The sequence below is a fragment of the Limnobacter humi genome (assembly GCF_024518835.1).
In the GTDB taxonomy this organism is placed as follows: Bacteria; Pseudomonadota; Gammaproteobacteria; order Burkholderiales; family Burkholderiaceae_B; genus Limnobacter; species Limnobacter humi.
The window spans coordinates 863,934-908,126 of sequence record NZ_JANIGO010000002.1 but is presented as its reverse complement, the minus strand read 5'-3'; the positions used below and the strand labels follow the sequence as shown (position 1 = coordinate 908,126).

At 55.7% G+C, this 44,193-nt stretch carries 41 protein-coding genes and 1 other RNA gene (1 of these 42 cut by a window edge); 22 read left to right on the top strand and 20 right to left on the bottom strand.

From position 1 onward, the window contains the following. The 4 genes from NQT62_RS09300 to NQT62_RS09285 form a co-directional block, all read right to left on the bottom strand. Positions 1-353, bottom strand: a 353-nt coding sequence (locus NQT62_RS09300) for an IS3 family transposase (RefSeq protein WP_256764407.1), incomplete at its 3' end; no start/stop codon positions are given. Positions 354-391: 38 nt separating this feature from the next. Continuing rightward, the gene (locus NQT62_RS09295; protein ID WP_256764406.1) at positions 392-796 is read right to left on the bottom strand and encodes a transposase; all 405 of its coding nucleotides are present in this window, start codon (positions 794-796) and stop codon (positions 392-394) included. 176 nt (positions 797-972) lie between these two features. Continuing rightward, positions 973-2,235 carry a serine hydrolase domain-containing protein gene (locus tag NQT62_RS09290; RefSeq protein WP_256764405.1) on the bottom strand — a complete coding sequence of 421 codons (1,263 nt, stop codon included), beginning with the start codon at positions 2,233-2,235 and terminating at the stop codon, positions 973-975. Between the two features lie 164 nt (positions 2,236-2,399). Next, entirely contained in the window at positions 2,400-3,341 is a 942-nt protein-coding gene (locus NQT62_RS09285; RefSeq protein WP_256764404.1) for an alpha/beta hydrolase, read from the bottom strand. A 78-nt stretch (positions 3,342-3,419) separates the two neighbouring features. Between NQT62_RS09285 and NQT62_RS09280 the strand changes: the two genes are divergently transcribed. Then, the gene (locus tag NQT62_RS09280; protein WP_256764403.1) at positions 3,420-4,487 is read left to right on the top strand and encodes an SDR family oxidoreductase; all 1,068 of its coding nucleotides are present in this window, start codon (positions 3,420-3,422) and stop codon (positions 4,485-4,487) included. Positions 4,488-4,500: 13 nt separating this feature from the next. Here the strand turns inward: NQT62_RS09280 and NQT62_RS09275 are convergent, their stop codons facing one another. After that, positions 4,501-5,382: a methylated-DNA--[protein]-cysteine S-methyltransferase gene (locus NQT62_RS09275; RefSeq protein ID WP_256764402.1), complete on the bottom strand. Its 882-nt coding sequence runs from the start codon at positions 5,380-5,382 to the stop codon at positions 4,501-4,503. Positions 5,383-5,657: 275 nt separating this feature from the next. Here NQT62_RS09275 and NQT62_RS09270 point away from each other — a divergent pair, with 275 nt between their 5' ends. The 8 genes from NQT62_RS09270 to NQT62_RS09235 all read left to right on the top strand — a co-directional run bounded on the left by NQT62_RS09270 (position 5,658) and on the right by NQT62_RS09235 (position 16,560). Continuing rightward, positions 5,658-7,661 carry a DUF1302 domain-containing protein gene (locus tag NQT62_RS09270; RefSeq protein WP_256764401.1) on the top strand — a complete coding sequence of 668 codons (2,004 nt, stop codon included), beginning with the start codon at positions 5,658-5,660 and terminating at the stop codon, positions 7,659-7,661. Positions 7,662-7,719: 58 nt separating this feature from the next. Beyond that, positions 7,720-9,063 carry a DUF1329 domain-containing protein gene (locus NQT62_RS09265; RefSeq protein WP_256764400.1) on the top strand — a complete coding sequence of 448 codons (1,344 nt, stop codon included), beginning with the start codon at positions 7,720-7,722 and terminating at the stop codon, positions 9,061-9,063. A gap of 123 nt (positions 9,064-9,186) precedes the next feature. Beyond that, entirely contained in the window at positions 9,187-10,374 is a 1,188-nt protein-coding gene (locus NQT62_RS09260) for a WD40/YVTN/BNR-like repeat-containing protein (protein ID WP_256764399.1), read from the top strand. A 17-nt stretch (positions 10,375-10,391) separates the two neighbouring features. Beyond that, entirely contained in the window at positions 10,392-12,758 is a 2,367-nt protein-coding gene (locus NQT62_RS09255) for an efflux RND transporter permease subunit (protein ID WP_256764398.1), read from the top strand. Positions 12,759-12,864: 106 nt separating this feature from the next. Then, the gene (locus NQT62_RS09250) at positions 12,865-13,857 is read left to right on the top strand and encodes a M14 family metallopeptidase (RefSeq protein ID WP_256764397.1); all 993 of its coding nucleotides are present in this window, start codon (positions 12,865-12,867) and stop codon (positions 13,855-13,857) included. Between the two features lie 135 nt (positions 13,858-13,992). After that, positions 13,993-14,832: a hypothetical protein gene (locus NQT62_RS09245; RefSeq protein ID WP_256764396.1), complete on the top strand. Its 840-nt coding sequence runs from the start codon at positions 13,993-13,995 to the stop codon at positions 14,830-14,832. A 136-nt stretch (positions 14,833-14,968) separates the two neighbouring features. After that, positions 14,969-15,880 carry a chemotaxis protein CheV gene (locus NQT62_RS09240; RefSeq protein ID WP_256764395.1) on the top strand — a complete coding sequence of 304 codons (912 nt, stop codon included), beginning with the start codon at positions 14,969-14,971 and terminating at the stop codon, positions 15,878-15,880. Positions 15,881-15,921: 41 nt separating this feature from the next. Beyond that, entirely contained in the window at positions 15,922-16,560 is a 639-nt protein-coding gene (locus tag NQT62_RS09235) for a 2OG-Fe(II) oxygenase (protein WP_256764394.1), read from the top strand. 15 nt (positions 16,561-16,575) lie between these two features. Here the strand turns inward: NQT62_RS09235 and NQT62_RS09230 are convergent, their stop codons facing one another. Together NQT62_RS09230 and NQT62_RS09225 are read right to left on the bottom strand one after the other, a co-directional pair. After that, complete coding sequence (locus tag NQT62_RS09230; RefSeq protein WP_256764393.1) at positions 16,576-17,211, bottom strand: NrsF family protein; 636 nt, start codon at positions 17,209-17,211, stop codon at positions 16,576-16,578. Next, positions 17,211-17,789 carry a sigma-70 family RNA polymerase sigma factor gene (locus NQT62_RS09225; protein ID WP_256764392.1) on the bottom strand — a complete coding sequence of 193 codons (579 nt, stop codon included), beginning with the start codon at positions 17,787-17,789 and terminating at the stop codon, positions 17,211-17,213. Before NQT62_RS09225 ends, NQT62_RS09230 begins: the two co-directional genes overlap by 1 nt. A 122-nt stretch (positions 17,790-17,911) precedes the next feature. Between NQT62_RS09225 and NQT62_RS09220 the strand changes: the two genes are divergently transcribed. Together NQT62_RS09220 and fghA are read left to right on the top strand one after the other, a co-directional pair. Beyond that, on the top strand, positions 17,912-19,021 hold the full coding sequence (locus NQT62_RS09220; RefSeq protein ID WP_256764446.1) for an S-(hydroxymethyl)glutathione dehydrogenase/class III alcohol dehydrogenase: 1,110 nt from the start codon (positions 17,912-17,914) through the stop codon (positions 19,019-19,021). 19 nt (positions 19,022-19,040) lie between these two features. After that, the gene (fghA, locus tag NQT62_RS09215) at positions 19,041-19,883 is read left to right on the top strand and encodes an S-formylglutathione hydrolase (protein WP_256764445.1); all 843 of its coding nucleotides are present in this window, start codon (positions 19,041-19,043) and stop codon (positions 19,881-19,883) included. 12 nt (positions 19,884-19,895) lie between these two features. On the opposite strand, the gene NQT62_RS09210 is transcribed toward fghA, so the two are convergent. Next, the gene (locus NQT62_RS09210; RefSeq protein ID WP_256764391.1) at positions 19,896-20,210 is read right to left on the bottom strand and encodes a nucleotide pyrophosphohydrolase; all 315 of its coding nucleotides are present in this window, start codon (positions 20,208-20,210) and stop codon (positions 19,896-19,898) included. 116 nt (positions 20,211-20,326) lie between these two features. Then, a complete protein-coding gene (locus NQT62_RS09205; RefSeq protein ID WP_256764390.1) occupies positions 20,327-21,439 on the bottom strand; it encodes an alkene reductase in 1,113 nt (370 codons plus the stop codon). A 134-nt stretch (positions 21,440-21,573) separates the two neighbouring features. On the opposite strand from NQT62_RS09205, the gene NQT62_RS09200 reads away from it, so the two are divergent. Together NQT62_RS09200 and NQT62_RS09195 are read left to right on the top strand one after the other, a co-directional pair. After that, the gene (locus NQT62_RS09200) at positions 21,574-22,506 is read left to right on the top strand and encodes a LysR family transcriptional regulator (protein ID WP_256764389.1); all 933 of its coding nucleotides are present in this window, start codon (positions 21,574-21,576) and stop codon (positions 22,504-22,506) included. After that, entirely contained in the window at positions 22,503-23,186 is a 684-nt protein-coding gene (locus NQT62_RS09195; RefSeq protein WP_256764388.1) for a DUF2238 domain-containing protein, read from the top strand. Before NQT62_RS09200 ends, NQT62_RS09195 begins: the two co-directional genes overlap by 4 nt. Here NQT62_RS09195 and rarD read toward each other — a convergent pair. Both rarD and NQT62_RS09185 read right to left on the bottom strand, forming a co-directional pair. Next, entirely contained in the window at positions 23,149-24,048 is a 900-nt protein-coding gene (gene rarD, locus NQT62_RS09190; RefSeq protein ID WP_256764387.1) for an EamA family transporter RarD, read from the bottom strand. The two genes, NQT62_RS09195 and rarD, sit on opposite strands and share 38 nt — an antisense overlap. A gap of 42 nt (positions 24,049-24,090) precedes the next feature. Continuing rightward, positions 24,091-24,732 carry a TetR/AcrR family transcriptional regulator gene (locus tag NQT62_RS09185; RefSeq protein WP_256764386.1) on the bottom strand — a complete coding sequence of 214 codons (642 nt, stop codon included), beginning with the start codon at positions 24,730-24,732 and terminating at the stop codon, positions 24,091-24,093. Between the two features lie 124 nt (positions 24,733-24,856). Here NQT62_RS09185 and NQT62_RS09180 point away from each other — a divergent pair, with 124 nt between their 5' ends. Then, complete coding sequence (locus tag NQT62_RS09180; protein WP_256764385.1) at positions 24,857-25,963, top strand: MBL fold metallo-hydrolase; 1,107 nt, start codon at positions 24,857-24,859, stop codon at positions 25,961-25,963. After that, positions 25,963-26,781, top strand: coding sequence for an SDR family oxidoreductase (locus NQT62_RS09175; RefSeq protein WP_256764384.1), 819 nt, complete (start codon positions 25,963-25,965; stop codon positions 26,779-26,781). Before NQT62_RS09180 ends, NQT62_RS09175 begins: the two co-directional genes overlap by 1 nt. Before the next feature lie 107 nt (positions 26,782-26,888). Here the strand turns inward: NQT62_RS09175 and NQT62_RS09170 are convergent, their stop codons facing one another. Then, entirely contained in the window at positions 26,889-27,779 is an 891-nt protein-coding gene (locus tag NQT62_RS09170; protein WP_256764383.1) for a LysR family transcriptional regulator, read from the bottom strand. A 66-nt stretch (positions 27,780-27,845) separates the two neighbouring features. On the opposite strand from NQT62_RS09170, the gene NQT62_RS09165 reads away from it, so the two are divergent. Together NQT62_RS09165 and NQT62_RS09160 are read left to right on the top strand one after the other, a co-directional pair. After that, the gene (locus NQT62_RS09165) at positions 27,846-29,411 is read left to right on the top strand and encodes an NADH-quinone oxidoreductase subunit L (protein ID WP_256764382.1); all 1,566 of its coding nucleotides are present in this window, start codon (positions 27,846-27,848) and stop codon (positions 29,409-29,411) included. A 12-nt stretch (positions 29,412-29,423) separates the two neighbouring features. Next, the gene (locus tag NQT62_RS09160) at positions 29,424-31,952 is read left to right on the top strand and encodes a YbcC family protein (RefSeq protein ID WP_256764381.1); all 2,529 of its coding nucleotides are present in this window, start codon (positions 29,424-29,426) and stop codon (positions 31,950-31,952) included. A 269-nt stretch (positions 31,953-32,221) separates the two neighbouring features. Here the strand turns inward: NQT62_RS09160 and NQT62_RS09155 are convergent, their stop codons facing one another. After that, complete coding sequence (locus NQT62_RS09155; RefSeq protein WP_256764380.1) at positions 32,222-32,407, bottom strand: hypothetical protein; 186 nt, start codon at positions 32,405-32,407, stop codon at positions 32,222-32,224. Positions 32,408-32,473: 66 nt separating this feature from the next. Beyond that, positions 32,474-33,487 carry a GlxA family transcriptional regulator gene (locus tag NQT62_RS09150; protein WP_256764379.1) on the bottom strand — a complete coding sequence of 338 codons (1,014 nt, stop codon included), beginning with the start codon at positions 33,485-33,487 and terminating at the stop codon, positions 32,474-32,476. Between the two features lie 66 nt (positions 33,488-33,553). Between NQT62_RS09150 and NQT62_RS09145 the strand changes: the two genes are divergently transcribed. Then, positions 33,554-33,856, top strand: a complete 303-nt coding sequence (locus NQT62_RS09145; RefSeq protein ID WP_007182542.1) for a putative quinol monooxygenase — start codon at positions 33,554-33,556, stop codon at positions 33,854-33,856. 425 nt (positions 33,857-34,281) lie between these two features. On the opposite strand, the gene ssrA is transcribed toward NQT62_RS09145, so the two are convergent. The 6 genes from ssrA to NQT62_RS09115 all read right to left on the bottom strand — a co-directional run bounded on the left by ssrA (position 34,282) and on the right by NQT62_RS09115 (position 38,979). Further along, positions 34,282-34,647, bottom strand: a transfer-messenger RNA (tmRNA) gene (ssrA, locus tag NQT62_RS09140). Positions 34,648-34,705: 58 nt separating this feature from the next. Next, on the bottom strand, positions 34,706-35,323 hold the full coding sequence (locus NQT62_RS09135) for a hypothetical protein (protein WP_256764378.1): 618 nt from the start codon (positions 35,321-35,323) through the stop codon (positions 34,706-34,708). 98 nt (positions 35,324-35,421) lie between these two features. Then, positions 35,422-36,090 carry an HAD family hydrolase gene (locus tag NQT62_RS09130; RefSeq protein ID WP_256764377.1) on the bottom strand — a complete coding sequence of 223 codons (669 nt, stop codon included), beginning with the start codon at positions 36,088-36,090 and terminating at the stop codon, positions 35,422-35,424. Continuing rightward, positions 36,087-36,815: a bifunctional 2-polyprenyl-6-hydroxyphenol methylase/3-demethylubiquinol 3-O-methyltransferase UbiG gene (ubiG, locus tag NQT62_RS09125; protein ID WP_256764376.1), complete on the bottom strand. Its 729-nt coding sequence runs from the start codon at positions 36,813-36,815 to the stop codon at positions 36,087-36,089. Before ubiG ends, NQT62_RS09130 begins: the two co-directional genes overlap by 4 nt. 105 nt (positions 36,816-36,920) lie before the next feature. Further along, complete coding sequence (ompA, locus tag NQT62_RS09120; protein ID WP_256764375.1) at positions 36,921-37,571, bottom strand: outer membrane protein OmpA; 651 nt, start codon at positions 37,569-37,571, stop codon at positions 36,921-36,923. 82 nt (positions 37,572-37,653) lie between these two features. Next, positions 37,654-38,979 carry an amidohydrolase family protein gene (locus NQT62_RS09115; RefSeq protein ID WP_256764374.1) on the bottom strand — a complete coding sequence of 442 codons (1,326 nt, stop codon included), beginning with the start codon at positions 38,977-38,979 and terminating at the stop codon, positions 37,654-37,656. 161 nt (positions 38,980-39,140) lie between these two features. Between NQT62_RS09115 and gyrA the strand changes: the two genes are divergently transcribed. The 4 genes in view from gyrA to hisC are tightly spaced (at most 27 nt apart) and all read left to right on the top strand, a layout consistent with a single transcriptional unit that may run on beyond the window. Beyond that, positions 39,141-41,759, top strand: a complete 2,619-nt coding sequence (gyrA, locus tag NQT62_RS09110; protein ID WP_256764373.1) for a DNA gyrase subunit A — start codon at positions 39,141-39,143, stop codon at positions 41,757-41,759. Further along, entirely contained in the window at positions 41,759-42,877 is a 1,119-nt protein-coding gene (serC, locus tag NQT62_RS09105) for a 3-phosphoserine/phosphohydroxythreonine transaminase (RefSeq protein WP_256764372.1), read from the top strand. The genes gyrA and serC overlap by 1 nt, the downstream gene beginning before the upstream one ends. 2 nt (positions 42,878-42,879) lie before the next feature. Continuing rightward, positions 42,880-43,986: a prephenate dehydratase gene (pheA, locus tag NQT62_RS09100; protein WP_256764371.1), complete on the top strand. Its 1,107-nt coding sequence runs from the start codon at positions 42,880-42,882 to the stop codon at positions 43,984-43,986. A 27-nt stretch (positions 43,987-44,013) separates the two neighbouring features. Further along, positions 44,014-44,193, top strand: partial view of a histidinol-phosphate transaminase gene (gene hisC, locus NQT62_RS09095; RefSeq protein WP_256764370.1) — the 5' end (the start) only. 942 nt of this gene lie beyond the right edge of the window; 180 of the gene's 1,122 nt are visible here — the first part of the coding sequence; its start codon is at positions 44,014-44,016; its stop codon lies beyond the right edge, outside the window.

Sequence of the window (44,193 nt, the reverse complement as noted above, 5' to 3'; positions counted from 1 at the left end):
ACTTTCTCACCGTTGTCGCAAGACAGTTCAAATCCGTCCGAGCACCAACGAGTGTTGCTGCTTTGAACAGCCACTTTTCCGTCGTGCCTACGCGTATCCCTAGGCTTACTGCCATGCCGAAACAACAGCAAATTGTTGTCTCGCATTACTCGGTAAACCCGTTTATGGTTCACCAGTCGTGGACTGCCATCGACACCCTGAAACTTCAGAATGGCCCACACACGGCGATAGCCGTAGGTGGGCAGGTCTTTGGCAACGTTGATGATGTCACTCAACAACGGGTCGTCATCGGGCCTGGGTGGCGCCTTTCGACGGTCAACCCAATCAGCTTTTCTGGTTCTCAGAGCGGTCATGTGACTGCGCGAAACGCCAAGGACAAAACAGACCTCTCTTACTGGTCGTCCCCGGGCAACAAGGGCGAGTGCGCAATCCACTTTCGGCTTTTACCGTACTCAACCGCTTCCTTGAGAATTTCGTTCTCAAGCGTTTTACGGCCCAGTGCGGCTTCTAGTTGTTTGATGCGCTTCAATGCCTCTTTCATCTCTGACGCTGGCACCACAGGCTCATTGGCGCCAACAGCAACCAAAGAACCGTCTGTATATGCTTTGCGCCATTGGAACAACTGGCTGGCAGTGATGCCCGCTTCGCGGGCCACCAAGGAAACTGTTTTACCGGCTTGGTATGTTTCCTGGACCAAAGCCAACTTCTCGGAGGGTGTCCAGCGCCGTCGGCGCTGGACACCAGTAATCACTTCAACCCGCTCGGGCTTGCCGTCTGAACTCATAGTCGTAAACATAGATGTATTCCTAGTCCTAAGTTTAAGGAATACCTCCGGTACTGTCATTCAGGGGGCAAGTTCATCACCAAAAAATTTGCCGCATTGAGTTATAGCAACTTTAGTTATGGCAACTTCATAGAGAAAAAAGGCCAACCGAATTGGGTTGGCCTTGCTGGTTAAATGCTTTCTGAATATTAGCGTTGTATCACGCTGCAATTCTGACTGACCGAGAGCAGTACTTTGCCCAGCGCTGGCAATGTTCGCGGATCCAGTGATTTGCCTGTGTTTAAAAACGCAACTGAGATTTCGCGTGCTGGATCTGCCCAGCTAACAATGTTGATGAGTCCGAGGTGGCCATAGGCCTTTCGGGCTTTGACACCAAACAGCGAGAAGAGATGTTCGCCGAGCATGAATCCATTCGAAAAGCGCATTGGAATCATCAAGGTCTGATCAATGGTCAGCGGGCCTGCAGGTTTGATGGCGTCACGAATGGTGTCGGCTTCAAAAAGTTGATGCCCGTTGTATTGCCCACCATCCAGCATCATTTGATAAAAGCGAGAGACTTCGTCGGCTGTGCCATAGATGTTTCCTGCTGGAATGCTGACATCCATGAATGCTTCTGTATTTGAAATGCTGGCTATTTTTTCGAAGTCAATATTAAGCGCTCTCTTGGCTAGCACGTTGATTGGAAAGATCGGTGCTGCACCAGTGCTGTAATTGAAGGCTGCTTTGTTTTGGTGCTGTTTTGGCAAACCATACGTGAGATAAGTCGCTCCCAGTGGCTTTGCAATCACCGATTGAAGAAAGGTCTCAACCGACTGCCCGGTAATTCGCCGTACGATCTCGCCCAAGATGTAGCCACCGACAATCGCATGGTACGACTGCGTTTTGCCGTCACCTTGTGTGGTGTGACCCGAATTGATCAAGTCAATCACACTGTCCCACTTGAACAGCAATGATGGGTGGGGGTTTTTCATGGGGATAAGCGGTACACCGGCCCGATGCGACAGAACGTGTCCAATGGTGATGTTCTCTTTGCCGTTGCACGCAAATTCCGGCAAGTACTCACCGACCTTGTCGGTCAATTGAAGTTTTCCCTCTTCCTTGAGCTTATGGATAAGCATCGCCGTGATGGCTTTGGATGCTGAGAACAAGCAGATGGGTGTATCCGGTGACATCAGTACGGTGTTGCTGTCTGGGTCTGGGTGTTGTGGGGGGGGGTTACCTCGCGCATGTCCGATTGAGCGCTTGAGTACGATTTCGCCCTGCCGACGGATGACCATGGTCATACCGGGTTGGAGGCCTGTTTTGTAAAAGCTTTCGACGCTATTCCAGATGGCTTCGACATTGTCCCGCGTCATGTTGACGTCGTAGGGGCTGATTTCTGCATGCGTGTCGATTTGTGTGACAGAACCCAGGTGTTTGGGCACGGCCACCGTATTGGTTTTTTTGAACATGATGAACGTTGTCTCAGTGATTTTTAGTTATGTAACTGCTCAGTAGCTTTCAGAGATTGACAGTCGGCAACTGCGTTCGTCAATCCAATTTTTAGACCATGCTCTCTATGCGTAGCGCATAGTGCTGTATTTGCTGGAGCGCATGGCGGTTCAAGGTCAGAAGGTTAATTCACTGGGGCTTGAGCCTGTTGGTTGACCATTGGGGTGGATGATTTGACACCTTGAAGCGATTCAACGAACTGGGCGATGGGCTGTGAAGTGCTGCCTTTGAAAAACAGTACTGGCGAGAAGGTGCCAATGATGGTGATGTGATCGGTGCCTTTCACTTGTAAGTAGCGGTTTGGAACCTGGGCGCGGTCCAAGGCCTTGTGCAAGGCCACGCTGTTGATCTCGATGCTAACCAGGTTGTCTGACTCTGGTGCAAGGATCAATGAGGGAACAGTGGTATTGGCTGCGAAGTCGATGGGTTGGGAGTTCTTTGGGTAATTCGGGTGATGAAACACTGGGCGCACTTCCACATCATTGATGGGATATAGGTTGTAAGCCCCGGCGATACCCACAAAGCCTTTCACAGTACTTGGAAGGTTCAGTCCAACTTGCTTTAGCCACCGCTCGTCATAGGCCAGCATGGCCGCGTTGTAGGCCCCTGCGCTGTGACCCATCAACACAACTCTGGAATCTGGCTGGTATCGAGAATAATCGGATTTTTGAAGCTCGTTCAGAATGGCTTTTACGCTTTTGGCGTTGTCGATCAAAAAGTCTGGGTAGCTGACCTCGGGGTAGAGGCGGTAGTTGGGGACGGCAGCAATATAGCCCATGGAGGCCAATCGGCGCCCAACAAATTCGTATTCGCTTTTGTTACCCCGATTCCAACTGCCACCGTAAAAAAATACGACGACCGGTGTGGGGCCTGCTGAATCGGCTGGTTTCTCGGGCAGGTACAAATCAAACTTCAATGCTGGGTTTGAATCGAAGGGGATGTTTTCCCGGGTGTCTGCGGTGTAGATTCGAGATACGGAATTCACCAATTGCAGAGCAGAGCAGCCGCTTAATATGAACAGTGGAAGTACTTTGAGGGCGGCAGCCAGGGTTCTGACAGGATTCATGGGTTACACCTAGTTTGATTCTCAGTGCCGCAGTCAAAGGCGACAGTCTGTTTTTTAACACAATTTTTGGGGTAGATCATGGTGGGAAGAGCAATTGATCGGAGCAAGCCGGTGTGTATTACCGGCGCTTCTGGGTATATTGCCAGCTGGATTGTGCTGTATTTGTTGGCCGATGGGCTGACTGTTCACGCAACGGTTCGAGATGCACGGAAGGCATCGTCCGTGGATCATTTGCTTAAAGCAGCGCAAGGTCAGCCCGGTGTGTTGAAGTTGTTTTCTGCAGATCTGATCGAGGAAGGTTCATTTGATGAAGCGGTGAGGGGGTGTGAGTTGGTGATTCACACCGCTTCGCCATTCATCATCAAGGGTTTTAAAGATCCTTATGAGGCTTTGGTTCGACCGGCGGTTGACGGAACTCGGAACGTGCTGGAGTCGTGTAACCGGTCTGGGTCGGTGCGCAGGGTGGTGTTGACCAGCTCTGTGGCCTCGATTTACGGCGATGCGATTGAGGCGCTGAGCAAGCGGGGTCACGTCTTTACTGAAGCGGATTGGAACGAGACCAGTTCGGAATCGCATCAGCCGTATTCCTATTCCAAGGTCATGGCTGAGCGAAAGGCGTGGGAAATCAACAAGGCGCAGTCAGCGTGGGATTTGGTGACGATCAACCCCAGTTTGGTGGTGGGGCCTTCTTTAACACGGAATACCCAGTCGACGAGTATTGATGTCATGCGGGACTTGGGCAGCGGTCGGCAAAAAACCGGTGTTCCTCACTTGGAGTTTGCTTTGGTGGACGTTCGGGAAGTTGCCCGTGCACATGTGTTGGCGGGCTTTAATCCGGACGCACAAGGACGCTTTATTGTCAGCGGACCTGTGGTGAGTTTGTTGCAAATGGCCAACGTGCTGCGGGGGCGGTTTCCTCAATATCCATTGCCAACCCGTGAGTTGCCAAAGTGGTTGGTTCGTTGGGTGGCACCGATTGCTGCAGGTGTCAGCCGCGCATTCATTGATCAAAATGTGGGTTATTCGTTTTCGTTTGACAACACACGATCACAAAGCGTGTTGGGTATTCAATATCGCTTGCTGACAGACACTTTGTGTGAGCATTTCGAGCAACCGATTGAAGATGGTCTGTTGCGCAGGCGCTGACCTGCGATGCCTTCTATGACGCAGTGTGACACGCGATGTCCTCCCAAAGGTTAAGCAAGGTTTTGCGATGGACGCCCCAGCGATACTCGCCCAGCACACCGGTGGACTGAATGACTCGATGGCAGGGAATTAAGACAGCCACCGGGTTGCTGGCCACAGCACTGCCCACAGCGCGTGCCGCCTTGGGCATGCCCAGGGCTTTGGCCAATTGTGCATATGCAATTTGGTATCCCGGAGGCAAGCGAATCAAGGCCTCCCAGACTTTCAATTGAAACGGTGTGGCCTTCAGGTGCAATTGAATCGGATGGCTGTTTTGAAACGAGGTCTCGAAGATCCGGGCTGAAATGGTTTGCGCCGCGGTGTGCTCTGTTTGAAATCGCGCCTCGGGCCATTGGGTCTGCAATTGGTCCACCCAATACACCCAATCGGATGGATGAGCGAATTCGAGCCGGTGAAGGCCCCGCGGCGTGTGGGCGGTAAATATCCATCCCATGGGGCTTTCTGCCTTGCCGACGGTCAGTGTGGTGGCTTGCCCGCGTTGACGAATTTCCCCCGGGGTCATGGCTTCCAACTTGATGGTGAGGTCATGGAGCTGCCCGGTTGCCGACAATCCGGCGTCCAGCGCAGCCATCAGCACGGTTTGTCCAGCGTTTAGTTTTTCCAATGCCCGTTGTCTGGAGAGCATGTGCTGAAAATGCTGGGGGCTGATGCCGGTCCAGTCTTTGAACAACCGTTGCAAATGGAATGGGCTGATTCCCATCTGCTCGGCCAGTTGTGCCAGGGACAGGGGCGGGAGATTGGCGGTCTGGTTTTGTTGTTGTTGATGTTCTCGATCGATGAGGTGCAAGGCCTGCTCAACCAGCTGGAAATGATTTTTAACAGTACGATTGGACATGTTGTGAGACATTGGCATCGGGTCATGCGAGTGTGCGGTGCTCAGTGGCCCGTGACAACCGGAATCTTGCGATGCCGTGTGGATTTGAATTGGAAATCGATGTAAATTGGAAAATGTACACAATGTAAAATAAGAAGAGTTCCAATCTTCTGTCAGTAAAGTTCGATTTATGAATCTGTTTGGAATACTGATCGGTAACACTCCATAGATCCAAACACCCGAGTGCCCCGTGAACAGAGGGCGAAGAGGCCTAAAGGCCCAACCAGGAGACATGCATGACCCGCGCCAGTATTCGTTCGGTTCCAATAGAGATTCCCTTCGTTCCCAAGGCTTCCAAGCTTGCCTTGTTGATCGGCGCGGCAGTGTTGCCAAGCCTCGCAACAGCCGCCGGTACGTTTCAGGGCCCTGGTGGCATCGAGGGGCGATGGGCGATGGAGGTGACTGTTGGTGCCGCACAGCGGATGAAAGAGGCAGACAAGTCCTTGATTTTTATCGGCAATGGCGGGACTGCTTCCAGCGGCACGGTGGATGATGGCAACCTGAACTTCAAGAAGGGCGACATTGTGAGCTCTGCCGCCAAGGTGGTGGGCGAGCTTGAGTTGAGCAAGGATCATCGGGGGCTTTTTGTCAGGGCCAAGGCGTACTCGGACTTTGTTCAGAAAAGCCAAGGTGTGCCCCATGGTTCGGCTGCCAATGGATTTCAGCCGGGTGAAAAGTTGCCGGGAGATCGATACGAAGAAGGTTCGAAATTCGAAGACGCCCAACTGCTGGACGCTTATGGATATGCGGACTTTCAACCCTTCGGAAAAAATTTGACTTTGAAGATGGGTAACCAGGTGGTGACCTGGGGTGAAGCCCTGTTTATTTTGGGTGGTGTGAACCAGTACTCCAATTTCGACTCTGCGGCATTGCGACGGCCTGGTGCCCAGTTGAAAGAGGTGTTTCTTCCGATCCCGCAGATTTACATGAACCTGCAGGCCACGGACGGTTTGTCTCTGGAAGCGTTCGCCCAGGTCAATCATGAGAAAGTGGTGGTTGATGGGTGTGGTACCTTCTTCTCACAGGCTGACTTGCTGAATTGTAATTTTGCTGGTTCGCCGGTCAACCCCGGAGTGTTGGGTGTCGGCGGTAATGAAATTGATTTCACTGGATACAACGATCGGCAAAGTTATGCCGGTGGGGGTACTGTCACGGTGAATGGGATTCCATTCGATACAAGCACGACCGGGGGGTTGGCTGGACTGACAACGGCGCTCGGTGGAATTACAGGACTACCTGCCGATTTAAGTACCCTGAACTTTCGGATGAGCCAACTGCGAGACCGCCGTCCCAAGGACACCGGGCAAATGGGTTTGGCTGGCCGCTTTTATGCGGGCTCTATTGGCACGGAATTCGGCGCTTATTTGGTGAACTATCACCAGCGCATTCCCAACCTGGGCTTGGTCAAAACCCCATCGAATGTACCTGGTTCTGTGTTTAATGGTTTGGCTGTTGGGCCTCAACAGGTGGTCAACCCCTTGTCGTATTTCTTTGACTACGGCAAGGAAAACATCCAAGTGGCTGGCTTGTCTGCCGCCACGGAGATTTCGGGTTATTCCGTGTTTGGTGAGGTCAGCTACACCAAGGGTTATCCGGCTGGCTACAACACCGCTGACCTGTTGAAGGGGGGCGCAAACGGCACAGGGCCGCTGGGCGCCAAATACTTTAGCCAACCGGTTGGGTCTATCTTCAATGGCTTCAAACCGCTGGACAAGGTACAGGCCCAGGTGTCGACCATCGCTCTGTTTCCTCGCCGCCTCGGCGCCAGTTCGCTGGCGATTGTGGCCGAGTTGGGTGGACAATTCTGGAAAGACATTGGCGACCCCTACACGGAGGAGCGTTTTGGCCGCTCCCCCGCCTTCGGTGCCGGTGCACACGTGACCTACAACGGCGGCAATTGTGATCGAAGCATCAACCCCAACCCTCGCAATTGTGCAGTGGATGGGTATGCCACCAAAACAGCCTTCGGTTATCGGGCCCTTGCGGTGCTGAATTATCCAGATGTGGTGTATGGCATTAATTTGGCTCCCCGCCTTTTCTTTGCCCATGATTTCAAAGGCTATTCTGCCGATGGTGTGTTCCTGCAAGACCGCATGAACCTCGGTATAGGCCTGCGTGCTGAAATGCAATCTGCAAAATATTTTGCAGAAATGAACTACAGCATGTTTAATGACAAGGCTTACTATGATCCATTCAAGGACCGGGACTTCCTGTCGCTTGTGGTGGGTGCCAACCTGTAAGCGTTCGTTGTTAAAACAAGAAAAATTGTTGGATTTTTCAAGTGAAGGAGACAAATCCATGATCCAGACCAGTCTGAGGCGACTGGCGCTGGCCACTGTTGTGGCCTCTGCCTGTACAACTGTGTTTGCCCAAAGTGCCGATTATTCCAAGCTCGGTACAACCTTGACCCCCATGGGGGCTGAGAAGGCGGGTAATGCCGCCGGCACCATTCCCGCCTGGGATGGTGGTTTGTCCAAACCGCCTGCCGGTTTTGACGCCAACAAGGGTTACCTTGACCCCTTTGCCAATGAAAAGCCGCTGTTCACCGTGACGGCAGCGAATATGGAGCAGTACAAGGACAAGTTGGCCCCTGGCCAAATGGAGCTGATGAAGCGCTTCCCCACCTTCAAGATGGTGGTTTACCCCAGCCATCGGACGGCGGCCTATCGTGCTGACATTTACAAGTACGCCAAGGAAGAGGCTGGCTCTATCAAGCTGGCCGAAGGTGGCAATGGTATTTTGAATTTGAAAAAATCCAATGTGCCGTTCCCCATTCCAACTGAAGGTGTTCAGGTCATTTGGAACCACATCATGCGCGATCTCGGTGGATCTATTCACCGCATCTCTGCAGATTTTCCGGTTCAAACCAACGGCAGCTACACCTTGGGCAAGCGTGAGGAAACCATTGCGTTTGCGTCGTATATGAATGATCCGGAACCCAACCGGATTTTCTACTACATGAACAAAACGCTGGCCCCAGCCAACGCAGCCGGTGAGGTGGCTTTGGTGCATGAGCCCTTGAACCAGGTGCAAGAGCCCCGACTGGCATGGCAGTACAATCCAGGTCAGCGTCGCGTGATTCGCGCGCCAGAACTGGCCTATGACAGCCCAGGTATTGGCGCTGACGGTCTTCGTACCAACGATGACTTCAACGCCTTCAACGGTGCACCAGACCGCTACAACTGGAAGTTGATTGGCAAGAAAGAGATGTTCATTGCCTACAACAACTACAAGTTGACCAGCAAAGACCTGAAGTACAGCCAGATTCTGGGTCAGAGCCATGTGAACCAAGACTTGGTTCGCTATGAGCCACATCGGGTGTGGGTGGTCGAGGGCACGTTGAAACCGGGTGCACGTCACATCTACTCCAAGCGAGTGTTTTACATTGATGAGGACAGCTGGACCATTTTGCACGGTGATCAATACGACTCCCGTGGCGGTTTGTGGCGTGTTCGCGAGGTGTTTGGTGTGCAGTTGTATAACGCACCAACCTTTGCCCAAGCTGGCGAGGTGATCTATGACCTACAAGCTCGTCGCTATCTGGTCAATGCGCTGACCAACGAAGAAAAGCCTGTGGAATTTGGCACCAAATATTCGGTGGCTGATTTCTCAACAGCAGCGCTGCGTCGCGTGGGTCGTTAACACAATTTGAAGAGGCCTGGAGTGGGTGACAGAGGCCTTGTGACCCATTCCAAAAAAGGCTCGACTCTTACACACATCGAGACTGACCCAGGGCCTGCCCCTGGGTTTTCAATTGGAGTAGGCATGAAAAAGCCTTTGAAGCCCGCGCTTATTCGACGGGCCTATGGTTTGGGCGCTGCTGTATTGGCGCTCGGATTGACTGTGCAACCTGCGCAGGCCTTTAAAGACCCCATGGACATTCCCGCCATTGTGGCACCCAAAGCGGCCAAAGCCCTGATGTTGAACGTGACATCGCGCGGCAATGTGGCTGTGGTGGTTGGGGAGCGTGGTATTGTTTTGCGCCGCGACTTTTCAGCACCTGATCCCAAGGATGGTGCGAAAGATGGTGATGGACGAATCTGGACGCAGGCCAAAGTGCCGGTGTCCATCAACATGACCGCGATTGAATTCGCCAGTGACTCGGTCGCTTACATGGCGGGCCACGATGGCGTGGTGTTGAAGTCCACCGATGCAGGTGCAAGCTGGACCCGTGTATTCGACGGCAACAAAGCCAATGCACAGGTGGTTGCTGCAGCCAAGGCCAAATACGACGCCGTGCAGGCTCGGTATGACGCCTTGCCCCCTGCACAACAAAGCAAGATGGATGCGGAGCTTGAGGCTGCCCAGTTTGCCCTGGAAGACGCCGAGGCGGGCGCGCGCTTTGGTCCAGCCCGACCCATGCTGGGTTTGTGGTTTCGAAATGAGAATCAGGGCTGGGTGGTCGGTAGCTACGGACAGATCTTTGAGACCACCGATGGCGGTGCGAACTGGAAGCTGATTGCAGACCGATTGAACAACCCAGATTTCCGTCATTACAACGGAATCTACGGAGACGATACAGGCTTGCTGTTGATTGCTGGCGAAGCCGGTCGTATTTACAGGTCTAATAATTTTGGGCAAACCTGGGAGCGATTGGACACAGGGTACAACGGCCATTTTTACGGCACCGCTGTAGTTCGAGGCTCAAGTGGTGAGCCCACGATTTATGCGTATGGTTTCTCGGGCAATGTGTATCGCATGGGGCCCGGCGCTGCGGGCTGGTGGAAAATGCAAAGTCCCACCAAGGAAAGTTTTGTTCAGGCCATTACCCAGGGCAACTCGGTGTTGCTGATTGACCAGAAAGGTCGCTTGGTCAAGACAGACCCCACTGGGACCCAGTTGACCATGGTGATGAACAAGGAGGGCAAGCCTGTGACAGGCATGGCCTTGGTTGGCAAAACGCTGGTGCTGAGTGGCCAAGGTGGTCCTCGCACGGTTGATCTGCCCCAATAAGAACTGGACGAAACCCCATGAGCAACGATCAAGATTTGAGCAAAATTGAGCGGTTCTTCACGAGCCTGCTGTTTGGACATCGCAAGGCCGTGTTGGTGTTGTTTGCGCTGCTGTCGGTGTTTTTTGCATGGCAAGCCACCAAGCTTCGACCCGATGCATCATTCCAGAAAATGGTGCCGGTCACACATCCCTACATCGCCAACTACCTGAAATACGAAAACGAATTGCGTCCCTTGGGCAACGTACTTCGAATTGCGGTTCAAAACAAAAACGGCAGTATTTACGAAGCCGAGTTTCTGGAAACGCTACGCCAGATCACCGATGAGGTGTTTTACATCCCCGGTGTTGACCGTGGAAATTTGAGCTCGATCTGGACTCCCAACGTGATGTGGCGCCAGGTGACCGAAGAGGGCCTTCGTATGGGCCCGGTGATCGGTCAGGGCTTCCAAGGCACACCCGAGCAAATCGAGCAGGTCCGTTCCAACGTGGAGAAGTCTGGCCGCATTGGTTCACTGGTGGCCAATGATGAAAAGTCTGCCATCATTCTTGCCCCATTGCTGGAGGTGGACCCGGAAACTGGGGAGAAGCTGAGCTACGGTAAATTGTCTGAGCGCATTGAAAAAGTGGTGCGTGACAAGTATCAAAACGACAAGGTGTCGATTCACATCACCGGTTTTGCCAAAGTGGTGGGAGATCTGATTGAAGGGGCCAAGGACATTGCCGGTTTCTTCGTGATCACTTTCGTGCTGACCGTCATTTTGCTGTTTTGGTATTCCCGTTGCTGGAAGAGTACTGCTGCCACGATTTTCTGTTGTTCGCTGGCTGTGATCTGGCATTTGGGTTTTGTGAGCATGTTGGGCTTTGGCCTTGACCCGTATTCGATTTTGGTGCCGTTCCTGACGTTCGCGATTGGTGTGAGTCATGCCATTCAGAACGTGCGAACCATGGCAGCTGAACGCTTTCACGGCGCGACCAAAATGGATGCCGCCAAGGCCACATTCCACTTGTTGTTCATTCCCGGCACCGTGGCCCTGCTGGCCGACGCGGTGGGTTTCTCGACCCTGTTGGTGATTGAAATTGGTGTGATTCGCGAGTTGGCCATTAGCGCATCGATTGGTGTGGGTGTGATCATTTTCACCAAGATGTTCTTGTTGCCGGTGCTCATGAGCTACGCCGATGTCACACCGTCGGGTTTGCGTCAGGTTGCCAAGCAAGAGGGCGGCGATCACAAAGTGTCCCACGCACTGTCACGCTTGACCGAAAAGAAGGTTGCACTGGGTGCGACAGCCGTGGCCGGCGGTATTCTGGCTGTCAGCATGGTGTTGTCGTCCGGGTTGAAAATTGGTGACCTGGACCCCGGTGCCCCTGAGTTGCGCCCCGATTCTCGTTACAACCAGGACGTGAAATTTTTGGTGTCCAACTATTCCACCAGCTCGGATGTATTTGTGGTGATGGTGGAAACACCCGAAGGCGAGTGCGGTGCTTACCCGGTTGCATCGGCGGTGGACCGCTTCCAGTGGGAAATGGAAAACGTGGACGGCGTGGAAGGCAGCGCATCGTTGTTCACCGTGATGAAAAACATCATCGCAGCCTTGAACGGTGGCAACCCCAAATGGTTGTCCATCACGCGCGACCGATTCATTTCCAATGGTGCTCACAAAAATATCCCGACAGCGCTCTACAACGCCAAATGTTCGATGACGCCTGTCATTTTGTTCTTGGCTGATCACAAGGCCGAAACCTTGAAACGGGTGACCGACAGGGTGGAGGCGTTTGCAGCCGAAAACAACTCGGACGATGCCAAGTTTATTTTGGCGGCTGGCAATAGCGGTATTGAAGCGGCCACCAATATTGTGGTGGAGCAGGCGCAGAAAACCATGTTGGTGCTGGTGTATTCCATCATTGGGCTGTTGGTGTGGTGGGAGTTCAAGAGCTTCCGCGTGATGCTGGCCATCATGATTCCGTTGTTCATCACCGAGGTGCTGTGCAAGGTGATCATGGTTCAGCTGAACCTGGGTATCAAAGTGGCCACATTGCCCGTGATTGCGCTGGGTGTCGGTATCGGGGTGGATTACGGCATTTACATCTACAACCGCCTGGAAAGTTTCCTCGCGAAGGGACTGAATTTCAAACAGGCCTATTTCGAAACCCTACGAACCACGGGTGTTGCGGTCGCGTTGACGGCGGTCACATTGGCGTTGGGCGTGTTCACCTGGGCGTTCTCGGCCATCAAGTTCCAGGCCGACATGGGTATGTTGCTGGCCTTCATGTTCTTGTGGAACATGGTGGGGGCCATCATCCTGATTCCAGCGCTCATACGTGTGCTCGCCATGGGTGCTGTCACCAAACGCTTCGGCCCATCGGTGGTGAAAGGACTGAACTGATCCGCATCAGAATGTCAACGATCCAAGGGCAGCTTCGGCTGCCCTTTTTTGTCTGTGGTAACCTGCGCACATCGGATCAAACTCTGACGCATCAGGCCACACCACCATGTTTCCCGAACTTCCTGCCATCCCGCACCCTTTGCAGTTTAAATCGGTCACCTTCACGGCGTTGAAGCCAGGGCCCAAGCTGGTTGTTTTGGGCGCTGTGCATGGCAATGAGGTATCGGGTACCCGAGCTATTCTGCGAGTTATCCGCGAGTTTGAGCGTGGAGAGCGTTTACTGGTTGCAGGACAGGTCACATTTGTTCCTGTCACCAATCCGCTGGCCTATAACCGTCGGCAGCGAAATGGCGATCGCAACCTGAACCGAAATCTGACGCCCACCCCAACACCCGTTGACTTTGAGGACCATGTGGCCAATTGGTTGTGCCCGCTTCTAGCACAGCACGACGTGTTATTGGACATCCACAGCTTCCAGAAAGGCGATCAGCCTTTTGCCCTGTTCGGTCCACCCGACAATGCCGGTTCCCTGCAGCCTTTTCGGCATGCAAAGGCGGAGCGTGATCTGGCTCGCCGGCTGGGTGTGACCCGTTTCGTGGATGGCTGGATGGAAACCTATGCAACGGGTGTAGCCAATCGGGTGGCCTACCTCAAGGCCAATCGGCTGTCTGACCAAGGCTTGAACACCGATCCCAGATACGGCATGGGCACCACCGAGTGCATGCGCGCCAACGGCGGCTATGCTGTCACCCTGGAATGCGGGCAGCATGATGATCCCAAAGGCCCCGCTGTGGCGTATACCGCGATTGAAAATACACTGCTGCACCTGGGGTTGGTTGGAGGTTCTTCACCCGCGCCGGTGGAGGTGTACCAGCACCTCACTTTGGTGGAAGTGATTGACAAACAGCACGCCGATGACCAGTTTTCTCGGGCTTGGTCGAGTTTCGACCGAATCAGCAAAGGTGAGTTGATTGGCCTTCGCCACCATGGTGAGGAGGTGCGTGCACCACGCGATGGATTCATTGTGTTTCCCAATACCAGTTCCCAGGCTGGGCAGGAATGGTTCTATGTGGCCAAAGAGGAAACCATACCCCTGTGATGGGGGGTGTTTTGAGTGTTTTACTGACAGATTTCGAAAAATACCCTATGAATTCAATCGCAAATATATCAATTTGCGGATTGTTGGCGTCAGGTAGACCTAATTGAACTGAATGTAAAGTTATTGGGGTCTGCCATGTCGAGTTTCATTGAAAACATTCGCAATCTGGAACGGGAATCCGCCACGATGGCAGCCCTGATGGTTGTAGCCACACCGTCAGCTGTGTTTTCCGCAGGGCAGGGCATGGGCACCGCCGAGGGTAATCCGGACACGGTAGCGCAGCTCGCAACCTCCACGGGCTTGTCCCATTCGGACTTTTCTTCGCCTGCGCTTGGCATGCTGGTCCAACCAACGACCATGCCGGCATGGACTGCTGTGGCCTCCCGATATTCCGTGAATGATGAGGGTGGCCTTGGCGCAGGCACGGCCATGACGGAAGCGCCACTGGCCATGTTGGATGGTACGTTAAGCTCGTTGCAATCCGACTACGTCGATTTCCCGTTGGGCGGTGAAAATTTCATGGTCTCCACGGTTGTATCATCGGGCTTGGCTGATGCGTCAGAGGCCTTCGATAACCCGGTGGATGGTCTATCCAGCCTTCTGGCCAGGCTGGTTGAAGACGCCGAGCGCGCACAGGCTGATTTTTCAGCAGAATTCAACGGTGAACGGCAGGGTGCAGTTCGGGGGTTCATTGACGATGCGGGTCATCAGTTCTCAGAAACCACCCGGGATTTCTTTCAGGACTCCGTGCGTGGGCAGGTCAAGGGTTTACTGGAAAATGTGGTCGATCACACCGGCAGCACTGAACTTCAGCTAGCCACCGACCCCGTGTTCGCCGTGGACTACTACGGCACAGGTGCCACATTGGTTAACAGCGGCTTGCATGCCGTGCCGATTGGTGCCATCACGCTGCCCCAATTGGGTCCGTTGGTGGCGCAGCCCCAATCGGCGTTGTCTGACTACTGGGGCCGTTAAACCGCTCGCTCGGCCTGCGGCTTTTACACGGTCAATCCCACCGACAGCGTCTGTTTTTCACCTGTTTTAGGTGTTTTGAAGCCGCCTCACTGCCGTCACAATATCGGTGTTGATGATCAATCCCGGTATGTAAACCATGGCCAGCCCCAATTCCATCCAAACCGAACAGTCCACTCGCGAGATGATCGAGATCCTCTTGTTTTCGCTGGGTGGGGCAGAAGTTTTTGGTCTCAATGTTTTCAAAATTCGGGAGGTGACCGAGTTGATGCCCGTCACCCAGGTACCGGGCCAGCAAGGCGCCATGAACGGCGTGATCTCCCTTCGTGGGCAGGTTATGCCCGTGGTTAACTTGGGTGAGGCCATCGGCATGTCTGCTGGTTTGCCCAACAAGAAGTTGATCATCTCCGAGTTTGCATCCCGCTCTGTGGCTTTTGAGGTGTTCAGCGTCGATAAAATCATCCGAGTGCCTTGGTCCGACGTTCAGCCGCCACAACGGTTTGAGCGACAGGAAGGGTATGTATTTGGCACCGTGATGTTGCAGGGCGGGGCGCTGGTGTCTCTGGTGGACATCGAAAGCGTTTGCCAACGGGTATTGCCGGAAGGAGAAGAGGGCAAGATCAACACCGGTTTTGAGCTCGCCGCCAAGCCCCCTGTGTTTTTTGTGGACGACTCAATGGTGGCTCGCCGAAAAATTGGAGAAGTGCTCGACACCATGGGACTGCACCATGCCCACGCGGTTAATGGTGTTGAGGCCGAAGCCAAGCTGCTTCAACTGGCTGAGCATGCCGATGAGACCCACCGTTCGCTGCGCGATGAGGTGTCATTGATTTTGGTGGACGAGGAAATGCCTGTGATGGATGGCTGCACCCTGACACGAAAGCTCAAAAGCGATCCCCGGTTCAAAAATATTCCATTCGTGATGTATTCATCGCTGACATCGGAGGAAAATGCGCGGCGTGGCCTGGAGGCAGGGGTCAATATTTATGTGAAGAAATTTGACTCCGCCTCCCTCTCCAGGGCCATCGGCGAGTTGCTGACCCATGCCTGAGGTACACTGCCTCCATCGTTTTGGTGGCCAGTGTATCGCCGATGACAACCTTCCTGCCCGACCCGGCGCTGCTGGATCGAATTGCCAATGATTTGTATTTGACTGGTTTCAGCATCCAACACCAAGGCTTGGATCCAGCCTGGTGCAATGATTTGTTGGTATTGCTCAAGCAACAAACCCTGCGCTCGGCCGGTGTGGGGCGCACAGACACCCGCCGTAACCACCCTGATATTCGCCGTGATCAAATTGCCTGGATTGAACCCGATGCTGCGGCATCACGCCAGTGGCTGGATTTTGCCGCGGCACTCCAGCAGGCATTGAACCGCAGGCTTTTTCTGGGCTTGTTTTCGTTTGAATCACATTTTGCGCATTACGCTCCTGGTGCTTTTTACAAAACCCATGTAGATGCTTTTCGGGGCGAATCAAACCGTGTTGTGTCGGTGGTGGCTTATTTGAACCCGGGCTGGCAACAGAGCGATGGTGGGAGCATGGTGCTGTATCAACCGGACCAACCCGATACAGCGCTGGTTGAGGTATGGCCCGAACAAGGCACCCTTGCTGTGTTTCTGAGCGAGGAATTTCCGCATGAGGTAAAGCCTGCGCACCGCGACCGATACAGCATTGCTGGTTGGTATCGCGTCAACACATCGGATTCCAACCGAATCGATCCGCCCCGCTAAAGTGGTGTGGAATGTTCACCAGCGGTAAAAACGGGGGGCAACCAAAGCGCCGACCACACCCGAGCCCAGCATGCCGAGGGTGTACCAAATGGCGATGAACGGTGTTGCTGTTTCGTCACAGGCCAGCGCATATCCGATGGAGCCCGCTGCACCGGCAAACAGCCCGGTGGCAAAACCAGCCCAGCCGGTTTGCGTGGGCGCCAAGCCGCGCATGGCCCAAATGCCCGCGCCCAGCGCAGGCATCGATAATTTGATAATGGACCATGGGCATGACGACCAGGAGTGCCCCTGCACCGCATGCGTGCGTAAATCCACTGGCGTGGCCAAAAAACTGATACCAGCCAACAACACCATAAACAGCACCACACCCAACAACAGCATGCGCGGTTCACGATCGGATGCAGCAGGCCTGCCCAACCGGATTAGCCACAATCCACTGGCCAGCACCACGGCAAATCCATAAGCCAACTTCAGCCAGGGGGCACCTTCTGAAAACAGCTCAGGCGGAATCAACCCCAGCCACGCAACAGAGAACGCGGCTGCAGCCAACACGCCTGCCAGTGCTGCAGTTCCCAAGCGTTGCTCCGCCAGTCGGGCAGGTGCCCGGCCAGCGTTGGTGGATAACATATTGATCAAATCATCGGTTTTCATCACAGTGTCCTGACCAGTTCAGCCAGTTTTTTCAAGCCTCGGTGAACCTGCACCTTTAGCGCCGATACAGATACGCCCGAACGTTGGGATGCCTCTTCCATGGAGAGCCCCTCAATTTTTGTCAGCACAATGGCCTGCTGCTGTGCATCAGGCAATTGCTGCATCAGTGTCTGTAGGTCTTTTTGAACGGCATGCTCGTCGTGAACTTGAGGCAAATCCGATTCATCCACATCGTCCAGGGAATCATTTAACCGTTCACGCCGCCCGCGCCGCCGCCACAAATCCACCAATTTGTGGCGTGCAATGGCAAACATCCAACTGCTAACCGGCAATGATGGATCGTAGGTGCCGCGTTGCACATGCAAAGCCAACAGGGTTTCCTGAACCAAGTCCTCGACTTCATCGGGCAGGCCTTGCAGCCGTCTACCGTAAAACCCCCGCAGACGACGCGCCATCAAGTCCAGGGCTTGCCGATAAGACTGCTCGTGCCCCGCTTGCGCCTGCAACCACAACGGGCGAAGTGCAGTCTCGAACGCATGCAGTCCGTGTTCACTGGGCAATTCGCTGGCTTGGGGCATTGGGTTACAGTGGGAATTAAAATTCTGTTGCCACACTATCACATCAAGGGCCCTTACGGCTTTTGCCTATAATGGACTTCGTTTCAAAACTCGCTTGTAAAGGAGCGTCCACCATGAATTCCATGAAAACCCGTGCAGCTGTGGCTTGGGGCCCAGGCAAACCCCTCACCATTGAAGAAGTGGACCTCCAGTTGCCCAAAAAAGGCGAGGTGCTGGTTCGCATTGTGGCGACCGGGGTGTGTCACACCGATGCCTACACCTTGAGTGGGGACGATCCAGAAGGCATTTTCCCAGCCATTTTGGGCCATGAAGGCGCAGGCATTGTGGAGGCGGTGGGCGAAGGCGTGACCAGCCTGGCCGTGGGTGACCATGTCATTCCCCTGTATACCGCTGAATGCCGCGAGTGCAAATTCTGCAAAAGCGGTAAAACCAATTTGTGTCAGGCCGTGCGCGCCACACAAGGCAAGGGTTTGATGCCCGATGGCACCACCCGGTTTTCCAAAGATGGCAAACCGATTTACCACTACATGGGCTGTTCCACATTTGCGGAGCACACCGTGGTGCCTGAAATTTCACTGGCCAAAATCGACCCCAAGGCCCCGCTTGAAAAAGTGTGTTTGCTCGGTTGTGGTGTTACCACTGGTATTGGCGCTGTGCACAATACCGCCAAAGTGAAAGCGGGCGACACCGTCGCCGTGTTTGGCCTGGGGGGTATCGGCTTGGCCGTCATCATTGGTGCGGTGCAGGCCAAAGCAGGGCGCATCATCGCCATCGACTTGAACGAAGACAAATTTGAAATTGCCAAAAAGCTCGGTGCAACCGACTTTGTAAACCCTGCCAAATTCGACAAGCCCATTCAAGAAGTGATCGTCGACATGACCGATGGCGGTGTGGATTTCTCCTTTGAATGCATTGGCAATGTGAAGGTAATGCGCGCTGCACTGGAGTGCTGTCACAAGGGTTGGGGCGAGAGTGTCATCATCGGCGTGGCCGGTGCCGGACAGGAAATTTCGACGCGCCCCTTCCAGTTGGTGACGGGCCGTGTGTGGCGGGGCAGTGCGTTTGGTGGTGTTCGTGGCCGCACCGAGTTGCCAGGCTACGTGAACCGGTTCATGAATGATGAAATCGACCTCGACACGTTTATCACCCACACCATGCCACTGGAAAAAATCAACGAAGCGTTTGACCTGATGCACGAAGGCAAGTCCATTCGCAGCGTGATTCACTATTGAGGCACAACCCATGTCGACCTTGAAACAACTGAGCAGCAACCGCTGTTTTGGGGGGCTGCAAAACCAGTACGAGCACGCCTCTGGCGTGCTCAATTGCACCATGCAGGTCAGTGTGTACTTGCCCCCGGCTGCGTTGCAGGGGAATGTTGTTCCTGTGGTCTACTGGTTATCGGGCCTCACCTGCACCGATCAAAATTTCACCACCAAGGCGGGCGCGCAGCGCGTGGCTGCCGAGTTGGGTGTGGCTTTGGTCATGCCGGACACCAGCCCGCGTGGCGTCGGCGTGGCAGATGCCCCTGATGCTGCGTATGACCTGGGTCTGGGCGCTGGCTTTTACGTGGACGCCACGCAGGGACCGTGGAACAGCCATTACCGCATGTACAGCTACACCGTTGATGAGTTGCCCGCACTGGTGGAGTCCGCTCTGAATCTGGGCCCCAGGCGCGCCATTTGCGGCCATTCCATGGGTGGACATGGTGCGCTTACCATCGCCTTGCGCAATCCCTCCCGATATGTTTCGGTGAGTGCGTTTTCACCGATTGTGGCACCCAGCCAATGCCCCTGGGGTGAAAAGGCGCTCACCGCTTACCTTGGTAACGACCGCAGCGCATGGACTGTACATGACACTGTCGCGTTGATTGAAGCAGGTGCTGCTCAGTTGCCGATGCTGGTGGACCAAGGTACTGCAGACAATTTTTTGGAAGGGCAATTAAAAACCCCCTTGCTGGAAAGGGTGTGCAAACGCAAGGGCTACGCGGCCACCATCCGCTATCAAGACGGCTATGACCACAGCTATTACTTCATTTCAACCTTCATAGAAGAACATTTGCGCTTTCATGCTCAACACTTGAACGCCCTATAATTTAACCTCAGATCAAACCGGGTATTTCAAAGCGTTTTTGGCCATTTTCTCAAACCCCGCTTCCACTGGGTCGATGTTGAGTTTGTTGCAGATTTGCAGCAGGTACAGCAACACGTCGGCCACCTCATCAATCACTCCCGAGCGCTCGGCATCTGTGAGCGTTCTGGATTCAATCTCCGTTTTCCACTGAAAGTGTTCCGTCAGTTCAGCCACTTCCACTGACAGGGCCATGCACAGGTTCTTGGGTGAGTGGTAACGATCCCACTGCCGGGCATCGGCAAAAGCCTCCAGTGCTGCGCGCAGCGCGTTCAAATCGCGATTGGACATTGAAGAATTGCTGAGAGTGTGTGAAGCCGTTCAACCTACACAAAGGGCCTGCATTGTGTCAACGCAGGCCCTCCGGGTTACCTTTTTAGCCGGGGTGTGGCGATGAGGTTCGGTGATCAGGCCGTTGCACTGGCTTCCAGTGCGGGGTAATCGGTGTAACCCTCGGGCCCAGGCGTGTAGAAGGTTTGTGGGTTGGGGGTGTTCAACGGCGCATCGCTGAGGAAGCGCTGAACCAGGTCTGGGTTGGCAATGTAGGCTCGTCCAAAGGACACCGCATCGGCTTTGCCTTGCTCCACGGCTTCAATGGCCATGTCGCGGGTGTAACCGTTGTTCACCATGTAAGTGCCCTGGAAGTGTGCGCGCGCCCAGGCATAATCAAAGCCGGGCAGGTTGCGGTCACCGCCCGTGGAGCCTTCAATCATGTGGATAAAGCCCACACCGCGTTTGTTCAATTCCTCAATCAACAGGCCGAAGGTGGCTTGCGGATTGGAATCCGCCAGGTCGTTGAATGGCGTAAGTGGCGACAGGCGGATACCCATGCGGCCTGCGCCCACCTCGGCGATGACTGCATCAACCACTTCCAATGCAAATCGAATGCGATTTTCAGGGCTGCCACCGTAGGCGTCAGTGCGCTGGTTGGCACCGTCCCGCAAAAACTGGTCAATCAAATAACCATTGGCACCGTGAATTTCTACACCATCAAAACCCGCCGTGATGGCATTGGCAGCACCTTGGCGGAATTGCTGGACCACCTGCTTGATTTCGTCCACGGTGAGAGCGTGCGGCACTGGCACCTCCTGCTTGCCGTTGTGGGTGTAGGCCACCACGTTTGGCTTGATGGGGGAAGGCGCCACGGGCTGTGCACCACCGGTGAGGTCGGGGTGAGTGATGCGGCCTACATGCCAAATTTGCGCAATGATTTTACCGCCAGCTTCATGTACAGCCTGGGTGATGGGTTTCCAGCCTTCAACTTGCGCGTTTGAATAAATGCCCGGTGTGGCCATGTAGCCTTTGCCCGCTGGAGCCACCTGCGTGCCTTCGCTGATGATGAGGCCCGCATTGGCGCGTTGGCGATAATACTCCACATTCATGGGGCTGCCAGGAATGTCGCCTGCCGCCTCGTCTGCACGGCCCCGGGTTAGTGGGGCCATCACGATGCGGTTTTTCACCGCAATGTTGCCGATGCGGCCGGGCTGGAACAGTTTGGCTTGTGCAATTGATTGGGTCATGGGTACTCCTGAATACTGGATTGTTCACTGTGTGCAGTGCATCAAAGAGCGCTCATTATGCGTATTCCTAAGGATTGGGGCTAGTGCATGGAAGTGATAGTATTTATTCCAGCTGGGAATAAATGGGGAGGTGTATGGATCGATTGCGTTTGATGGAAACCTTTGTGCGCGTGGTTGAAAGCGGTAATTTCTCGACTGTGGCCCGCCAGCAGCACACCACACAGTCGGCCGTGAGCAAACAGGTGCAAGCCCTGGAGGCACAACTGGGCGCTGTGTTGCTGGTCCGCTCAACGCGCAGCCATTCGCTAACCGAGGCAGGCGCGCTCTATTACGAACGTTGCCTCCAGGTGCTGGATACCTTGGAGGAAGCACGGCTGGAGGTTCACCGGGCTGAGCATGAATTAAGTGGCATGCTGCGTCTTGCAGCGCCAGTGGCGTTTGGGCGTTTGCACATTGTCCCCCGCTTGCCCGCGCTGTATGCGCGTTTTCCCAAGCTCACCGTGGATCTGCAACTGGACGACAGTTTTGTCGATCTGGTCGCAGCGGGCATTGATGTGGCCTTTCGCGTGGGTGAACTGAAAGACAGTCGTTTGATTGCCCGCCGCATGGGCACTGTCACTCGCGCGGCGATTGCCTCGCCAGCGTATTTGACAGCGCAAGGTGAGCCCAAACACCCCGATGACCTGCGCCACCACAACGCTTTGATTTACACCGGTATTGCCAGCCCCAACCAGTGGGTTTTTTATTCGCGCAGCAACGCCCCAATTGAGGTGACTGTGCAAGGCAATTTTCAGTCCAACAGTTCCGAGGCCATTCGGCAGGCTGTTCTGGAGGGCGTGGGTATTACCTATTCGCCGCTGTGGATTTATGGTGATGATCTAAGGGCTGGCCGGGTTCAAGTGATTCTGGCTCGCTACCAACCCTCTGCTTTACCATTGAACGTGGTGTTTCAACCGGCGCGCCGCCCATCCCTCAAGGTCAACAGCGTGGTAGGCTTTTTTGAAGAAGCATTTGCCAGTGATCCCGACATTTCTCCCTTGATGAGCACCCACAGGCGCACCGCATGAGCCCGACACAATCTGATCAAATGTCCGCTGACCCTCGACGACCCTGGTTGCTGGTGGGTTTGGGTTTGATCATGGGTGCGTTGCTGGTGTCTGCTTGCAAACCGTACGACCGAATGACCTGGTTCATGGAAGTTTTACCGGTGTTCATTGCCCTGCCGCTAATGTGTATCAGCCACCGTCGCTTTCCGCTCACCACGGTGCTGTATGTGGCCATTTTCTTCCACTGCCTGGTGCTGATCATGGGTGGGGCCTACACCTATGCCCGGGTGCCGCTGGGGTTTCAGATTGCAGACTGGCTGGGCATGACCCGCAACCCCTACGACAAAATTGGGCATTTCATGCAAGGTTTTGTGCCCGCTTTGTTGGTTCGAGAAATTCTCATTCGCCGGCACGAAGTTCGTACCGTGGCCATGCGCTTTTTACTCACCACGTGCGTGGTGTTGGCTTTTAGTGCGTTTTATGAACTGATTGAGTGGTGGGCTGCCTTGGCCATGGGTGGCAGTGCAGACGATTTTTTGGGAACGCAAGGGTATGTGTGGGATACACAGTCCGACATGTTCTGGGCATTGTGTGCGGCCTTGCTGGCGCAAATTCTGTTCGGGCCTTTGCAAAGCGCACAAATGCGCCATTTGACCGATGTGGTTACACCAGTGGCGGCGCCACCGGACGACGCACACTGACCAAGCCTTCCAGCATCAACACGCCCACGGCCAACCAGATGGGAATGTAGGTCAACCACTCGGATGCCCCGATGCGCTCGCCCAGCAGCAGAGAGACGAACACCAGCAGCACCGGCTCTACATAGCCCAGCAAGCCAAACAAGCTGAACGGTACGCGACGGCTGGCCAAAATATAGCTGACCAGGGCGGCAGAACTAATGACACCCAAACCGATGACCAGGACGAACAACATCGGCCGCAACTCGAACTGGACTTTTAGGTGCTGGCCCGACTCACCCCAAAACACAAAGTAAAATGCCAGCGGGAGTGTGAGCAGCATGTCGCTCCACAGGCCAGCCAGTTGGTCCGTTTTCATGCGACGGCGCAAATAAAAATAAAACGGATAGCCCATGCACACGGCCAACGAGGCCCAAGAGAACCCGCCGACCCGAAGCAGTTCATGCACCACACCGATGGCGGCGCAGGCCGCGGCCAGTTTCTGAAATGAACTCAGGCGTTCACCGTACACCAGTTTACCCATCGCGATCAGCGCCAGTGGCAGCATGAAATAGCCCAGCGACACTTCCAGAGCCTTGCCATGGGAAGGCGCCCACATGAATAGCCAGAGTTGCAAGCCCAGCAAGGCTGAGGAGGTGGGCAATGTGAGCCAAAGTACAGGTTCCCGGCGCAACCGGTGCAACAGGTCCTGAAGTTGGCGGGTTTCGCCAAGCAGCACAATCATCAAGCCCATGATGGGTACGGTCAGCAGCATGCGCCAACCGAAGATTTGCTCACTGCTCAACGGGTGTAACAAGGAGGTGTAGTAATACATCAACCCAAACAGGGATGATGCCAATACCGAATAGACAACCCCCCGAACCATGTTCAATTCACCCCTGTGACTGGCATCAACAACGTGTGCGGATTATCGCAGACCTTTCATCACCAGCCGCAGAATTTCGCCAACTTCCGCGCTCAGTTTTGGAATGCTGAGCGGTTTCTCAGCCATCAGCCAGTCGGCCAACAATTCGTTGAGGCCGCCGACCAAGGCTACACACAACAAATGGTGGTTGCGTTGGGGCAATTCACCAAGGGCTGCCCGTTGCGCCATGAATTGCTCAAACAAACCCGCCATGGTGTTGATCGCATGTCGCCGCGCCCGTTCAACTGTCTCGCTGACCCCCACCACCTCCAGCACGCCCACGCGCGCTCGTCGCCGGTCTTTCAGGTAGTGTTTTACCATGGCTTTCACGCCCAGCTCAATTTGCTCATCCATGGACGCATGGTTGCTCAGAACCGCCTGCAGTACCCCGGCGCTCAAGTCCTGAAGAATGTCGTTGTACACCGCCATCAGCAAAGCTTCGCGGTTGGGAAACAGCTCGTAAAAATGCCGGGCGGTGACTTTGGCCTCCGAGCACAGCGCTTCAATGGTGGTGCTGGCATAACCCCGTGTGCCGAACAAGGCCAGACCTGCTTCCTTCAAGCGCTGGCCGCGTTCATCGGCCCGGGTGGCGGAATCCTGTCCGCGGTACACCCGTTTTGAGGCGGAAAGAGCGTGTGAGGTCATGGTATATTGTGACAAGATATCTTGTCGAATAACAAATCGATTGCAGTGTACGGCTCAACCGCTGCGTCAAACAATCCGCATTGTTCTGTATTTCACTGCCACGTTCCGGAACAGGAGGCAAACCATGGCCGTTATCACCAACCATGCGCCATTCGCGCTCACCAAAGCTGTTCACCATTTTGACGGTACACGGGACGCTGCACGCCCCATGGACCGTGTAGAGGCTGTTCGCCGCGCCGGTGAGGCATTTCGCAACGACATGCTGAAAAACCCCACGGTGCAGTTTTACAAAGCCATGGAACTGGTGCGCGTGCCATACCCCAGCAAGTTTGCTTACCTGAACGCCTATGCAGGTTTGGCGCCATTTGTTCACCTGTGCAACAAACTCTTCGTGATCCAGTTCAACACGGCCGAAGGCATTAAAACGCTGCTGGCCAGTCCATCGGACTGGGAGCACCAGCGCACCACCCCATTTTTTGCCCACCTGGACCAAAAAGCCGGGCCCTTGGTGCCAGTGATGGAAGCCTTGGTCTTGCGCAAAACCAATACGGTGCTGGGTGCTCTGGCCAGCCTGGGGTTGCAGCCTGAACAGGTGGATTACATCACCTACGACCACCTGCATACGCAAAACCTGACCCGTTGGTTGGGCTCACTGCATGAGCCTGGTTTGTTTCCCAACGCCAAGTTGTTGGTGATGAAAGAAGAGTGGGCCAGCGCACAGGGTTTAATCCCTTGGCAAAACCAGTGGTATTGTCCGGGCGGTATCACCGGTATTCCGGAAAGCCGGGTTATTCAGCTAGAGGGCAGCGTTTTCTTGGGTGATGGTTCTGTGGCTTTGGTTCGCACCAAAGGCCACACCGAGGGCAATCATTCGATTGTGGTCAACACGCCGCAGGGCATTTTGGTGACCAGCGAAAATGGAGTGAGTCTTGATGCGTATGCGCCGGCGCATTCCCGCATTCCGGGATTGGCCGACTATGCCGCACGGACAGGTGCCGAGGTCATCATCAACGGCAACACGCAGGAGTATGTGGTGGATCAGTACATTTCCATGGTGCAGGAAAAAGCCATGGCGGGGCCTTGTTTTCTGGATGCGCGTTTCCCCAATGTCATGCCATCGTCTGAATCGGCTGGCCATTGGTTATTTCCAGGTACGGCACCCACACTGCGCATGGGTGAATTCCACAGCGGTCAACTCATATCAACCCCTGAATTGAAAAAGGCAGCCTGATGAGGAATTTTGTGGTCACTGGTGCTGCTTCAGGCATCGGTCATGCATTGGTGATTGCATTGCTGGAGCAGGGCCATCGAGTGTGTGCTTGCGACATCAATGCCGCTGGCCTTGACGCTTTGAAGCGTCATGCGGATGCCCATCAGCTCCGCCTGGCGACGCTGGATGTTCGGGATGCCCAAGCTTGGCAATCATTGTTGGACTCGGTGGTTCACGACTGGGGCATATTGGATGTGCTGTGCAATGTGGCCGGCGTATTGAAAGAAAATTGGGTGCACGAGGCCACGCCAGCCGAGGTGGATTTTCATCTGGACATCAATGTAAAGGGCACAGTATTTGGCGTGCAGGCGGCTGTAAAACACATGATGCCGAATCATGCAGGACACATCATCAACATTGCCTCCCTGGCTGGTTTGTCGCCGGTACCTGGCCTTAGCTTATACAGCGCCAGCAAATTTGCGGTGCGGGGATATTCCTTGAGTGCAGCGCTCGAGCTGGCGCCCCATGGCATCGCCGTCACCACCATTTGCCCCGACGCGGTCCAAACCCCGATGCTGGACATTCAGTTGGGTAAACCTCAAACCGAGTTGACCTTTTCCGGACCCCGAGCGCTCCGGGCAGATGAAGTGGTGGCGGCCATTTTGAAAGCACTCGATACCCAGTGTGTGGAGATTGCGTTGCCCGCTTGGCGCGGGGCGACGGCCAAGCTGGCGTCCATGGCGCCCAACTGGAGTGCCAAAGCCTTGGGGTTGTTCAAAAGGGCAGGGCGCCGTCGGCAACAAAAAATTCAGGCGGGCTGGTCTTCCACAAAAAAGTGACCCTTATTTGTCCACCAAATGTGTTGATAACTGTGTCCACCATTGTGGATAACCGTTGGAAGTGGTTGAGCAGCAGGGCTTTTCTTTAACTTGATTAAAAAGTGGGCTTATCGCGCTTCGCGATGCTTGAGCAGCAGCTCCAACGCCTCGTTGGGGTGCCGCCTCGGGCTGGTGATGGCGTAAAAATATTCCGCCAACTGGTCTGAAAACCCGACCCGCTGAAGCAGGCCAGATTTCAACTCATCCTGCACCACCACCTCGGGCAGTAAAGCCAACCAGCCACTGTCGCGTGCAATCAGGCGCAGCATGGCCATGTCGTCAATTTCTGCACGCAGTCGGGGTTTCACCCCAGCGGCCAGGCACAAGGCATCAAATTGCGCGCGCAGGGAGTGGCGGGGGCCGGGCAGGGCCATGTCCAGGTCTTGCAGGTCCTCTGGAATTCGCAACGTCACATGTTTCCAGCGTTTGGCAGGGCCCACCAAGCTGATGGTCTGGCTACCCAAAAATTGGCAGTGTAGCGGGCGGTTGGGGTCGGTCGGCACCGCTTCATTGGCCAGCACCACATCCAATTGGTGCTGCAGCAAGCGGTCCAGCAAATCATTCAATAGTCCCGACTCGATGGTCAACGTCACCTTTGGGTTGGCCAACAAGGGGCGAATCCAGTTTTCCTGATAATTTCGGGACAGGGTAGCCACGCTGCCCACACGAAGCCGAATCATGCCCTCACTGCGCCCCTCCAGGCGCCCCAACAATTCCTGCCCCAGTCCAAAAATATTGTCGGCATAGGCCAGCACAATCTGGCCGATTTCTGTCAGCTTTAATCGCCGGTTTTCCCGCTGAAACAGGGCTTCTCCCAACCGCTCTTCGAGTTGTCGAATTTGGGCCGACAAGGCCGACTGTGAGGTATGTAATTCCCGCGCTGCTTGCGTGAGGTGCCCTGTTTTGGCCACCCGCCAAAAGTAAAACAGGTGGTGAAAATTGAGTTGCTCGAGATTCATTGTTCTTCTAAATCGATGAAAAAGTTCTGATCATTGTATTTTACAGAACAAGAAAAGGCCATCATCATGGCGCCTGTTGCATTGCAGAACATCACCATGATCACACTCACTGTTTTGGCTTGGTTTTTGGGCATGGCGCCTACCCTGGCCATGCTCGCCGCCTGTGGATGGATGGCTGGACCAGCGCGTTCTCCCCGCCAGGCCTGGCGCTGCTTTTCCACGCTGTCGACGCTTGGACTGGCGTGCAGTCTGGGTGGGTTGATGTTGCCCGGCGGCGAAGTGTGGTGGTTGTTCCAACGGTCTGCGCAACAAGCTTGGATGGCGCCGTTGGTTCAAGGCCTGGGCACAGTCATTGGTGTATTCTCTGCCCGTTATTTACAAGGCGAGCCCGGTCAGCGGCGCTACGCGCTGGCCTTGGCAGGTCTACTGGCCGCAGTTCAATGTCTGTTGCTCGCTGACCATTGGTTGGTGCTCATCGGCAGTTGGGCACTGGTCGGTGTCATTTTGCGGCGGCTTCTGTGTTTTTATCCCGAGCGTCCATTTGCTCAATTGGCCGCGCACAAAAAGCAAATTGCGGACCGTTTGGCCGACGTTTGCCTGATTGCGTGTGCTGGCTTGGTCTGGTGGTCGACCGGCACGTTGCGTTTATCCGGGCTTGATGCTTACTTGTTGAGCCACAGCCCTGACGCTGCCTTGGTGTGGGCAACCTTACTATTGGCCGTTGCTGTCGTGTTACGTACAGCGCTTTTTCCGGTTCACGGTTGGCTGATTCAAGTCATGGAAGCGCCCACGCCGGTCTCGGCGATGTTACATGCTGGTGTTGTGAACCTATCCGGCTTCGTTCTGATTCGCTTGTCCACATTGCTCAGTTCAGTCCCTGCTGCACAAACCCTGCTGGTGTTTATGGGCTTGTTAACCGCCGTGCTGGCTGGCTTGGTGATGCTGACCCGCATCACCATCAAGGTGCGCTTGGCCTGGTCCACGGTGGCCCAAATGGGGTTCATGGTGGTGGAGTGTGGTCTAGGGTTGTATTCACTGGCTGCCTTGCATCTCATCGGTCATTCGCTCTACAAGGCCCATGCATTCCTGTCGGCGTCCAGTGTGGTGCAGTCTACACGGGTGCAGTTGTTGCAAGGGCAGCAGTCCATTTGGCGCCCCAGCCTGGTGTTGGCCGCACCGTTGGCGCTTGGCTTGGTGGCTTGTGTGCAATGGTGGTCTGCAGTTTGGTTTGCGCCGGTCCATTGGCCCTGGTGGTGGAGCGGCGTGCTAAGCCTGGCCTGGGCTCCCCTGTTGTGGCTTCCCAGGGCTGTACACGAGCCGCTTCGGTCAAGCCTGCACGGGTTGCTGACCGGCAGTGTGCTCGTGGCTGTGCTGACCTGGATTGCTTCGCTGGCCCATGGTCTGGGCTTCGGTACGTTGGATCAGCCCGTGCAGTCTCTCGGGCCATGGGTGCTGCTCGGCATGGCATTGCTTTACATCCTGCTGCTTGCATTGCAGTTGGGGTGGTCGGGCATGCATGTCTTTCGACGCTGGAGTTATGCCGGCTTTTACGTGGACGAATACTTCACCCGTTTGGCGCTTCGTTTTTGGCCAACTGCCTGGGGTTCCAATGCCGCCACGCGCAGCAAATAAGGATGTTTCAAGATGAATACAATCACCGACCCCACCCAACTGTATGCCAGTTACTTTGCCCAACAGGGCTGGACGGATACTGAACAGCAGGCTTTGGATGAGGCTGTGCAGCGCGCTTGTGGTGCAATCGCTCCCACCTGGCCATTGGACCAGGCCATCGCCGTCAACCCGCATTGGCAACGCATCGGCAGGCCGCTGCGCGAGGTGGCGGCGCGCATGGCCGTGCTGGCGGGTATTCGAGTGTTGCCGTCTCGCGTGGAAATTCACAAAGCCTGGCAGGCGGAACGCATTGTGCTTGCAGATTTGCAGTGGGCGATTGCACACACTGACCCAGATTCAGAAATGCCGCTGGATGCGCAGCAATGCCTGGATATGCTAGGTCATCAGCCTTTGGATGTGGCGCAACTGCCCTTGTTGATTGATGTGCTGGACGATGATCCATTACGCCACACACGTCTGTCGTGGCGTGAAGCCATTTCCCACCAAGTGAGCCAAACCTGTGCAGCCTATTTCGACCGTCAACAGGCTGATTGGCAACCTGAACGCAGCGGCGGTTTGTATGCGTTCTGGCGGGAAACGCTCACCCATGACCATGGCATTGGCGTGTTGATGGGCCTGCCTCACATGGGCCGCAGTCTGAGTGCTTTGCCGGCCACTTGGCAGGACGCCGAGCGCTGGGTGGTGCAACGCTTGGGGTTGCCGAAAGCTGTGTGGGCTGACTATCTGGAATCGGTGTTGCTGACGGTTCAGGGCTGGGCGTCTTGGTGCGCCTACCTGGGCTGGCAAGCTGGACTCAAGGGGGAGCAGGACCCTCACCTGCGTGAGTTGCTGGCCATTCGCCTGGCTTGGGGTGTGATATTGCTGGAATGCAAACACGATGCGGCCACCGAGCGGGCCTTTGCCGCATTAAAGGCGGATTGGCTTCATGCCCCTGAGCGTATACAGGCTGCTCAGCAGGCCTTGTGGGTGGATGAGGTTTGGCAAACAGCCATGGACAAGGCCTACCAGCGGGGCTTGGTTCGTACGCTCAGCACCCATCCGGCTCACGGAGTGAGCCCGGTGGCTGTGCAGGCTGCGTTTTGTATTGATGTACGCAGCGAGCCATTTCGCCGGGCACTGGAGCAGCAAAACCCAGCCATTCAAACGCTGGGTTTTGCGGGTTTTTTTGGTTTGCCGGTGGCTTACAACCCATTGGGTTCAACACTTCAACGGCCCCAATTGCCCGGCTTATTGGCACCCACCCTGTGTGTGTCGGACGAGATCGAATACCCGCAGTCCACACCGGACAACATCCGCAAATCCACTGAGCAGGCTGGGCAAGCACGTCAACGGGGGTTGCAGCGCCTGGCGCAGTGGGGTGCGGCCAGCCGTTGGCCTGGTGCGGCATACTCCTATGTGGAGGCCGCAGGCGTTGGCTATTTGGGCAAGCTCGGGCGTTGGTTGCGGCCCAGTGACGCAGCACGTCAAAGCGATGACCTTATTGGCCTGCCATCCCGTTATCGGGCCTATTGCCGGCCGGGTTTACAAACCATGGATTCGGTGGCACAGGTCGATTTGGCGGCGCGTATTCTGACTGCGATGGGCCTGACCCAGCAGCTCGCCCCGTGGGTATTGTTGGTGGGCCATGGTAGCCAAACCAGCAACAATGCCCACGCTGCCGCGTTGGACTGCGGCGCTTGCTGTGGCCAGTCGGGCGAGGTCAATGCCCGGGCGCTGGCCCGCCTGCTGAACCGGGCGGATGTACGCCAAGGGTTGGCCCAGCGGGGGTTGCCCATTCCCGCCAATACCCGGTTTGTGGGTGCCTTGCACAACACCACCACCGATGAATTGCAGGCCTTTGATCTGGATTTGTTGCCACCCGAGGCCTTGGCCGAGTGGCAGCGTGTGCAAGCCGATTTCCAAGCCGCTGGTGATGTGGTTCGCCGGCAGCGTGCAGCCAGACTGGGTTTGCCCACCGATGCGCCGGCTCAAAGCCTGTTGCAACGTTTTCGCCGCCGCGCCAATGATGGCGCTCAAACGCGCCCTGAGTGGGGTTTGGCGGGCAATGCGGCTTTCATCATGGCACCGCGCAGTCGCACCCGCGGTTTGGATTTGCAAGGCCGCGTGTTTTTGCACGACTACGACCCGGTGCAAGACCTGGACCGCAGTCTGCTTGAACTGCTCATGACAGCTCCGATGTTGGTGACTCACTGGATCAATTGGCAATACCATGCCTCCACCTGTGATCCCCAACGTTTGGGCAGCGGCAACAAATTGCTGCACAACGTGGTGGGTGGGCATATTGGCGTGTTTGAAGGCAATGGCGGTGACCTGCGGATTGGTTTGTCCACCCAATCCTTGCATGATGGGCAGCGCTGGGTTCATGACCCCGTTCGACTCACTGTGGTGATTGATGCCCCAGCAGAGGCCATCGATGCCATCCTGTACAAACACGCTGTGGTCAGCCAGTTGGTGGACAACGGTTGGTTACACCTGTGGCGGTTTGCAGGCAGCAGCGGTCTGGAAATGCGCGTTGGGCAATCTTGGCAGGTCGTGGGGTAATCCCACCCAACAACAAAAAGGCCACCGCTGGGGTGGCCTTTTAATTTCAATTGGTGGTGGGGTGGTACCCCGCATCAAACGACTATTGAAAGTACGGAATCGAAGCGCTGCGGGTTGCTGCGAACCGGAGCGAAAAGCCTGCCCGATTGTAGACCTGCAAGCAGGTTTCTCAGCCATGCTGGTCGCCGGAAACGGGCATCAAGCTCGTCTGCGATGGGATGTCGGTTCAATTCCCAAACCCTGAATCGAACCCGTGTCCGCACGGTAGTTCAAACGGTGGGCTCGGCGGCTGCGTCATTGTCGGTGGCGGGGTCGGTGAGCCGCCGAATCGTCAGTGCACAGCGTTGCTCAATCAAGGTATTGATTTGCTCAACCACGACATTGCCAGCAAAACTTTGTCCGGGGTCAAACTGGAGCTTGCGCGCCGTGGCGGGCAGTAGTTTTGTCAGGTCCAAATGCGCCGTTTGGCCTGCGTCAGTTTCCCGGCAGTCTCCAGCCGTACATACACCAAACGCTTCTGGTCATCCACCGCGTCGCAACTCCCTGACACCCCGGCCCAGCTTGCGGCGCAACAGGGCCCGCAGGGTCACCCCATCCGAGTACCCGACCTGTGCGGCGACTTGGTCGACGCTCGCGTTTCCGGTGCGCAAGAGATGCACGGCATGCTCCACGCGCAGGTCCTGGAAATACGACAGCGGTGTCTTGCCCAAAACGCTTTGCAGCCGCCGCGCCAAGGTGCGCTCGCTTGTGTCCACGGCGCTGGCCGCCTCGGCCAGCGAGAACCCCTTCGCGAGCTGACGTCTGGCCCAGCACTCGAAGCGCTCCACCATCGGGTCGGCATGTGCAAGGTGGTCGGGAATCACGAACTCGGCTTGCGAACTGCGTGCCTCGACCAGCAGATAGCGTGCCACCAGGGCCGCCAGCGCTGGACTGCGCCCCCGGATGATGCGCAAGGCCAAGTCGACATGGGCCAAAGCGGCACCCGCGGTAGTGAAGCGTGTCGAGTTCACGATCATGCGTGACTCGTCCAGCGTGACGTTCGGATAGCGCTGCCGAAACATCGGCCCCAGCCACCATGACGTCGTCGCACGATGCCCATCAAGCAGGCCACTCTCTGCAAGCAAGAAACTACCGGAGCAGGCGGCACCAAGGTGCGCGCCAGCGGTGGACCACTGCTGTAGCATGGCGACCGCATCGGGCACGTCGGGGCGTGTGAGCCGAGCCGAGAGCGTGTCAGGCATCTTGTCACCAAACGCGGGCACGAGCACGACGCCTGGTTCCGGCACACCACGCGCAGTGACCACGGGGACCGTCAAGCCTTGCGCAGTTCGGATGCGACGCCGCACGCCCACCAGCGTGAGCTCTATGTGCGCGGGAGCCTGTGGCAGCGAGCCCGACATCGCATTGGCCAAGCCCACTGTGTCAGTGAGCGCCGCAAGCCCCAGATCAAACACGCCATCACAAACAAGGATGTGGAGTTTCATGGCAACAATGATATCAAAGTTGTCATTATTGCCTATGGAGATGGCTGTCATGAAGATCTAGACTGCAGGCTCGTAAATCCCTTCACCCACTTTTCTATTTACCCAAAGGAATACAGCATGACCAAGCTCGCCCTGTTTGTTCGCCTCGAAGCTAAACCCGGCCAGGAGGCTGCGCTTGCCGACTTCTTGGCCAGTGCACTGCCGCTCGCCAACGCCGAGTCCGGCACCACGGCCTGGTTCGCATTGAAGTTTGGCCCTTCGACGTTCGGTGTGTTCGATGCCTTTGCCGATGAGGCAGGTCGCCAAGCACATCTGAACGGCCAGATCGCCGCGGCCTTGATGGCCAACGCCGCGACCTTGCTCAGTTCTCCGCCCAATATCGAGAAGGTCGAACTGCTTGCAGCCAAACTGCCTGCATGACAACCCGGCCTTGACCCAATCAGGTCACGCTGCAGGATGGGGTCACACGGCCCTACGCAGCGATCCCCCTCCAATTGCACTTGCCCAGGGAGCTACCTTCCACAGCGATTGGGGGGGGGCAATATTGCAGCCAGAACTTCCAAGCTGTGTCAGCAAGCAGGGGCAGCATCAGGGCGAGCTGAGATGTTCCGATTCGTCGGGTAACCCTTTGATCTGTATGGGCCTGCGTTGCGGACTTCGGGCCAATTTCAGGGAGCGAGGTCGGAGCGAGGAATGGCCAGGAGAGAATGAAATGTGGCCCGGAACGGGCAATTCGGGCGGCGGGCGAAGTCCGCAGGCTTCCGCAGGAGCCCCCAAGAACACGCGGGAACCGGCGCGATCAGGCAAGAAAAAACCCCAACCGAGAACGGTTGGGGTTTCATTATTGGTGGAGCCGGGGGGAATTGAACCCCCGTCCGCAAATCCTCCACTACCAGTTCTACGTGTGTAGTCGTCTTATTTGGTTTTAACGGTCTCGGTCGGGAAGCGACACCCTACCGACACCGCGAGTCGCTTGATTTAGCCCTGATTGTCGCAACCCCATCCAGAGCGATCTGATGTGCGATGACCCCACCGCAGGTTTGACCCTGCCCAGCCCATCAGCAAGCTGGTGTGAGGACTAGCGGCCCTTAGGCTGCTAGTGCAAACTGTTCGTCGTTTGCGTTTAAAGTTTTCCAGATGGATTAACGAGGTCACTGGTCCTCGACACGCCCTAATAGCTTCGCAATCCACGTCGAAACCGGATCGGCCCCAAGGGATAGCCAGTATATGGGGCTTACCCCCCAAAAAACAAGACGCGGACCCAAATCCTCAGTTTGCTTCAATGTCGATTGCTTCGACGTACACCACTTCGCAAGCGCCATCACCACTGTCGTCCCGTCGCAGTGAACTGCGCCAACGCCAGCCGTCCGGTGAGTTCACCTCCACCAAGAAGCCCTTGAGTCGCACCATCTGATGACGCCTGACATGCTTCAAAATATTGCGCACAGCATCATTGGCCGGAATCATGTGCATATTTGCAGAGGATTCCAGTATTTCCTGCTGTGGCAAGGGTGGCTCTCCTGCCCAGTGATAAAAATACCAGCGCCCCGATTGAGACACATCCATCCGCTCGTAATACACTGGGTCTGCCATTCGTCCCCAGGCCAAGGCCAAATCAACTGGAGCAATAACCGCCGCTCTGTCAAAGCGGTACTGCTCGACCGACAAAACACGGGCCCGGATTGTGAATCGAGCCAATGGGGTGATGGTGTGGTTGTTGTCAGTAAAAGGCGGGATGTTTGTGGGAGACTGCTCAGGGACTTTTTTGAACTGAATGCCAGACAATGGCTGTTGCTGGTGCTTGATGTCGTTGATGGTCACCCCATGCTGGTATAAGTTGTAGCCCAATACGGTCAGAGCAATCAGAACAATCGTTTTTGGCTTCACCTGGGCCCCAGACCGCTGTTAACAAGTCGAATCCACAGTTTGGTGAGGTGTTTCAGTGTTGACTACACCCGTTCGGGCATCAACCCAGGGTTACGGATTCAGTCTATCGACCGTTGAAGTTCGTTCACCCAGCGTTGCAACTCCTGCGTGCTGTGCACCAGTACGTCGGCCTTCCAAGCCTCGATGGTGCTGGCAATGTATCCATAACCCGCTGCAACGGTGAGCATCCCGGCCTCTCGCCCGGCGACAATGTCACGTTCGTCGTCACCGATCATGGCGCACGCTGATGGGGGTAGATTCATACGTGACGCAGCCAACAGGCAGGGTGCTGGCGATGGTTTGGCGGCTGAAGCGGTATCGCCGCCGATCAGCACTTCACAGGCGCCGAGCAACCCAAGTTCATTCAATAGTTTTTCAGCCAGGTAAAACGGTTTGTTGGTCACAACCCCCCATCGCAGTCCTTTGGCCTCCAAACCGTCCAGCAATGGCCGAATACCGGCGTAAACGGCACTTTCGCTGGCTATTCGGGCCTCGTAACGTTCCAAGAATTCCGCCCGGAAAGCGGGGAAATCGGCAAACGATGGTTCCAGGCCAAAACCGACCTTCAACAGGGCCCTGGCCCCACCTGAGGCAAGATGTTGCATGGCTGAAAGGGGTGTGACGTCCAGCCCCCGATCACTTTGCATGTCCTGAATGGTTCCACACAGGTCAGGCGCAGTGTCCACCAATGTGCCATCCAGATCAAACAGCAGGGCTGCGATCATCATGCGGGCTTGTGGCAAGCGATCATGTAATTCACATCCGTATCGCGGGCCAGTTTGTAGATTTTGGTGATCGGGTTGTAGGTCAAACCGATGATCTCCGTGGTGTCCAACCCCGCGCGGCGAGTGTACTGGGCCAATTCCGACGGTTTGATGAATTTTTCGTAGGCATGGGTGCCTTTGGGCAACAACTGCAACACATACTCGGCGCCCACAATTGCAAACATGAAGCTTTTTGGGTTGCGGTTGATGGTGGAGAAAAACAGCCATCCACCCGGTTTGCACAGCTCTGCGCAGGCTTGTACGGTTTGTGCTGGGTCGGGTACATGCTCCAGCATTTCCAGGCAAGTCACCACATCGAACTGGCTCTGTTGTTCTTGCGCCAATTGTTCTGCAGACACAGCCCGATAGGTCAGGTTCTGAACACCAGTTTCAAGTTTGTGTAACTCAGCCACTTTGAGCGATTTGTCGGCCAGGTCGATGCCCAGAACCTGTGCGCCTCTCCGAGCCATGCTTTCAGCCAGAATACCTCCGCCACAGCCCACATCCAGAACCGTTTTACCGTTCAAACCGGCTCGCTCATCAATCCAGTTCAAACGAAGAGGGTTGATTTGGTGCAGTGGTCGAAATTCACTGTTGGGGTCCCACCATTTGCTGGCCAGTGCCGAGAACTTGGCCAATTCCGTGGGGTCCACATTCGTGCTGGGTTGTGTGCTGGTGTTGCTGCTCATGACAAAACAGTAAAGGGCTGCTCAAGGCGATCAGTGTAACCGATGACAACAATAAAAAAGCCCGGCCGAAGCCGGGCTTTTCAAGGCAGAACCTTTGGGTGGCGATTACTTGGCCACTTTCTGGGTTACGTTGAATTCGATTTCAACGCGACGGTTCTTGGCGCGGCCGTCCTTGGTCTTGTTATCAGCGATAGGCTGGCTTTCGCCCATGCCCTTGATGGTGATCTTGTCAGCAGCAACGCCCTTGGACACCATGTAGTCTTTAACGGCCTGGGCACGACGCTCAGACAGCTTCTGGTTGTAGGCGTCGGTACCGATGGAGTCGGTGTGGCCGATGGCGATCACGCTGTTCAGAGTCACGTCACCCAGTTTCTGGATTTCGCTGTCAATGCGTGTCTTGCCGCCTGGCTTCAGGGTGGCCTTGTCGAAGTCGAAGTACGCGTCAGCTTCCAGCGTTACTTTGCTGATTTGTGGCTGGGGAGCGGGCGCTGGTGCGGGTGCAGGAGCAGGCTTCACAGGAGCGGGCGCTGGTGCGGCTTTCTTGGGCAGCAGGTCAGGGTCGCATTCTGCAACGGCCAAAGCGGCGGTGAAGTAGCTGGTGCGCAGGCACTCGCCGGAGCCGTCTTTCACAATTTTGCCTTGTGCATCAACCACGTAGCCAGACAGGGCTTCGTTTTTGTCGGTGGTGTGGGCCACAGCGGCGGTGGACGCGCTGCCTACAGCGACGGCCAGCAGCACTTGTGTGAGAGTCGACATTTTTTTCATTGTAGCTCCTTGGGAAAGAATAGGGATTCAAGTCGGAAAGCATTTTACAGCAGGCAATGTCACGGTAACCAGCTTATCGCCCGACTTTCTCGACACGAGTCTGCCACACTCGCTGTGTTTTTCGCAGGATTTCAGGCAGCAATTGTGCTGCTGCCCCTTGAAGTTGTTGCGCTCGCACAACTTGCCGGCCATTCACCCAAACGTCCTGAACATCGCGCGCTGCACCGCTGTAGGCCAATTTGGAGACCAAATTGTGAATGGGCAGTTGGTGTGGGTGAAGGTCGATATTGACCGTGATTAAATCAGCCAAAAAGCCAGGGGCGATTTGTCCGATGTGGTTTTCCAGGCCCAGGGCCCTGGCTGCATCCACTGTCCACGACTGAATGAGTCGATGCGCAGGCCACACTGTGGCGTCGCCACTGCTGCCTTTTGCCAGCAGGGAGGCCAAACGGCCTTCTTCCCACAGATCCAGCTTGTTGTTGCTGGCTGCGCCATCCGTGCCGACCACCACATTGACCCCTGCCGCCAGGGCTTTGGCCGTGGGGGCTAGTCCACTGGCCAGCTTGAGGTTGGAGCTTGGGCAGTGCACCAGCGAACTGCCAGCCTTTGCCATGCAGGCCAATTCTCGATCGCTCAAATGAACACCATGCACCACCAACAGGCGCTCATTGATGAGGCCCAAGCGCTCAAAGCGTTCAAAGGGCCGTTCACCGTGGCGGCTTACTGCATCGCTCACTTCGCTGGCCGTCTCGTGCAGGTGGCAGTGTATGGGCAGGTCTAGTTCTTCGGCCAGCGTGGCCAAATGCGCAAAGGTTTCGTCACTCACGGTGTAGGGAGCATGGGGCGCCACAGCCCAATGCACGGTGGGTTCATCCCGGTATTTGTCGCGTGCTTGAAGGCCCAGCTCAATGTATTGGCGGGGTTCCGCCGCGTAGCGGGTTGGAAATTCAATCACGGTGATACCCGCCACCACTCGTGCACCCACATCCAGCGCAGCTTGCACGGTTTGTTCGGGGTAAAAGTACATGTCATTGAAAGTGGTGGTGCCACCCAGCAGCATTTCAGCCGCAGCCAGCACGGCGCCGTCGTATACAAATTCACCATCGGCCAGCTCGCCCTCCAGTGGCCAAATTCGGGTTTGAAGCCAGTCATGAAGGGCCAGGTCATCGGCTGCACCCCGCAACAGGTTCATGGCCGCGTGGGTGTGGCAGTTGATCAAGCCGGGCATCAGGGCCTGGTGGGGCAGTTCAACCATGTCTGCCTGCGGAAACGCGTGGGTGAGTTCTTCCCGAGTACCCACCTGCACAATTCGATCCTGGTCAATTAAAACACACGTGTTTTCAAGTACTTCGACTGTGGGGTGGGTTTGAATCACGTGGCGGGGCGCGAGGATTTGCATGGTTGGCATCTAGTTGGGTGTGAACGCACCGGGGTGCTGCGAAGCCCTGATTTTGGCTGATACAATCAAAAGCTTGCAAGCATGGCTTCACGCCGGTCCCGCAGGGTCGGCACCCAACGCCTGTTCAACTGTTCCAGTCATTCAAAATACACACAACACACATGGATTCATTTGCAAAGGAAACGCTCCCCATCAGCCTTGAGGAGGAGATGCGGCGTTCTTATCTGGATTACGCCATGAGCGTGATCGTGGGGCGGGCCTTGCCCGATGTGCGCGATGGCTTGAAGCCTGTGCATCGGCGTGTGCTGTTTGCCATGCATGAATTGAACAACGACTGGAACCGGGCCTATAAAAAATCAGCGCGTATCGTGGGTGACGTGATCGGTAAATACCACCCCCATGGTGACTCCGCCGTGTACGACACCATTGTTCGAATGGCGCAGGACTTTTCCCTGCGCTACACGCTGGTGGATGGCCAAGGTAACTTCGGTTCGATTGACGGCGATAACGCAGCGGCCATGCGTTACACCGAAATTCGCCTGGACAAAATTGCCCATGAAATGCTGCTCGACATCGACAAGGAAACCGTTGATTTCGGCCCCAACTACGACGGCAGTGAAAAGGAACCCAAGGTGCTGCCTGCACGCTTGCCCAACCTGCTGATCAACGGTTCATCCGGCATTGCGGTGGGCATGGCCACCAACATGGCACCCCACAACTTGAAGGAAGTGGTGGCTGCTTGTCTGCATGCGATTGATCACCCGGATTGCACGGTGGATGATCTGATCGAATTCATCCCGGCTCCCGATTTTCCGACTGCTGGCATCATTTACGGCATTGCTGGGGTGCGCGAAGGATATCGCACTGGGCGCGGCCGCGTGGTGATGCGGGCCAAAACCCATTTTGAAGACATTGACCGCGGTAATCGTGTGGCCATCATTGTCGACGAGCTGCCCTATCAGGTGAACAAGAAAAGCCTGTTGGAGCGAATCGCTGAGCTGGTGTCCGAAAAGAAAATGGAAGGCATTTCCGACATCCGGGATGAGTCTGACAAAGACGGCGTGCGGGTGGTGATTGAGTTGAAACGGGGTGAAGTGCCCGAAGTGGTGCTGAACAACCTGTACAAAAACACGCAATTGCAGGACACCTTCGGCATCAACATGGTGGCCTTGGTGGACGGGCAGCCCAAGTTGCTCAACCTGCGCGAATTGATTGTTTACTTCCTGCAGCACCGTCGCGAAGTCGTAACACGCCGCACGGTGTTTGACCTGCGCAAGGCCCGCGAGCGTGGCCATGTGCTGGAGGGCTTGGCCGTGGCGCTGGCCAACATCGATGAATTCATCGCCATCATCAAGGCTGCACCCACACCGCCTGTGGCCAAGGCCGAGTTGCTGGCCCGAGGGTGGGATTCTTCCCTGGTTCGGGAAATGTTGAGCCGCACTGAGCTGGCTGATGCCGGTGGCGCAAAAGCTTTCCGTCCGGAAGGCCTGCCGGCACGACTGGGCTTGCAGGACGACGGCTTGTATCACTTGAGTGATGAGCAGGCGCAAGAAATTTTGCAGATGCGTCTTCAGCGCCTGACCGGGCTTGAGCAGGACAAGATCATCAATGAATACAAGGAAGTGATTGATCAGATTGCAGACCTGCTGGATATTTTGAGCAAACCAGCGCGTATCAATCAGATCATCAAGGATGAACTGACCGGTATCAGCAATGAATTTTCCGATGGCCGTCGTTCAACCATCGAGTTCAACGCGACCGAGCTGGGTACCGAAGACTTGATCACCCCACAAGACATGGTGGTGACACTGTCCCATTCCGGTTATGTGAAGAGCCAGCCGCTGACCGAATACCGTGCGCAAAAGCGCGGAGGCCGGGGCAAGCAAGCGGCAGCGACCAAGGAAGACGACTGGATCGACTATCTGGTGGTGGCCAATACACATGACACCATCCTGTGCTTCAGCAATGCGGGCCGGGTGTACTGGTTGAAAGTGTACGAGGTGCCACAAGGTTCGCGCACTTCACGCGGTCGCCCCATCATCAATATGCTACCGCTGGAGGAGGGTGAAAAAATAACCACCATCCTGCCAGTCAAAGAATTTGAGGATGAAAAATACGTGTTCATGGCCACCAGCCTGGGCACCGTTAAAAAGTCCAAGCTCAGCGACTTCTCCCGCCCGATGAAGCGCGGCATTATCGCGGTGAATCTGGACGAAGGCGACTACCTGATTGGCGCGGCGATGACCGATGGCCAGCACGATGTCATGCTGTTCTCCGATTCCGGCAAGGCCGTTCGCTTTGACGAAAATGATGTACGCGCCATGGGCCGCAATGCCCGTGGTGTTCGTGGCATGAATCTGGAAGAGGGCCAGCGCGTGATCGCGCTGCTGGTGGCCGAGCATGAAGGGCAGTCTGTGCTCACAGCCACACAAAATGGCTACGGCAAGCGGACCCCAGTGGCTGAATACACACGCCATGGCCGAGGCACCAAGGGCATGATTGCCATTCAAACCTCCGAACGGAATGGCAAAGTGGTGTCTGCCGTGCTGGTGGACCCGACTGACGAAATCATGTTGATCACCACGGGTGGTGTGTTGGTTCGCACCCGGGTGTCCGAAATCCGCGAAATGGGCCGCGCCACACAAGGCGTGACCTTGATCAGCGTGGATGAAGGCACATGGCTGAGCGGCTTGCAGCGCATTGTGGAGGGTGATGCTGAAGAGGAAGTCGACAGTGATGCTGACACAGGCTCAAGCGATGAGCCTGCAGAAGGTGTGTGATGAGCCGGGTCTGGAATTTTTCGGCAGGCCCCGCCGCGCTGCCTGAGTCTGTGCTGCAGCGCGCGGCTGCCGAAATGCTGGATTGGCAGGGCAAAGGCTTGTCGGTGATGGAAATGAGTCACCGCAGTCCTGAGTACATGGGTATTTTTGAGAAAACCCGTGCAGACTTCCGGGCACTGCTGAATGTGCCCGATAGCCACGAAGTGCTGTTCATGCAGGGTGGTGCGGTGGGCATGAATGCCATCATTCCACTGAATTTGCTGCAGGGCTTTGAGCAAGCGGCTTTCGTGAATACCGGTGCCTGGTCCAAAAAAACCAGCAAAGAATTTTCAAAATACGGCACCGCTCGTGTGGTGTTGGACAATGGGAATGCCGCAGCCGATGCCGCCGCCGGTGCCTATGTGCCCGATTGCGCACACCTGGCAGACAGGGTCAATGGCCAAAGCATGGCTTACCTGCACTTTTGCGACAATGAAACCATCGGTGGGGTGGAGTTCAATGGTCAGATCGAGAATCTGGCCAATGCGCTGGATTGCCCGTTGGTGGCCGATGTGTCGTCCAATATTCTGTCCCGCCAATTGGACGTGAGCCGTTATGGCGTGCTGTACGGTGGTGCCCAAAAAAATGTAGGGCCTGCCGGTGTCACCATTGTGGTGGTTCGAAAAGACCTGCTGGAGCGTGCACAACCCATTTGCCCATCCGCCTTTGAATTCAAGACCGTGGCCGACAACGGTTCCATGTACAACACGCCACCAACCTATTCCATTTACATTGCTGGATTGGTGTTTGAGTGGTTACTGGCCCAAGGTGGCGTTGCTTGGGCTGAACAGCAATCGCAGCTCAAGGCTGATGTGTTGTACAACCTGATCGACCACAGCAGCTTTTACCACTGCCCGGTGCGCAAGGCAGACCGGTCGCGCATGAACGTCCCGTTCACCTTGGCCGACGAGTCATTGAATGCCATGTTTCTGAGCAAAGCTGCTGAGCGTGGCTTGGTCCAGTTGAAGGGACATAAATCGGTGGGCGGCATGCGGGCATCCATCTACAACGCCATGCCACTGGAAGGTGTACAGGCGTTGGCTGCATTCATGCGCGAGTTTGAGCAAGAGGTGGCTTGACCATGGGCAACAGCGAAAAATCCGACGTCGACATCAACCAGGAACTGCTGAAGTTTCGGGATCAGATCGACGCCTTGGACTTGCAAATTTTAGGCTTGCTCAATCAGCGCGCGAGGCTGGCACAGGACATCGGCCATGTCAAAGCCAAAACCGATGCCCCCGTGATGCGCCCCGAGCGCGAGGCACAGGTGCTGGACAAGCTCACCAACGCCAATCAGGGGCCGTTGAGCGCCCCGCATGTCCGCACGCTGTTCAAAGAAATCATGTCGGCTTGTCGCTCCTTGGAACGTGAGGTTCACGTGGCATTCCTGGGGCCGCTGGGCACCTACAGTGAACAGGCTGTCTGGTCTTTCTTCGGCCATTGTGTACAGGCAGAGCCCGTGGAAACGATTGAAGAGGCATTTCGGCAACTGGATGCCGAGCAGGTGGACTTTGCCGTGGTGCCGGTGGAAAATTCGACAGAAGGATCAGTGGCCCGCACGCTGGACGCTCTGGTGGACAGTCATGCAAGCATTTGCGGTGAAGTGCAATTGCCAATTCATCATCAGTTGTTGACGCAAAGTGGCTCACTACAAGGCATTCAAAAAATCTGTGCGCATCCGCAGGCCTTGGCGCAATGCCGCAACTGGTTGGCTCAAAACGCACCGCAGATTCAGCAGGAAACCGTGTCCAGCAACGGCGCAGCCGCCAAGCTGGCCAGTGAAGACCCTACAGTGGCCGCAATCGCCGGACAAACAGCCCGTGAGCGGTACAGCCTAAAAGCGGTTCAAGAGCACATTCAGGACGATGCCAACAACACCACTCGTTTTTTGGTGTTGGGCAAGCAGCAGCCAGGCCCATCTGGCATCGACAAAACCAGCTTGGTGGCCTCCGTGCCCAATCAGCCGGGTGCTGTGTACAAAATGCTCGAGCCCATGAATGCCCAGAATGTATCCATGACACGGTTGGAGAGCAGGCCAGCCCGCACTGGCCGCTGGGAATATTATTTTTTTATCGATCTGCAGGGGCACCAGCAGGATGCGGCTGTGGCCAGAGCACTGGATGATTTGCGGCAATCCGCTTCATTTTTAAAAGTGCTGGGTTCTTATCCGGCTGCACAACGAACTTGACACTCTTTTGATTCACAGGTCAGTACCATGTCACAACTCACCGATCTTGCACCCCAGTTTATTCGGGCCATTGCGCCTTACAAGGCCGGCAAACCGGTATCGGATGTGGTGCGCGAGTTGGGATTGAATCCCGAGACAGTGGTCAAGTTGGCGTCCAATGAAAACCCGCTGGGATTGGGCAGCAAAGCCAAAGCGGCCATTGCACAG

Excerpts from the sequence above, each read along its gene's own strand:
- NQT62_RS09235 (WP_256764394.1), top strand. The coding sequence starts at position 15,922 with ATGACAACCTTCCTGCCCGACCCGGCGCTGCTGGATCGAATTGCCAAT.
- NQT62_RS09185 (WP_256764386.1), bottom strand. The coding sequence starts at position 24,732 with ATGACCTCACACGCTCTTTCCGCCTCAAAACGGGTGTACCGCGGACAG.
- NQT62_RS09255 (WP_256764398.1), top strand. The coding sequence starts at position 10,392 with ATGAGCAACGATCAAGATTTGAGCAAAATTGAGCGGTTCTTCACGAGC.
- gyrA (WP_256764373.1), top strand. The coding sequence starts at position 39,141 with ATGGATTCATTTGCAAAGGAAACGCTCCCCATCAGCCTTGAGGAGGAG.
- NQT62_RS09160 (WP_256764381.1), top strand. The coding sequence starts at position 29,424 with ATGAATACAATCACCGACCCCACCCAACTGTATGCCAGTTACTTTGCC.
- NQT62_RS09225 (WP_256764392.1), bottom strand. The coding sequence starts at position 17,789 with ATGCCCCAAGCCAGCGAATTGCCCAGTGAACACGGACTGCATGCGTTC.
- NQT62_RS09165 (WP_256764382.1), top strand. The coding sequence starts at position 27,846 with ATGGCGCCTGTTGCATTGCAGAACATCACCATGATCACACTCACTGTT.
- NQT62_RS09245 (WP_256764396.1), top strand. The coding sequence starts at position 13,993 with ATGTCGAGTTTCATTGAAAACATTCGCAATCTGGAACGGGAATCCGCC.
- NQT62_RS09250 (WP_256764397.1), top strand. The coding sequence starts at position 12,865 with ATGTTTCCCGAACTTCCTGCCATCCCGCACCCTTTGCAGTTTAAATCG.
- ubiG (WP_256764376.1), bottom strand. The coding sequence starts at position 36,815 with ATGAGCAGCAACACCAGCACACAACCCAGCACGAATGTGGACCCCACG.
- NQT62_RS09240 (WP_256764395.1), top strand. The coding sequence starts at position 14,969 with ATGGCCAGCCCCAATTCCATCCAAACCGAACAGTCCACTCGCGAGATG.
- NQT62_RS09130 (WP_256764377.1), bottom strand. The coding sequence starts at position 36,090 with ATGATGATCGCAGCCCTGCTGTTTGATCTGGATGGCACATTGGTGGAC.
- NQT62_RS09205 (WP_256764390.1), bottom strand. The coding sequence starts at position 21,439 with ATGACCCAATCAATTGCACAAGCCAAACTGTTCCAGCCCGGCCGCATC.
- NQT62_RS09180 (WP_256764385.1), top strand. The coding sequence starts at position 24,857 with ATGGCCGTTATCACCAACCATGCGCCATTCGCGCTCACCAAAGCTGTT.
- ompA (WP_256764375.1), bottom strand. The coding sequence starts at position 37,571 with ATGTCGACTCTCACACAAGTGCTGCTGGCCGTCGCTGTAGGCAGCGCG.
- NQT62_RS09230 (WP_256764393.1), bottom strand. The coding sequence starts at position 17,211 with ATGAAAACCGATGATTTGATCAATATGTTATCCACCAACGCTGGCCGG.
- NQT62_RS09220 (WP_256764446.1), top strand. The coding sequence starts at position 17,912 with ATGAAAACCCGTGCAGCTGTGGCTTGGGGCCCAGGCAAACCCCTCACC.
- NQT62_RS09145 (WP_007182542.1), top strand. The coding sequence starts at position 33,554 with ATGACCAAGCTCGCCCTGTTTGTTCGCCTCGAAGCTAAACCCGGCCAG.
- NQT62_RS09285 (WP_256764404.1), bottom strand. The coding sequence starts at position 3,341 with ATGAATCCTGTCAGAACCCTGGCTGCCGCCCTCAAAGTACTTCCACTG.
- NQT62_RS09210 (WP_256764391.1), bottom strand. The coding sequence starts at position 20,210 with ATGTCCAATCGCGATTTGAACGCGCTGCGCGCAGCACTGGAGGCTTTT.
- NQT62_RS09275 (WP_256764402.1), bottom strand. The coding sequence starts at position 5,382 with ATGTCCAATCGTACTGTTAAAAATCATTTCCAGCTGGTTGAGCAGGCC.
- NQT62_RS09170 (WP_256764383.1), bottom strand. The coding sequence starts at position 27,779 with ATGAATCTCGAGCAACTCAATTTTCACCACCTGTTTTACTTTTGGCGG.
- NQT62_RS09195 (WP_256764388.1), top strand. The coding sequence starts at position 22,503 with ATGAGCCCGACACAATCTGATCAAATGTCCGCTGACCCTCGACGACCC.
- NQT62_RS09295 (WP_256764406.1), bottom strand. The coding sequence starts at position 796 with ATGTTTACGACTATGAGTTCAGACGGCAAGCCCGAGCGGGTTGAAGTG.
- NQT62_RS09260 (WP_256764399.1), top strand. The coding sequence starts at position 9,187 with ATGAAAAAGCCTTTGAAGCCCGCGCTTATTCGACGGGCCTATGGTTTG.
- NQT62_RS09265 (WP_256764400.1), top strand. The coding sequence starts at position 7,720 with ATGATCCAGACCAGTCTGAGGCGACTGGCGCTGGCCACTGTTGTGGCC.
- NQT62_RS09150 (WP_256764379.1), bottom strand. The coding sequence starts at position 33,487 with ATGACAGCCATCTCCATAGGCAATAATGACAACTTTGATATCATTGTT.
- serC (WP_256764372.1), top strand. The coding sequence starts at position 41,759 with ATGAGCCGGGTCTGGAATTTTTCGGCAGGCCCCGCCGCGCTGCCTGAG.
- NQT62_RS09115 (WP_256764374.1), bottom strand. The coding sequence starts at position 38,979 with ATGCAAATCCTCGCGCCCCGCCACGTGATTCAAACCCACCCCACAGTC.
- NQT62_RS09200 (WP_256764389.1), top strand. The coding sequence starts at position 21,574 with ATGGATCGATTGCGTTTGATGGAAACCTTTGTGCGCGTGGTTGAAAGC.
- NQT62_RS09175 (WP_256764384.1), top strand. The coding sequence starts at position 25,963 with ATGAGGAATTTTGTGGTCACTGGTGCTGCTTCAGGCATCGGTCATGCA.
- NQT62_RS09270 (WP_256764401.1), top strand. The coding sequence starts at position 5,658 with ATGACCCGCGCCAGTATTCGTTCGGTTCCAATAGAGATTCCCTTCGTT.
- NQT62_RS09290 (WP_256764405.1), bottom strand. The coding sequence starts at position 2,235 with ATGTTCAAAAAAACCAATACGGTGGCCGTGCCCAAACACCTGGGTTCT.
- pheA (WP_256764371.1), top strand. The coding sequence starts at position 42,880 with ATGGGCAACAGCGAAAAATCCGACGTCGACATCAACCAGGAACTGCTG.
- rarD (WP_256764387.1), bottom strand. The coding sequence starts at position 24,048 with ATGGTTCGGGGGGTTGTCTATTCGGTATTGGCATCATCCCTGTTTGGG.
- NQT62_RS09280 (WP_256764403.1), top strand. The coding sequence starts at position 3,420 with ATGGTGGGAAGAGCAATTGATCGGAGCAAGCCGGTGTGTATTACCGGC.